Below are 57,671 nucleotides of genomic sequence, written 5' to 3'. Positions count from 1 at the left end.
CCCGGCGCCCGGGGCGCACACCGTCCGCCTCGGCCTGCCGGTCCGTCGTCCCGGTGAGCCGGTCGCGATGGCCGGCCACCGCCCGCGGCATGAGCACATCGGCGTACGCGGAGCCCGCGCCCGCGCTCGCCGCCGGGGCGGGCGGCTCCTCGACCTCCGCCTCCGAAGGCTCCTCGTGCTGCGGCGCCTTGGCGGTCTCCGGTACGACCATGTCGCCGCGGAAGCTCGGCACCGCCTCCAGCAGGCTGGTCAGCGAATCCCGCTCCCGCTCGCCGGTGGCCTCCTCGCCACCCCGCGACTCGTCCCGCTCCTCGCCGCCGGACGACGCGGTGCGCTCGCCGCGATCGGGCATCTGGCGGTCCAGGGCACGGTCCAGCGGGCGGTCGCGCGGCAGCCGCGCGATCCGCGGCACGAACGGGAAGCTCGGCTCGGGGGTGTCGTCGCTCTCGCCGATCAGCGCCCGCGCCTCGTCGTCCACGGCCTGGACGAGCCGTCGCGGCGGATCGTACGTCCATGTCGCCGAGCGCGGTTCGGCGGCGACCCGGTAGACCAGCAGCACCTCCCAGGTGCCGTCGTCGCGGCGCCAGGAGTCCCACTGGGCGCTGTCCTTGTCGGCGCCGCGCAGCAGCAGCCGTTCCGCGACCGCCTCGCCGAGCTGCGGGCCGGTGTTCTCACCGGGCCGCCGCACCGGGGTCTTGCGTGCCCGCTCGGCCATGAACGCCCGCTCCGCGAGCACCGGCCCCTCGAAGCGGCGCACCCGGTCGACGGGAATGCCGGCCAGTTGAGCGACCTCCTCCGCGGAGGCGCCGGCTCGTATCCGCGCCTGGATGTCCCGCGGGCGCAGGTGGCTCTCGACCTCGATCTCGATCTGGCCCAGGCGTGCGCGGTCGTTGCGGACGGCGGCGCGCAGCCGCTCATCGATCGGAAGCGTGTACTCGGTGCTGTCCGCAGCTTTGAGCACCAGCCGTGTGCCGTCGTTGGAGACGGCCACGACACGCAGTTCGGGCATGGGGACCTCCCGGGTGGTGCCTGCCGACGTCACGTGCGTCGCTGCTTCCGCTAGTCGAGTGTGGCCTGCCCGGGTGCAGCCTGCCACAACATTGCCGAGTTGCCCGGCGTGTCGGGGCTTGGCCCAGAAACGCCGTTATGGCACGGTTACCAGTTCGCAACGCTCAGTGACCATGCCGCTTGCCCTGTCACCGATCACCCGTGCCGAGCGACGGCGCCCCAGGGAGGGGTGCCGCCTTCAGGGCCCCTCCCGCGGGTCCGGGCAGCCGGACGGGAACCGGGGCCAGGGCTCGCCACAGTACTCCATTCGGGCCACCGAGGTGGACCGCCGCGCCGCCGAAGTTCTCGCGAGGCAACGGAGTTGAGTCGCCTTGTCGACCTCTCTACCTGCAGTGAAGGTGTCGAGTTTCACAGATTCCCCAGATTCGGAACTATTGGCTCCGCCACTCGGTCACTTCTCCATGCAAGATGGATCGAAGGGGCGATCAAAGGTAGGAGATGGACGAAAAAACCGAAACCGACACGAAGAAGAAGGAGAAGCGGATAGACCTGAGCCTCGCCCAGGTCTCCGGTAGCGCTCTCGCCGCGGCCGCCGCCGCGTACCTCGCGGGTCAACTCGGTGTCTACGGAACCATCATCGGCGCAGGTGTCGTCAGTGTCGTCGCCACGACCGGCGGCTCCATATTCCAGCACCTGTTCCGGCGCACCGGCGAGCAGATCAAGGAAGCGGCCGTCACCACACGGCCGAAGCCACGCCGTTTCTCCACCACTCGACCCCGATCCACCACCGGGCAGGCGGAGCCCGCCGGCCCCACACGAGTGCTGCCCACCTTCGACAAGCAGGGCGCGGAGGACACCGTCACCTCCGTAGCGGCCCGGAAGCCCGACCCCGCCGCGGCCCGTACGCAACTCATCCCGCGCGCCGAGCAGGCGCGCCGCCGCGATCCCGCCGGCGCCCACCCGGCCGACGACGCCACGCGCCTGCTGCGCACCGTCGACCGCGACGCGACGCGCGCGCTGCGCCCGGGGAAGAGCGCCGGCCAACCGCAGGCCGCCGACGGCGCCGACCGGACGCAGCTCGTCCCGCGCCTCGACGAGCGGACCATGGCCCTGGGCCAGGCCGCCCTCCAGGAGGCCGCGGCGACGGCCGTACTTCCTCAGGCCGGCGAGCCCGGCTCCCCGGTGGCCGTCGACGAGGAGAACACCGCGACGTACGGCACCCGGCTGCGCGGCTGGAAGCGGCCCGCGCTCGGCGCGCTCGTCGTGTTCGTGCTGGCGATGGGTGCCGTCACCGCCACCGAGCTGTTCACCGGTGAGACGCCCAGCGGCAAGCAGGGCACCACAATCAGCAACATCACCGGGTTCATCCCACACCGGCCCGGCACCCCGGCGCCGACCCCCCACCACTCCTCCGGGAGCGGCAGGGACGGCAGTGGCGGGACGCCGTCACCGGGTCCGAGCCGGTCCGGCGAAACTGGCACCGGCAGCTGGACGGACCGCGGTAAGCAGTCCCCGTCGCCGACGCCCTCCGACGGCGGCTCCGGCTCTCCGAGCCCCGGCACGTCCTCGTCCCCGAACCCGTCCCCGAGTCACTCCACCGGCACCGACGGCGGCAGCGGCGACGGCTCCAACGGCGGCGCGACCCCGGGGCAACAGCAGAGCCGGCAGAACCCCGACACCCAGCAGTCGCCCGATCCGAAGACCCCCTGACGGACAAAGGATCGCCCCTCCTGAGGGATGGACCTCCTCACCCGGTGGACCGCCCTCCGACCCGGCCCGGTGCCCCGTCCAGGGGCACCGGGCCGCGGCCGTCACGGGGCGCCGGGCGCCGCACCGCTCAGTCGCCCAGGACCCGGCGCAGATACCCGTTGGTGAAGCGGCGCTCGGGGTCCAGCCGGTCGCGGAGCGCGGTGAACTCACCGAACCGCGGATAGACCTCGGCGAGGTACCCGGCGTCGCGGGTGTGCAGCTTGCCCCAGTGCGGGCGCCCGTCGTGCGCCGTCATGATCCGCTCGGCGGCGGCGAAGTACGCCTGGTGCGGCGTCCCGCGGTACATGTGCACCGCGATGTACACGGTGTCCCGGCCCGAGGCGGTGGACAGGGCGATGTCGTCGGCCGGCGCGGTTCGCACCTCCACGGGGAAGCTGATCCTGAGGTCCGACCGCTCCACCATCGCCTTGAGCTGCCCCAGCGCCTCGACCGCGGCCTCCCTGGGCAGCGCGTACTCCATCTCCACGAAGCGCACCCGCCGCGGCGAGGTGAACACCTTGTACGGGATGTCGGTGTACGTACGCGCCGACAGCGCGCGGCTGGAGACCTTGGCGATGCCCGGGATGGCGGCCGGTACCGCTCTTCCTACGGCGCAGGCGACCTGGAACACCCCGTTGGACAGCAGCTCGTCCTCGATCCAGCCGCTCACCCTCCCGGGTGGCGCCGCCGGGCCCTGGCTGCGGTTGTTGCGCTTGGTGTTGCAGTTGCCGGTGTGCGGGAACCAGTAGAACTCGAAGTGCTCGTTCTCGGCGACCAGTTCGGCGAAGCGGCCGGTCACCTCGTCGAACGGCATCGGCTCCTCACGGGCGGTCAGCAGGAACTCCGGCTCCACGGCGAAGGTCAGCTCGCTGACGACGCCCAGCGCGCCCAGGCCCAGCCGCGCCGCGGCGAAGACGTCCGGGTTCTCGTCGGCGGAGCAGTCGAGGACCGAGCCGTCCGCGGTGACCAGTTCCAGAGCGGTGATCTGGGCCGCGATCGAGGCGGAGTCGCGGCCGGTGCCATGGGTGCCGGTGCTGGTGGCCCCGGAGACGGTCTGCTCCATGATGTCGCCCATGTTGGTCAGCGACAGTCCGTGCGCGGCCAGCGCCTGGTTGAGGCGCTTGAGCGGGGTGCCGGCGGCGACGGTCACCGTCCCGGCCTCGCGGTCGATCCCGCGTATGCCGGTGAGCCGCTCCGGGCGGATCAGCAGCCCGTCGGTGGCCGCGGCCGGGGTGAAGGAGTGCCCGGTGCCGACCGCTTTGACCGTCAGCCCCTCCGCGGCGGCGGCGCGCACCGCGGCGGCCAGTTCCTCGGTGCTCGCCGGGGCCGCGATGCGGGCGGGGCGGGCGGTGACGTTGCCCGCCCAGTTGCGCCAGGGCCCTCCCGAGCCGCGTCCTCCCGAGCCGCCGATGACATCGGTGACCGCCATGGTGACGTCCCCTCCCCTCCGCGCGGGCCGGCCGCGTACGACCGCCGTTGGTGTGAGCGCATGATGTCAGTCACCGACACGACATCCAGGCAGGGTGACGGGAATCACATCGCCGAGGAATCGGCCGCAATCGCCCGGCTCCCGGACATGTCGTACCGACGGTAACTCGGGGCGCCGGCCGCGATGTTGGCCAGACCGCCTGCCCGCCCGGTGAACGAACGGGTGCGGGAGCGCCCACCACCTGAAGGCGGGCCTCGGGGGTGACTCGCGGGCTTGTGGAGCAGAGGGGTACGTCGGTTTCACCGATGGTGCAGAGAGGTGCGCCGGTTTTCCGATGGTGCAGAGAGGAGCGCCGATGCGGCTTGCGCCCTGGGGGCGGTTCCCTTGAGGGCGGCTTCCTCGATGCGTCAGTTCGTCCTCGACGGGTCGTGCCGCTCGTCGGCCGGGGCCTTCGCCGGGGACGGGATGCCCCTGGCCGCCGGGGTGGAGGGAGCCGGCGCGGACCGCGGGCGGAGCCTGCGGTAGCCGGCGAGCGCGATCAGGGCGGCGAGTACGCCCGCGGTCAGCGGCACCAGATAGGCCTGGTCGGCACCGGCGGCGTCCACCACCCAGCCGGCTGCCGAGGAGCCGAGCGCGACCCCCACCGCCAGGCCGGTGCTCGTCCACGTCATGCCCTCGGTCAGCTGCGCCCGCGGCACATGCTCCTCGACCAGCGCCATGGTGGTCACCATCGTCGGCGCGATCGACAGCCCCGCCAGGAACAGCGCGGCGGCCAGCAGCGTCAGCGATCCCGTCAGCGACGCCACCGCCTGGAGCGGCGCCATGCTCACCGCCATCGCTGCGACCCCCGCCAGCCACCGGCGGGCAGGGTGTCCGGAGAGGTGCAGCAGTCCGAACACCGCACCGGCCACGCACGACCCGAGGGCGTACACCGCGAGCACCAGGCTCGCCGCGGCCTTGTGGCCCTGCTCCTGGGCGAACGCGACGGTGACCACATCGATCGCCCCGAAGATCGCGCCGGTCGCGACGAACGTCCCCACCAGCACCCGCAGCCCCCGAGAGCGCAGCGCCGACCCCTTGGCCTGCTGCTCGCGCGGATGCGGCACCGGCTCCGTCGTACGCTGCGCGGTCAGCCAGAAGACTCCCGCGGCCAGGAATACCGCGGCCAGCAGCGGCCCGGCCTCCGGGAACCACGCCGTGGACAGGCCGATGGACAGGATCGGCCCGAGGATGAAGCACATCTCGTCGACGATCGACTCCCACGAATACGCGGTGTGCAGCTCGCGCGGGGAGCCCCGGTACAGCTCCGCCCATCGGGCCCGGACCATCGACCCGACGCTCGGCACACAGCCGGCGCAGGCCGCGAAGCAGAACAGCGTCCAGTCCGCCCAGCGCTGCTGAGCGCTCAGCAGCAGCCCGGCGATCGCTGCGAGCGACACCAGGGTGGCCGGACGCAGTACCCGCCGCTGGCCGTGCCGGTCGACCAGCCGCGAGATCTGCGGGCCGATCAGGGCCGCCGACAGCGCGATCGTCGCGGACAGGGCCCCCGCCAGGCCGTAGCGGCCGGTCAGCTGGGACACCATCGTGACGACGCCGATGCCCGTCATCGACAGCGTCATGCGGCCCAGCAGCCCGGCGGCCGAGAAGGATCTGGTGCCGGGGCGGCCGAAGATGGCGCGGTAGGGACTGGGCAACGGGGGTGCTCCGCGGGTGAGGACCGAAACTCGGTAAGGAATGTCCGTGGCCGATACAGCTTACGGGCGAAGAGGTGCCCGGCGCCTCCCGTTTTACGCCGCGTTCCGGCCGGCCGCACCGGGGGCCTGGCCCCGCGTATCCGGGGCCGGGGTGGGAGGATCGGAGGCATGCCCGAACAGCGCGATCCCCGCCCCTATGACGCCCTCCTGCTGTTGTCCTTCGGAGGACCCGAAGGCCCCGACGACGTCGTGCCCTTCCTGGAGAACGTCACCCGCGGCCGCGGCATCCCCCGCGAGCGCCTCAAGGAGGTGGGCCGGCACTACTTCCTGTTCGGCGGCGTCAGCCCCATCAACGCCCAGAACCGGGAGCTCCTCGACGCGCTGCGCAAGGACTTCGCCGAACACGGCCTCGACCTGCCCGTCTACTGGGGCAACCGCAACTGGGCGCCCTACCTGACCGACACCCTGCGCACCATGGTCACCGACGGCCATCGCCGCATCGCCGTCCTGGCCACCAGCGCATACGCCTCGTACTCCGGCTGCCGGCAGTACCGCGAGAACCTGGCCGACGCGCTCGCCACCCTCCAGGCCGAGGGCCTGCCGGTACCCCGGGTCGACAAGCTGCGGCACTACTTCAACCACCCGGGCTTCATCCGCCCGATGGTCGACGGGGTGCTGGCCTCCCTGGCCGAACTCCCCGAGGACACCAGGGCCGGCGCCCACATCGCGTTCACCACGCACTCCATCCCCACCGCGGCCGCCGACACCTCCGGTACGCCCGCCGAGCAGACCGAGGGCGGCGAGGGCGGCGCCTACGTGGCGCAGCACCTGGACGTCGCGCAGGTGATCGCCGACGCCGTACGGGACGAGACCGGCGTCGCCCACCCCTGGCGGCTCGTCTACCAGTCTCGCAGCGGCGCCCCGCACATCCCGTGGCTGGAGCCCGACATCTGCGACCACCTGGAGGAGCTGCACGACGCCGGCGTCCCGGCCGTCGTCATGGCGCCCATCGGCTTCGTCTCCGACCACATGGAGGTCAAGTACGACCTCGACACCGAGGCCACCGCCAAGGCCGCCGAACTGGGCCTGCCGGTCGCCCGCTCGGCCACCGTCGGCGCCGACCCGCGGTTCGCCGCGGCCGTCCGCGACCTCCTCCTGGAGCGCGCGGCCACCGAACAGGGCGGCACCCCGGAGCGCTGCGCCCTGGGCGCGCTCGGCGCCGGACACGACCTGTGCCCCATCGGCTGCTGCCCCGCGCGCACCCCCCGCCCGGCCGCCTCCGGCGCCGACTGGGACGGCCCCGTCGCCCCGGCCCCCGCGTAACCCCGTAGCCCAGGCCCCGTACGCCCCCGACCCCCGCTCACCCGAGCAAGGAGCATCGTGCCCGACGCGCAGCGCCCCGACCCCCTCCACGACGAACTCCTCGAACTGGCCCTGGAAGCCGCCCGCCGCGCCGGCACCCTGCTGCGCGACAGCCGCCCCGCCGACCTAGGCGTGGCCGCCACCAAGACCAGCCCCATCGACGTCGTCACGGAGATGGACCTCGCCTCCGAGAAGCTGATCACCGACTTCATCGGGGAGCAGCGCCCCGACGACGGCTTCCTGGGGGAGGAGGGCGCCGGCATCGAGGGCACCAGCGGCGTCCGCTGGGTCATCGACCCCGTGGACGGCACCGTCAACTACCTTTACGGACTGCCCTCTTGGGCCGTGTCGATCGCGGCGGAGCAGGACGGCGAGGCGGTCGTCGGGGTCGTCGCCGCCCCGATGCGCCAGGAGACCTACCAGGCCGTCCGGGGCCGCGGCGCCCTCCGCAACGGCGAGCCGATCCACCACCGGCCCGCCCCGCCGCTCTCCCAGGCCCTCGTCGGTACGGGCTTCGGCTACCTCACCGAGCGCCGCGCCGCCCAGGCCGAGGTCGCCCGCACCCTGATCCCGCAGGTCCGCGACATCCGGCGTGGCGGCTCGGCCGCGATCGACCTGTGCGACGTGGCCTGCGGCCGGCTCGACGCCTACTACGAGCGCGGGCTGAACCCCTGGGACCTGGCGGCCGGGGTGCTGATCGCCACCGAGGCCGGCGCGCTGACCGGGGGCCGCCCCGGCAAGGCCGCCTCCCACGAGCTGACGCTCGCCGCCTCACCGGCCCTCTTCGCCGAACTCCAGCCGCTGCTGGACGACCTCGGCGCCTGGCACGACTGACCCGCTCCGCGGGCTGCGCACAGGACAGCGCCCCGGCACCATCGCTGGTGCCGGGGCGCTGCCGCGGTCGTGCCGGGCCGGGGACTCAGGCGCTGACGGCGCCGTAGCGCACCCCGTGCTCGGTCGCCAGGCGCTGCAGGTCTTCGAGCTCCGCCTGCTCCACCTCGGCGAGGAAGTCGTCGCCCGCAGCGCGGGCCTGGTCCAGATCGGCTTCGGTCTTCTCTATGCGCTGCAGAATGCCTGCGGTGAACGCGTCCATGGTGCGCCCCCTCGTCGTGGGTCGGTGGCACGGGGGTGTGCCGACGGGTGGGTCGATCACGGCGTGGTCCCTGCGGGTGGGGATCGTGGCAAAACGCCGGTACAGGGCGTGATCGCGGGTGTGCAGACGTCCTCCCCACGGGCACCCTCAGGGAAACCTCAGCGCGTCCGGGAATCCTCGCGTCCGCCCGTCCGCACCCCCTCCGGTCCCCTCTTACAGCCGGTTTATGGCTCTTCGGGGCAGGATGGAAGAGCTCTGGACATTGTTGTGCCCTGCTCATGAGGGCCGTGAGGAAGGACTAGCGACGTGCGTGTTCTCGTCGTCGAGGACGAGCAGCTGCTCGCCGATGCGGTGGCCACCGGACTGCGCCGGGAGGCCATGGCCGTCGACGTGGTCTACGACGGCGCTGCCGCGGTGGAACGGATCGCGGTCAACGACTACGACGTCGTCGTGCTCGACCGCGACCTCCCGCTCGTCCACGGTGACGACGTCTGCCGCAAGATCGTCGAGCTGGGCGTACCCACCCGCGTCCTGATGCTCACCGCCTCCGGTGACGTCAGCGACCGCGTGGAGGGCCTGGAGATCGGCGCGGACGACTACCTTCCCAAGCCGTTCGCCTTCACCGAGCTGACCGCCCGGGTCCGCGCCCTGGGGCGCCGTACGACCGTGGCGCTGCCGCCCGTCCTGGAGCGCGCCGGCATCAAGCTCGACCCCAACCGCCGCGAGGTCTTCCGCGACGGCAAGGAGGTCCAGCTCGCCCCGAAGGAGTTCGCGGTCCTGGAGGTCCTGATGCGCAGCGAGGGCACGGTCGTCTCGGCCGAGCAGCTCCTGGAGAAGGCATGGGACGAGAACACCGACCCGTTCACCAACGTCGTCCGGGTCACGGTCATGACGCTCCGCCGCAAGCTCGGCGAGCCCGCGGTGATCGTCACCGTCCCCGGCTCGGGATACCGGATCTGACCGGCGATGCCCTCCCTGCCCTCGTTCTCCAAGCCGGCGGCCCCGCCGCCGCCCGCGCCGCCCAAACCGGCGTGGGACCCCAAGCCGGTCAATGTCCGGCCCTTCCCGTGGCTGCGCCCCACCATCCGGATACGGCTCACGCTGCTGTACGGCGGCATGTTCCTGATGGCCGGCATCGTGCTGCTCACGATCATCTACATGCTCGCCGCGGCGGCGCTGCACGACGGCAGCGCGCTCCCGCTGAAGATCCTCGGCGGCAAGTTCCAGTCCACCAGTGACACCTGCGCGCTGCCCACCGAGACGTCCGGGCAGCTGCTCCAGGAAGCCGTCACCAACTGCCTGGCGCGCCAGCGCGCGCTGGCCCTCAACAGCCTCCTGAACCGCTCGCTGCTGGCGCTGCTGGGGCTGACCATTGTGGCCTTCGCCTTCGGCTACGCGATGGCCGGCCGGGTGCTGTCCCCGCTGGGCCGCATCACGCGCACCGCCCAGCGGGTGGCCGGCTCCGATCTGCACCGCCGGATCGAGCTGGGCGGGCCCGACGACGAGCTCAAGGAGCTCGCGGACACCTTCGACGAGATGCTGGACCGCCTGGACCGCGCCTTCGAGTCGCAACGGCGCTTCGTCGCCAACGCCTCGCACGAGTTGCGCACCCCCCTGGCCATCAACCGCACCTTGCTGGAGGTCCAGCTCGCCGACCCGGACGCGTCACCCGAGCTGACCCAGCTGGGCAAGACGCTGCTGGCGACGAACGAGCGCAGCGAGCAGCTGGTGGAGGGCCTGCTGCTGCTCGCCCGCAGCGAGAACAAGATCGTCGACAAGAAGCCGGTCGACCTGTCCGAGGTCGCCTCGCAGGCCGTCGACCAGACCCGCGAGGAAGCGCAGGCCAAGGGGGTGGAGCTGCGCGGCGTCCGGCAGCAGGTCTTCGTCCAGGGCAACGGCGTCCTCCTGGAGCGGATCGCGCTCAACCTCGTCCAGAACGCGGTGCGCTACAACGTCCCTGAGAACGGCTGGGTCGAGGTCACCACCGAGCCGCAGCCCGGCTGCGCGGTCCTGGTGGTCTCCAACACCGGCCCGGTGGTCCCCGCCTACGAGGTGGAGAACCTCTTCGAGCCGTTCCGGCGGCTGCGCACGGAGCGGACCGGCAGCGACAAGGGCGTCGGCCTGGGCCTGTCCATCGTGCGGTCGGTGGTGCGAGCCCACGACGGCACGATCACCGCGGAGCCACGGGAGGGCGGTGGGCTCGACATGCGGGTGGTACTGCCGCTCTGACGAGGGCCGTAGGGCCGCTGTACGGCCGCTGGAAGGCCGCGCAACCCGCCGGCGACCCAGGGGGCTACCGGCGCGTACGGTAGCCCTCCCGACGGCCGTACACCGCCCTGCCTCCCGGTTTGACGAAAGGGCGGGTGTGCGGGGATCCTTCGCCGGAGTTCGCTTTGCGCGGAATTCGGCTGGTCCGCCCGCCGCCCTGACCGTGTGTGATCCCTCACAGAGGCGTCATTCCGGCCATCTACGCTCCGTGATCGAAATGCCCGGTGGAAAGCCGGGAAAATCCGGGTTTCCCGGAGGTCGGATCACGGGAAGTACACGTGATGGGCTCCGCGAGGTGCGACATTCGGACCGTGTACGGTCCTGATCGCCATCCAAACCGATCACCTCTTCAGGGGTGCGGTTGGGTGTCGATTGAGTAACAGACCTTGATGTGAGGCAAAATCTCCGCCTCAGGTCGGGCACAAGTCCGGCCTCTCACGCGTTACGAGCGCTGAGACACCGCAGACACCCAGAGGGGGAGAGCGAAAATGGCTACGGATTACGACACCCCACGCAAGACCGATGACGACCTCAACGAGGACAGCATCGAGGAGCTGAAGTCGCGGCGGAACGACAAGTCCGCCTCGGCCGTCGACGTCGACGAGTTCGAGCAGGCCGAGGGCCTGGAGCTGCCCGGCGCAGACCTGTCCAACGAGGAACTCGCGGTCCGCGTGCTGCCCAAGCAGCAGGACGAGTTCACGTGCATGAGCTGCTTCCTGGTCCACCACCGCAGCCAGCTGGCTGCCGAGGACAAGAACGGCAACCCGATCTGCCGCGACTGCGCGGCCTGACCGGTCCGCGCCGTGCCAGGCGTGAACCCGTTCCGTAAGGGACGCGAGGGCGGCAGAGGTCCGGCGGCCGGCGCACGATCACGCGAGGAAACCGCGCCCGTGCCCGCCGACCCGACCGCCCTCCCCGAGGAGCGGACGGCCGACACACCGCGGGAGCGGGGCCGCACGGCCTCGCTCGCGGCCATGGTCGGCCGCGGCGCCCGGAAAGGCGGCGGCAGCGTACGGGTGGTGCTCGCCGCGACCGCCGACCGGATCATCGCCACCGCGCCGCGGATCCCGGTCCGCGACCTCGCCGCGCTGCGCGCGCAGTTCCCCGGACTGACCCCCGAGGAACTGGCCGACAAGCTGGTGGCGGGCGCCTGCGCAGGCACCGCGACGGTCGGTGCGGGGGTGGGTGCGGCGGCCATGCTGCCCGTACCGCCCGCCATGCCCGCCGAACTGGCCACCGAGGTCGCCGGCGTCGCCTCGGTCGAGATCAAGCTGATCGCCGAGCTGCACGAGGTCTACGGCCTGCGCCCTCCGGGAAATCTGGCGCAGCGCACCACGGCCTATCTGACGTCCTGGACGCGGGAACGCGGCATCGACGTCGTCAAACCCGCCTCGCTGGACGCCGCGCTAGGCGGGCAGACGAGGCGCGAACTACGCCGGCGGATCATGAAGCGCACTCTGCGCAACCTCCCCAACCTCACGCCGTTCCTGGTCGGCGCCGCCGTCGGCGCGTTCCTGAACCGCCGCGACACCGCACGGCTCGCCGCCAGGATCCGTGCGGACCTGCGCCGCCGGCAGATCCCGTGGAACGCCCTCCCCGACGACCGGCGCGGTCAGCCGCGCCCCAACGCCAGCGCCGAGACCAGGCGCTCCGGCTCCCGCGTCGACAGATAGGCGTAGGGCGTCGGGTCCTCGGGGTCGGTGATCTCCACCCGCACCGCCGTGCGCACATAGCCGCGCAGCAGCATGTAGGCGCGTGCGTCCGCCTTGTACGTCCGCCAGGCCAGCGCCTCGTCGGCGTCCAGCGCCTGGGCCTCGCCCAGCGCCGACAGCGGTATCTTCGCGTCGCCGGCGATCAGTGCGCCGCCCACCACCCGGATCCGCACCGAGCCGTACGAGCTCACCGCGACCGCGGACAGCGCGCCGCCGCCGATCAGCCCGCCGAGCATCGGGAGCGTCCCCAGGGGGAGCAGCATCAGGGCGCAGGCGACGCCGATCAGCGCGGCGATCACCCACCAGGACCGGGGTGCGGTGAGACGTTCTTCGTACGACTGCATGGCTCCAGCTTGGCACGGCGGTACGGGCCCCTTACGCGCGCGGGTAGGGTCTGCACTCGTGAGTGGAACTGACCAAACCAGGACGCGGCTGACGCCACCCCAGGACGCCGCCGCTCCGGTCCGGCACCCCGACGCGCCGCCGCCCGGAGAGCTGCTCGGCGCGCACTACGACCGGTGCTTCGGCTGCGGTACGGGCCAGCCGCACGGGCTGCACCTGGAGGCGCGGGCCGGCGAGGGCGTGAGCGTACGGGCGGAGTTCACCGTCAAGGAGGCCCACCAGGGTGCGCCGGGCCTGGCGCACGGTGGGGTCCTGGCCACGGCGCTGGACGAGACGCTCGGGTCGTTGAACTGGCTGCTGCGGGTGATCGCGGTGACCGGCCGGCTGGAGACCGACTTCGTGGCGCCCGTGCCCCTGGGCACGGTGCTGCACCTGGAGGCGCGGGTCACCGCGGTGCACGGCCGGAAGATCTACTCGACGGCGGTGGGCCGGATAGGCGGCCCGGACGGCCCGGTGGCGGTGCGCGCCGAGGCCGTCTTCATCGAGGTGAAGGTCGACCACTTCATCGACAACGGAAGGGCCGAGGAGATCCAGGCGGCGATGGCCGACCCGGACCAGGTCAAGCGAGCGCGTGCCTTCGAGGTGAACCCGTGAGTCAGCTACGGAATCCGGTGGATGTGCTGCTGCGACGGCTGGACCCGGAGGTGCCGGTTCCGGCGTACGGGCATCCCGGCGATGCCGGCGTGGACCTGGTGACCACCGAGGCCGCCGAACTGGCGCCGGGAGAGCGCACCGTGCTCCCCACCGGGGTGTCGATCGCGCTGCCCGACGGCTACGCGGCGTTCGTGCACCCGCGGTCGGGTCTGGCGGCCCGCTGCGGATTGGCGCTGGTGAATGCCCCCGGGACGGTGGATGCCGGGTACCGTGGAGAGATCAAGGTGATCGTGGTCAATCTGGACCCCCGCGAGAGCGTGCGGTTCGAGAGATTCGACCGGATCGCCCAATTGGTCGTCCAGCAGGTCGAGAAGGTGCGCTTCCACGAGGTGGCGGAACTTCCCGGCTCGGCGCGGGCCGAGGGGGGATTCGGGTCCACCGGCGGTCATGCGGCGGTGGGCGGCTCCACGGGCGGGAATGAATACGCATCGGTCGGTGGCGACCGGGAAGGACAGTGACGTGTTCGGACGTCGCAAGAAGAACGAGGCTCCTGTAGAGCCGGCCGGGGACGCGGCGCTCGCCGACGAGGCGGTGGCCGACGGGGACGACGCGACGGCGCAGCGGCTCAATCTTCCGCCCGCTCCGCGGCCCGACGGTCCCTGGGACGCGTCGGAGGTCAAGGAGCCCGGCGAGGGCCGGGTGGACCTCGGCGGGCTGTACGTGCCGGGCGTCGAGGGCATGGAGCTGCGGGTCGAGGTCGCCGGTGACGCGATCGTCGCCGCGACGGTCGTCCTCCAGGACAGCGCCGTGCAGCTGCAGGCGTTCGCCGCCCCCAGGAACGAGGGCATCTGGGGCGAGGTGCGCGAGGAGATCGCCGCCGGCATCACCCAGCAGGGCGGGGTCATCGACGAGGTCGAGGGTCCGCTGGGCTGGGAGCTGCGCGCCCAGGTTCCGGTGCAGCTGCCGGACGGGACGAACGGGGTGCAGGTCGTGCGCTTCGTGGGCATCGACGGCCCCCGCTGGTTCCTGCGCGGAGTGATCTCCGGCCAGGGCGCGGTGCAGCCGCAGGCCGCGGGCGTGCTGGAGCACATCTTCCGGGACACCGTCGTCATCCGCGGCGAGGCCCCGATGGCGCCCCGCGACCCGATCGTCCTCAAGCTGCCCGACGACGCCCAGATGGTGCCGGACGGCGTGCAGCAGGACGCGGCCGAGGGGTCGCGCTTCGGCGGTGGCGTGGAGCGCCTGGAGCGCGGACCGGAGATCACCGAGATCCGCTGACGATCTGTCCAGCCCACTGGCGTGAAGAGGCGCCCAGGTCGGCCGGAACCTGACGGTCGCAAGGGCCCGTATCCCCATTGAGGGGGTACGGGCCCTTGCTGTTTTCGCAGGTCAGGGCGGGATGCGTAAGAAGTTCGTCAACGGGGCGCTAATGGCCGTAAGGGAGGCGTCAACAACGTTCACGCGGTGGCCGAATACCGCTTTGCTTTGGGGGTCCTATCCGCCGCATCCCTCTAGGAGCACACGATGGCCGACGTGGCCTTCGTCATCGTCACCATCGCGGTCTTCGCGGTAGTGGCCCTCGTCGCCAAGGGGGTGACGAAGCTGTGACCATCGAAAACATCGTCGGCCTGATCGTTGCCGTCGCCCTCCTCGGTTACCTCGTCCTCGCCCTCGTCTTCCCGGAGAGGTTCTGAGGTGTCGACTGCTGCCACCACGACGGCCTCCATGAGCCCCGTTCTCGCAGGCGTGCTCCAGCTCATAGCGCTCATCGCGGCGCTCGCCCTGGCGTACCGCCCCCTCGGCGACTACATGGCCGCCGTCTACTCCTCGCCCAAGCACCTGCGGATAGAGAAGTTCATCTACCGCTGTATCGGCGCCAACGCCGACGCCGAGATGCGCTGGCCCGCCTACCTGCGCGGCATCCTGGCGTTCTCGCTGGCCGGGGTCCTCTTCCTCTACGTGATCCAGCGACTCCAGGGGCACCTGCCGTTCTCGCTGGGCTTCGCCTCGATCAGCCCGGACCAGGCGTTCAACACCGCCGCGTCGTTCGTCACCAACACGAACTGGCAGTCCTACAGCGGCGAGCAGTCCATGGGCCACGTCGTCCAGACCGCCGGCCTCGCGGTGCAGAACTTCGTCTCCGCCGCCACCGGTATGGCCGTCGCCGTCGCGCTGGTCCGCGGTTTCGCCCGCTCCCGCACCGGCGAACTCGGCAACTTCTGGGCGGACCTGGTGCGCAGCACCATCCGCATCCTCGTCCCGATCGCCGTGATCGCCGCCATCGTCCTGGTCGCCTGCGGCGCCATCCAGAACTTCTCCGGCATCCACGGTGTCGGCCAGTTCTTCGGCGGCTCCCAGCAGACCAACGGCGGCGCGGTGGCTTCCCAAGAGGCCATCAAGGAACTGGGCACCAACGGAGGCGGCTACTTCAACGCCAACTCCGCCCACCCCTTCGAGAACCCCAACGCCTTCACCAACCTCTTCGAGATCTTCCTGATCCTCGTCATCCCGTTCGCGCTGACCCGCACCTTCGGCAAGCTCGTCGGAAACGTGAAGCAGGGGTACGCGATCCTCGCCGCGATGGTCACCATCTGGCTCGGCTTCACCGTGCTGATGATGTGGAGCGAGTTCGCCCACGGCGGCTCGGCCCTTCAGGCCGCGGGCGCCGCCATGGAAGGCAAGGAGACCCGCTTCGGCGTCGGCAGCTCCGCGATCTTCTCCGTGGCCACCACGCTCACGTCAACCGGAGCCGTCGACTCCTTCCACTCCTCCTTCACCGCATTCGGTGGCGGCATCCAGTTGCTCAGCATGATGCTCGGTGAGATCGCACCCGGTGGTGTGGGCTCCGGCATCTACGGCATGCTGGTCATGGCGGTCATCGCCGTGTTCATCGCCGGCCTGATGGTGGGCCGCACGCCGGAATATCTGGGCAAGAAGATCAGCACCCGCGAGATCAAGCTCGCCGCCTGCTACATCCTCATCACGCCCGCTCTGGTGCTCCTCTTCACCGCCGTCTCGATGGTGCTGCCGGACGCGCTCGGGTCGATGCTCAACACCAAGGCGCAGGGCGCCGCGCCGCACGGCTTCTCCGAGATCCTCTACGCGTACACCTCCGGTGCCAACAACAACGGCTCCGCGTTCGCCGGACTCAACGCCAACACCCCCTGGTACAACATCACGATCGGTCTGTCGATGCTGCTCGGCCGCTTCCTCCCGATGGTGTTCGTGCTCGCACTCGCCGGCTCGCTCGCCGAGCAGAAGCCGATTCCGGAGACCGCGGGCACCCTCCGTACCGAGAAGCCGCTCTTCTCCGGGCTGCTCGTCGGCACGATCCTGATCATCACCGGTCTGACCTACTTCCCGGCGCTGGCCCTCGGGCCGCTGGCGGAGGGCCTGTCATGACCGCCCCCGTGAAACCGGAGGAGCCCGGCTCCATGTCCACCGCCACTCCGACCCGTGCCCCGCAACAGGACGTCCACAGCGGGCAGCAGCCCGGCGACGGCCGCGTGGGCGGCGGTCTCTTCGACCCCAAGCAGCTCGTCAAGTCCCTGCCCGACGCGATACGCAAGCTCGACCCGCGGGTGATGATCAAGTCCCCCGTGATGTTCGTGGTCGAGGTCGGATCCGTCCTCACCACGATCTTCGCCTTCAAGACCCCCTCGGAATGGTTCGGCTGGGCGATCGCCGGCTGGCTGTGGCTGACCGTCGTCTTCGCCAACCTCGCCGAAGCGGTCGCCGAGGGGCGCGGCAAGGCGCAGGCCGACACCCTGCGCAAGGCCAAGACCGACACCGTGGCGCGCCGGCTCAACGGCACGGACGAGGAACAGGTCCCCGGCACCGAACTGCGCATCGGCGACCTGGTCGTCTGCGAGGCCGGCGACATCATCCCCGGTGACGGTGACGTCGTCGAAGGCGTCGCCTCCGTCGACGAGTCCGCCATCACCGGCGAATCCGCCCCGGTCATCCGCGAGTCGGGCGGTGACCGCTGTGCGGTCACCGGCGGCACCAAGGTCCTCTCCGACCGCGTCGTCATCAAGATCACGACGAAGCCCGGTGAGACCTTCATCGACCGGATGATCAACCTCGTCGAGGGTGCCGCACGGCAGAAGACGCCCAACGAGATCGCGCTGAACATCCTTCTCGCGTCGCTCACCATCGTCTTCCTGCTGGCGGTCGTCACCCTCCAGCCGTTCGCCATCTACGCCGGCGCCGAGCAGTCCATGATCGTGCTGCTCGCCCTGCTGGTCTGCCTGATCCCGACCACGATCGGCGCACTGCTGTCGGCCATCGGCATCGCAGGTATGGACCGCCTCGTCCAGCGCAACGTCCTGGCCATGTCAGGACGTGCCGTCGAAGCGGCAGGCGATGTATCGACATTGCTGCTCGACAAGACCGGCACCATCACCTACGGCAACCGCCAGGCATCCGAGTTCGTCCCCGTACAGGGCGTCACCGAAGCCGAGGTCGCCGAGGCCGCCCAACTGTCCTCCCTGGCCGACGAGACCCCTGAGGGCCGTTCCATCGTCGTCCTCGCCATGGACAAGTACGAGCTGCCCGAGCGCCACCAGGAAGACCTGACCGGCGCCGAATGGGTGCCGTTCACCGCCCAGACCCGGATGTCGGGTGTGGACGTCGAAGGCAAGAAGGTCCGCAAGGGCGCCACCGGTTCGGTCATCGCCTGGGTCCTCGATCGCGGCGGCGACGTCGCCGAGGACGCCCAGCGGCTGACCGAGGAGATCTCCCAGGCCGGCGGCACCCCGCTGCTGGTCGCCCTGGAGGACGAGCGCGGTCCCCGCGTCCTCGGCGTCATCCACCTCAAGGACGTCGTCAAGGAGGGCATGCGCGAACGCTTCGACGAGCTGCGCAAGATGGGCATCAAGACCGTCATGATCACGGGTGACAACCCGCTGACGGCCAAGGCCATCGCCGAAGAGGCCGGCGTCGACGACTTCCTCGCCGAGGCCACGCCCGAGGACAAGATGGCGCTCATCAAGCGCGAGCAGGCCGGCGGCAAGCTCGTCGCCATGACCGGCGACGGCACGAACGACGCGCCCGCGCTGGCCCAGGCGGACGTCGGCGTCGCCATGAACACCGGTACCTCGGCCGCCAAGGAGGCCGGGAACATGGTGGACCTGGACTCCAACCCGACGAAGCTCATCGAGATCGTCGAGATCGGCAAGCAGCTCCTCATCACCCGGGGTGCGCTGACGACCTTCTCGATCGCCAACGACGTCGCGAAGTACTTCGCGATCATCCCGGCGATGTTCGCGGTGGCCTACCCGGGCCTGGACACCCTCAACATCATGCGGCTGCACAGCTCCCAGTCCGCGATCCTGTCCGCGATCATCTTCAACGCGCTGATCATCATCGCGCTGGTGCCGCTGGCCCTCAGGGGCGTGCAGTACCGGCCGGTCAGCGCCGACAAGATGCTCCGGCGGAACCTCGCGGTCTACGGACTCGGCGGCCTCATCGCGCCGTTCATCGGCATCAAACTCATCGACATGCTCATCACTCTCATCCCCGGAATCGGGTGACCGCCGTGAACAACTCCGTACGCAACACCGCCCGGTTGCTGACAGCGGGGCTGCGCGCCCTGCTCGTCCTCACCGTGGTATGCGGGGTGATCTACCCCCTGGTGGTCACCGGAGTGGCCCAGGCGGCCTTCCCCGGCAAGGCCAACGGATCCGAACTGACCTCGCACGGCAAGGTCGTCGGCTCCTCCCTGCTCGGCCAGCGCTACGACAAGGGGAAGGACAAGGACGGCAACCCGATCCCCGACCTGCACTGGTTCCAGCCCCGCCCGTCGGCCGGACTGGGCAGCAACCGGACGGCGAAGCCCCCGGTCAACCCCCAGTACGACCTCCAGGTGTCCGGCGCCTCCAACCTGAGCGCCTCCAACACCGACCTGCTCAAGTCGGTGAAGGACGCCAAGCAGTGGGTCGCCACCACGTACGGCGTACCGGAGTCGCAGGTTCCGGCGGACGCGGTGACGTCCTCCGGCTCCGGCCTGGACCCGGACATCTCGCCGGAGTACGCGCAGATCCAGGCCCGCCGCGTCGCCAAGGAGAACAACCTCCCCGCGGACAAGGTGGAGCAGCTGGTCAAGGACCACATCCAGGGCCGCCCGCTGGGTTTCATGGGCGAGCCCCGGGTGAACGTGCTGGAGCTGAACGTGGCACTGCGCGACCTGGTGCAGAAGCAGGGCTGAGTGGCGCTTTCATGAAGTGATCACCGGGGGTGGCTGCGCTCGGCAGCCGCCCCCGGTGATCGGCCGGACTGGACCGCGGCTTCGGCAGGGGGATGCGGGTGCGCGGTCCTGACGGGCCGCGGGCCGGCTGATCCGTGGACATGCGGGAAACGGGTCGGCCGGTCTGCGGACCGGATGGCGGGTGGCCCCGAGGATGATCCTCGGGGCCACCCGCTTTTGTGCGGTGGGGTGTTGGGGAGGCGAGGAGCGGGGTGGGGGAGACCGGGGGAGGCACCGTTGCGCGCGGCACACGGGTGCCGCTTCCGCCGCTTGCGCGGCCGGTGAGGCGAACCGGCCGACCGGGCACGGCCGTTGCCCCGCCCCGTTGTGATGTCCCCTCCCGGCGCCGGGTCTTGACGGCATGGGGGCTTGCCCCTACGTTCGCGAGCCATCGCAGGTGTTCATGTCAACGCCTGCCGTTCACGTACGAGAACAGCTCCCGTCCGCTCCCGTCCGCTCCCATCCATCGAGCCTCTCGACTGGAAGGCACCCCCCCATGCGCGGAAAGCTCACCCTCGCCGTCGGAACCCTCCTCGGCACCCTGACGGCGGGCCTGCTCCTGGGCGCCCCGACCTCCGCGGCCCCCGCCACCTTCACCCACCCCGGTGTCCTCCTCGGCACCCGCCAGCTCGACTTCATCCGCAGCAAGGTCAACTCGGGCGCCCAGCCCTGGAAGAGCGCCTACGACGCCATGATGGCGAGCCCCTACGCCTCGCTCTCCCGTACACCCAAACCCCGCGCCACGGTCGAATGCGGCCCCTACTCCCACCCCAACCACGGCTGCACCGACGAACGCGAGGACGCCCTCGCCGCCTACACCCTCTCCCTGGCCTGGTACGTCACCCGCGACACCAGGTATGCCGACAAAGCGATCCAGGTCATGGACGCCTGGTCGGGCACCCTCAAGGACCACACCAACAGCAACGCACCGCTGCAGTCCGGCTGGGCCGCCTCCACCTGGCCGCGCGCCGCCGAAATCATCCGTTACACCTACAAGGGCTGGCCCAAGGGGCGCATCGACCGCTTCGCCACCATGCTGCGCACCGTGTACCTCCCCAAGGTCGTCAACGGCTCCCACAACAACGGCAACTGGGAACTGACGATGATGGAGGCGGCCGTCGGGATATCCGTCTTCACCGAGGACAAGAGCTCCTACGACAAGGCCATGGCCACCTACCGCGCCCGGGTCCCCGCGTACATCTATCTGAAGTCCGACGGCGCCCTGCCCAAGACGACACCGGGCAGCGGCCTCGACACCCGCGCCAAGATCATCAAGTACTGGCAGGGCCAGTCCACCTTCGTCGACGGCCTCACCCAGGAGACCTGCCGCGATTTCACCCACACCGGATACGGCCTGTCGGCCATCTCGCACATCGCCGAGACCGGCCGCCTCCAGGGCCGGGACCTCTACTCGGAGGTCGCCGACCGGCTGCGCCAGGCCCTCGACTTCCAGGCCACATACGAGCTGGGTGGCACTCCGCCGTCCTGGTTGTGCGGCGGCAGCGTCAAGCGCGGCCTGGGTCCAGTCACCGAAGTGGGTTACAACGCGCTGCACAACCGCATGGGTCGCGCGATGCCCGCCACACAGAAACTGACGGAGAAGCAGCGGCCGGCCGGCTCCGACAGTCTCTTTGTCGCCTGGGAGACATTGACGAACGCGGACAACCCCAACTGAGTTGAATGAGGCGGGCGTTCGGGGGCATGCGGTAGGCGGCCCGGGGTGGGGGAGCCTCCCTACCGGGGCCCCGAAGCGCCGTCGTCTTCCCGGCGCCCGGCCGCCGTCCCGCGGGTTACCAGACGTCGCCCTCGCGCCAGTCGCAGGTGAGGTCGGCGTCGAGGTCGAGAGGGGCGGACGCCGGCAGGACGTAGAGCCATCCGTCCTCGTCCGGGGTGCGTCGGATGCCGTCCGGGGTGAAGGCCCAGGAGCGGCCCCGCCACAGCTGCCAGCCGCGTGCGGCGTAGAAGGCGGTGGCCTCTTCGGAAGCGCCGAGGGCGCCGAGGTCGTAGGCGTTGCGGATCACCCGTTCCAGGGCGCCCATCATGGCCGTGCCATGGCCCTGGCCGCGTCGGTCCGCGCGCACGCCGACCCCCTCCACGTAGCCGCAACGGAGCGCGCGTCCGTCGTGCAGCAGTCGGCGCTGCACGACGGACGCGTGCCCGATCAGTTCGCCGCCTTCGTGGACCAGGGCGTGCAGTCCGCCGAGTGAGTGCTCCCAGTCCTCGGACGTCATGTCGTCGAAGACGTCGTAGAGGAGGGCGCGGGCCGCCTTGAGGGTGGCGGTGTCCACGTCGGAGGTGTGGGCGACGCGTACGTCAGTCGTGTGGGCTCTGGATGTCGGGGAGGGCGTGGGCGTCATGGACGGCATCGTCGCAGTCGGCCGGTTGGCGGGGCGACGGCTTTTCGGCGCTGTTCGGCTGTCAGCAATGCGTCAGAGAAGCCGAGTTGAGCTGGTGGTCGGGCGGAGTTGGGGCTGTGATGGGGGAATGACCGGGCGTTCCGTGCCACCGGGGCCGGCCGCCTCACGGCGGTGCGTGGTGTGCGCCTGCCCGGTCCGGTCGCCCCACCGGGTGCCGTCGCGGGCGCCGCGTACCTCTTCGCGCGGCGCCCGCCCCTGGTCTCCGCCGCCTTCCTCGGTCGGTCGCTGACGTGCATACGGGGCCCGCCCTCCTCTCCTGTCAGGAGGACCATGTCCTGTCAGGAGGACCGTGGCGCCCCTGCGAACCGTGGCGCCCCTGCGTGCTCTGCGATGTGTCGCTCTGAGCCATGCCGCTCCGAGATGCCGCGCGTCGGTGCGCCCGGCCGCACTGGCGGATGCGGGAAGCGGCGTCCGGGCCCGAGGGGGCAGCCGGCGCGACGAAAGGGAGAGCCGCATGACGGCAGGTCGGCCAGGTCACAGCGCAGGAGGCTCCGGCGTGGACCGTGGGCGAGCAAGCACCCGACACCAGCCGTGGCGGGAAGTTCGGGGTGGCCCGTAGTCCCGTAGTCCCGTAGTCCCGTTGTCCTGTCGCCCCGTAATGGGGACCTTGGCGCAGGGCGCGCCGAAGGGCCCGGTGCGAGCCGGAGCGGACGGCCGGACAGGGCCCACGCCGGAAGGCCCCGCAATGCCCCATGTGGGCAGGACCCGGGCCGCGCGGTACGACGCGAGCCCCGAGTCCTCCCGCCCCGGGCGCCTCACCGCCTCGGAGCCCCCGCCCGCTCCTCCACCACCCCCGTATCAGAGTCGCGTCAAGACCGGGCGTGAAGCCGCTACCTGCGCCTTTCGTCCCGTTGTCCGGTCGGTAGGGTCGGAGTAGGCCCAGCCCGGTGGGGGCGGGCCGCACGTAAGACAATGGGGCCATGGCACGCGGCAAGCTACGGATATATCTCGGCGCGGCACCGGGCGTCGGCAAGACGTACTCGATGCTGTCCGAGGCGCACCGGCGTATGGAGCGCGGTACGGACGTCGTCGTGGCGTTCGTCGAGCACCACGGCCGGCCCCGCACCGAGGTCATGCTCCACGGGCTGGAGCAGATCCAGCGCCGTGAGCTGGAGTACCGGGGCACGGCGTTCACCGAAATGGACGTGGACGCGGTCCTGGAACGCAGGCCGGCCGTGGCGCTGGTCGACGAGCTGGCGCACACCAACGTCCCCGGGTCCCGCAACAGCAAGCGCTGGCAGGACGTCGAGGAGCTGCTGGAAGCCGGGATCACGGTGATCTCGACGGTGAACATCCAGCATCTGGAGTCGCTCGGGGATGTCGTCGAGTCGATAACGGGTGTCCGCCAGCGGGAGACGGTGCCGGACGAGATCGTCCGGCGGGCCGACCAGATCGAGTTGGTCGACATGTCGCCCCAGGCCATCCGGCGGCGGATGGCGCACGGCAACATCTACAAGTCGGACAAGGTCGACGCCGCGCTGTCCAACTACTTCCGGCCGGGCAACCTCACGGCGCTGCGCGAGCTGGCGCTGCTGTGGGTCGCGGACCGGGTCGACGAATACCTGCAGGAGTACCGGGCGGAGCACTCGATCCGCTCGACCTGGCAGGCGCGCGAGCGGATCGCGGTGGGGCTGACGGGCGGTCCGGAGGGGCGTACGCTCATCCGCCGCGCCGCGCGGATGGCCGCCAAGGGCTCGGGCAGCGAGGTGCTCGCCGTCTACATCGCCCGCAGTGACGGGCTGACATCGGCCTCGCCCAAGGAGCTCGCCGTCCAGCGCAAGCTGGTGGAGGATCTTGGCGGGACGTTTCACCATGTCATCGGCGACGACATACCGAGCGCGCTGCTGGAGTTCGCGCGCGGGGTGAACGCCACCCAGATCGTGCTGGGGTCGAGCCGTCGCAAGGCGTGGCAGTACATCTTCGGACCGGGTGTCGGGGCGACCGTCGCCCGCGATTCCGGGCCCGATCTCGACGTTCACATCGTCACCCACGAAGAGGTCGCCAAGGGCCGCGGGCTGCCGGTGCCGCGCGGTGCCCGGCTGGGGCGGGCGCGGATCATCGCCGGATGGCTGGTCGGCGTGGGCGGCCCGGTGCTGCTGTCGCTGCTGCTCACCAAGATCTCCAACGGTCCGGGGCTGGCCAACGACGTCCTGCTGTTCCTCTTCCTGACCGTCGTCGCCGCGCTGCTGGGCGGGCAGCTGCCGGCGCTGGCGTCGGCGGCCGTGGGCTCGCTGCTGCTGAACTTCTACTTCACCCCGCCCGTCCACACCCTGACGATCAACGACCCGAAGAACATCGTCGCCATCGCGATCTTCTTCGCCGTGGCGGTGTCCGTGGCGTCGGTGGTCGATCTCGCCGCCCGGCGCACCCATCAGGCCGCGCGGTTGCGCGCCGAGTCGGAGATCCTGTCGTTCCTGGCGGGCAGTGTGCTGCGCGGTGAGACCACGCTGAACGCCCTGCTGGAACGCGTCCGGGAGACGTTCGGGATGGACACGGTCTCGCTGCTGGAGCGCAGCAGCGATGTCGACCCGTGGACGTGTGCGGGCCGCGCGGGCGGCAACGACACCACGCCGCCGCTGCTGCGACCCGAGGACGCGGATGTCGACATGCCGGTGGGAGACCACATGGCGATGGCGCTGACCGGCCGGGTGCTGCCCGCCGAGGACCGCCGGGTGCTGGCCGCGTTCGCCGCGCAGGCCGCCGTCGTACTGGACCGGCAGCGGCTGGTCGGCGAGGCGGAGCGGGCCCGGGAGCTCGCCGAGGGCAACCGGATCCGGACGGCGCTGCTGGCCGCGGTCAGCCACGATCTGCGCACGCCGCTGGCCGGCATCAAGGCGTCGGTCACCTCGCTGCGCTCCGACGACGTCGCCTGGTCCGACGAGGACGAGGCGGAGCTCCTGGCCGGAATCGAGGCGGGTGCCGACCGGCTGGACCACCTGGTGGGCAACCTCCTGGACATGTCCCGCCTCCAGACCGGCACGGTCACCCCGCTGATCCGCGAGATCGACCTCGACGAGGTGGTCCCGATGGCGCTCGGCGGAGTACCGGAAGGCAGCGTCAGCCTCGACATCCCGGAGGAGCTGCCGATGGTCGCGGTCGACCCGGGCCTGCTGGAGCGCTCGGTCGCCAACCTCGTCGAGAACGCCGTCAAGTACAGCCCGGACGGCGAGGTGGTGCTGGTTTCGGCCAGTGCGCTCGGCGACCGGGTGGAGCTGCGGATAGCGGACCGGGGGCCGGGTGTCCCGGACAGCGCCAAGGACCGGATCTTCGAGCCGTTCCAGCGGTACGGTGACGCCCCGCGCGGCGCCGGAGTGGGCCTGGGGCTGGCCGTGGCGCGCGGTTTCGCGGAGGCGATCGGCGGCACGCTGGCCGCGGAGGACACTCCAGGGGGCGGGATGACCATGGTCCTCACCCTCCGGGCCGCTCCGGGCGGCCCGCCGGTCCGGCCCGACCTCCCCGCGCAGGCGACGACATGAGCCCAGCGGGCCATGGCAGAAGCCCCGGGAGCGGCATACCGTCGCGTCCGCACGACGGTGTGCATCCGCTCCGCGACACGCGTCCGGGCCTCACCACCGGCCGGACCGTACCGGCCACACTCACCACATGCCCGGCGGGCCCCGCCCGCCGGCGACCGACACCACGAGGAGAACGCCAGTGAACCGGGTGCTTGTGGTCGATGACGAGCCGCAGATCGTCCGCGCCCTCGTGATCAACCTGAAGGCGCGCAAGTACGAGGTCGACGCAGCCCCCGACGGGGCCACCGCCCTCAAACTCGCCGCCGCCCGACACCCCGATGTCATCGTCCTCGACCTCGGTCTGCCCGATATGGACGGCGTCGAGGTCATCAAGGGGCTGCGCGGCTGGACGCGGGTGCCGATCCTGGTGCTCTCCGCCCGGCAGACGTCCGACGAGAAGGTCGAGGCGCTGGACGCGGGCGCGGACGACTACGTGACCAAGCCGTTCGGCATGGACGAGCTGCTGGCGCGGCTGCGGGCGGCGGTGCGCCGGGCCGAGCCGACCGGGCCGGCCGACGACGAGGTGATCGTGGAGACCGAGGGCTTCACCGTCGATCTCGCGGCCAAGAAGGTCAACCGCGGCGGCCGGGACATCCGGCTGACCCCCACCGAGTGGCATCTGCTGGAGGTCCTGGTACGCAACCAGGGCCGCCTGGTCAGCCAGAAGCAGCTGCTCCAGGAGGTGTGGGGGCCGTCGTACGGCACGGAGACCAACTATCTGCGGGTCTACATGGCCCAGCTCCGCCGCAAGCTGGAGGGCGACCCGTCGCACCCCCGGCACTTCATCACGGAGCCCGGGATGGGGTACCGGTTCGAGCAGTGAGGGGGCGCCGCCGCCGGGGGGCGCGGCAGTGCGGAACCCTGGGCGGGGCGCCGGTTCGGGTGGCGTGCGGGGCCGAGGGCGCCGGATCGCGCGGTGCGGGGCGGCCGGGCGGCCCCCGGTACGCTGGGGTTATGAGTGCTGGGATCCGACCAGAGAAGCCGGCCGGCCGCTTCCGCCGGATGCTCGACAGGCTGTCGTCCTCCGAGGAGGAGCTCCAGTCCGCCGAGCTGCAGGAGGACACGCAGGCGTCGGGGTGTACCCGTATCTCCGACTGCGACGACCGCCAGATAGTGAAGGTCACCGGCACCCTGCGGCATGTGACGCTGCGGCCCCGTGCCGGTGTGCCCGCGCTGGAGGCGGAGCTGTTCGACGGCTCCGCCGCCCTCGACGTGGTGTGGCTCGGCCGCCGTTCCATCGTCGGGATAGAGCCGGGCCGTAAGCTCATCGCCTCGGGCCGCGTCTCCCTGAGCCACGGACGCCGGGTCCTCTTCAACCCCAAGTACGAACTGCGACCGCTCGGACAGGAGTAGCCGGTGACGTCGTACGACCGACCGCCCACTGACCCTGACGCTTCCCCCGGCCACCAGGCGACCGCCCCGGCCGGCCTCTCTGCCCCGCCGGGGGCCGGCGCGGGCCCGGACGCCGGCCGGGAGGTGACCGAGGCGGCGCTGTTCGAGGCGTTCGGCGGCGTGCGCGGCATGGTGGAGACCGTTCTCCCCGGCCTGCTGTTCGTCGCGATCTTCACGGTCAACAAGGACCTGCACATCTCGGCGATCGCCGCGCTGGCCGTGTCGCTGGTGCTGTGCGCGGTCCGCCTGATCCGCCGGGACACCGTCAAGCACGCCTTCAGCGGCGTCTTCGGGGTGGCCTTCGGCGTGGTCTTCGCGATGATGACCGGCAACGCCAAGGACTTCTACCTGCCTGGCATGCTCTACACCCTCGGCCTGGCCCTCGCCTACATCGTCACCACGCTCGCGGGCGTCCCGCTGATCGGTCTGATCCTGGGCCCGGTGTTCAAGGAGAACCTCTCCTGGCGCACCCGCAACCCGGGCCGGAAGACGGCGTATGCGAAGGCCAGCTGGGCGTGGGGGCTGATCCTGCTCGCCAAGTGCCTGATTCTCTTCCCGCTCTACTGGTGGGCGGACACCACGCAGCTCGGCTGGGTGCTGGTGGCCCTGAAGATCCCGCCGTTCCTGCTCGCGCTGTATCTGACGTGGGTGTTCCTGGTGAAGGCGCCGGCGCCGATCGACGTCTTCGCCGAGATGGAGGCGCAGGAGAAGGCGGAGGAGGCCGAACGGGAGCGGCAGCGCGGGCTGCTGGCCACCGCTCCCGACGCGGCCGCCGCGGACCGGCGGGGCGGCGGGCCGCGCCACCGCCGCTGACGGGTCCGCCACACCGCGTCGCACAACGCCGGGGCCCGGGAACCAACATGGTTCCCGGGCCCCGGCGTTCGTCCGTCGGTCAGCTGTCGTCGCGCCGCACCGACAGCAGGTCCTCCAGCTGCTCCTCGCGCGACTGGGCCGCCACGAACAGCAGCTCGTCGCCGGCCTCCAGCGCGTCCTCCTTGTTGGGCGTGAGCACCCGCGTACCGCGGATGATCGTCACCAGGGAGGTGTCCTCGGGCCAGTCCACATCGCCGACCCGGGTGCCGGCCAGCGCCGCCTCCGGGGGCAGCGTCAGCTCGACGAGGTTGGCGTCGCCGTGGCTGAAGCGCAGCAGCCGTACGAGATCGCCGACGCTGACCGCCTCCTCGACCAGGGCCGACATCAGCCGCGGGGTGGAGACCGCGACGTCGACGCCCCAGGCTTCGTTGAACAGCCACTCGTTCTTCGGGTTGTTGACCCGGGCGACCACCCGCGGCACGCCGTACTCGGTCTTGGCGAGCAGCGAGACGACGAGGTTCACCTTGTCGTCGCCGGTCGCCGCGATGACGACGTTGCAGCGCTGCAGCGCTGCCTCGTCGAGCGAGGTGATCTCGCAGGCGTCGGCGAGCAGCCACTCCGCCAGCGGCACCCGCTCGACGGAGATGGCCGTCGGCGCCTTGTCGATGAGCAGGATCTCGTGGCCGTTCTCCAGCAGTTCACCGGCGATGGAGCGGCCGACCGCGCCGGCACCCGCAATGGCGACCCTCATGCGTGCGCCTCCTCAGGACCCTGGGCGAATGCCGCCTCGACCTTCTCGACCTCGTCGCTGCGCATCATCACGTGCACCAGATCGCCTTCCTGCAGCACCGTCTGCGAGGTCGGCAGCATCGCTTCACCCAATCGGGTGAGGAAGGCGACGCGGACACCGGTCTCGTCCTGGAGCTTGCTGATCTTGTGGCCGACCCAGGAGGTGGCGGTGTGCACCTCGGCGAGCTGGACGCCTCCGCTGGGGTCGCGCCACAGCGGCTCGGCGCCCGAGGGCAGCAGCCGGCGCAGCATCTGGTCCGCGGTCCAGCGGACGGTGGCGACGGTGGGGATGCCGAGGCGCTGGTAGACCTCGGCGCGGCGCGGGTCGTAGATCCGGGCCGCGACGTTCTCGACGCCGAACATCTCGCGGGCCACCCGGGCCGCGATGATGTTGGAGTTGTCACCGCTGGAGACGGCCGCGAAGGCACCCGCCTCCTCGATACCGGCCTCCCTCAGGGTGTCCTGGTCGAAGCCGACACCGGTCACCCGGCGACCGCCGAAGGCGGAGCCGAGGCGACGGAACGCGGTCGGGTCCTGGTCGATCACGGCGATCGTGTGCCCCTGGCTTTCCAGGGTCTGCGCGAGCGCCGAGCCGACCCGCCCGCACCCCATGATGACGATGTGCATGCTGATTACCCCGTGCCCTGGACTAGCGCGCTGACCTGCACAAACACCCTGCTCACTACTTTCTTCTCCGAGTACCGGCGACACGAAGCCACTGCTCGCCACAGCGGCCCGGTGCGTCGCACGGCAGCGCCGGCGGCACCGTGGCCTGGTACAACCGTAGCCGCAATGCCGCGTCCTGTAGGGGGCGCGGTGGCCACCGGTCCGATGCGGGTCGGCCGCGCACGGCCGCCGGATCGCGCGCCCGGCTGCGCGCCGCCGTGTCCGTGGGGCACGCTACGAGGCGTGCCCCACCTGCCACAGCAGCCCCAACTGGGCTCTCCCGCACCGCACATGGTGGTCTGCGGCGATGACGCGCTCGCGCGCCGGCTCGCAGCCGAACTCCGGGACGTCTACCGCGAACGTGTGACGCTCGTCGTCCCGTCCGCCCGGGAGCCGCTCCGCCCCCGTGTTCCGCCGCCGGCCCGCGGCCTCGGCCGGGCCACCGCTCTGCTGGGCCGGGTGTCGGCGGCGGTGGCCCGCACCGGACCGGGCGCCGCGGCCGCAGCATCCGTACCGCCGCCCGCGGCGCCCCGCGCCGACACGGAGCCGCCGCCCGAGCCGATACGGATCCTGGAGGCGGCCCAGGCCGACGATGCGGTGCCGGCCGAGGCGGGTATCGCGGAGGCGGGCGCGCCGGCGCTGGTCCATGACGACGAGCTCAACATCCACGCCGCCCTGCGCGCCCGCCGCCTCACCCCCGGCTGCGGCTGGTCATCCGGCTCTACAACCGCGAACTCGGCCAGCATCCGGAGGAGTTGCTCGACCAGGCGGCGGCGGTCGCCGCCAGCCGCGGCGCGGACGGCGAGGAACCGCCCCGGGCCGGCGCCTCCACGACCGTGCTGTCCGACGCGGACACCGTCGCGCCCGCGCTGGTGGCCACCGCGGTCGCCGGGACCAGCAAGGTCATCGAGGCCGACGGGCTGATGCTGCGCGCCGTGGAGCGCGCGCCGGCGCCGCCCGGCCGGGCCGCCGCGCCGGGCCTGTGCACCCTTGCGGTTCTGTCCCCGTCCGCCGGCGACCCGGCCGAAGGGGCGGCGGCGGACGGGGACGAGGGGCCCGACCTGCTGCCGGACGACGCCACCGCCGCGGCGGCCGGGGACCGCGGCACCGTGGTCCTGGAGACCGTCGCCTACCGGGGCCGGACGCTGCGTCCGCGCGGGCTGCGTGGCCGGGGCGCGCCGCTCGCCTCGCTGTTCTCCCGGCGGCTGCGCTGGTCGCTGGCCGGCATCGTCGGCGCGGTGCTGGCGCTGGCCGTCGCCGCATCCCTGACGTCCCACGTACCACCGCTGCATGCCGCCTACCGGACGCTGCTGGACCTCTTCGCCATCAACGAGCCGGCGGTCGACCAGCCGCCGCCGCGCAAGATCCTCCAACTGCTGTCCGGGCTGGTCGGCCTGCTGCTCCCGGTGCTGGTGGCGGCGGCGTTCGAGGGGCTGGGCACCTTCCGCAGCGCCTCCGCGCTGCGCCGCCCGCCGCGCGGGCTGTCCGGACACGTGGTGCTGCTGGGGCTCGGCAAGATCGGTACCCGGGTGCCGGCCCGGCTGCACGAGATGGGCATCCCGGTGGTGTGCGTCGAGGCCGACCCGGAGGCGCGCGGCATCGCCCTCGCACGCCGGCTGCGCGTACCCACCGTATTGGGTGACGTCACGCAGGAAGGCGTCCTGGAGGCCGCGTTGGCCGACCGGGCCCGCACCCTGCTGGCGCTGACGAGTGAGGACACGACCAATCTGGAGGCCGCCCTCTACGCCCGGTCGGTCAACCCCCGGCTGCGGGTCACCCTGCGCCTCTTCGACGACGGGTTCGCGTACGCCGTCTACCGCACCCCGCGCGCCGCCCACCCCGGGCGCGGACCCTTCCCCGAACTCTCAACTGCGTTCGAGCAGGGGAGGCCCCATGCGCAGCGTCTCGTTCCTCGCCGCACCCGCCTTCGCCGGGGCGATGATGGGCCGGCAGATCCTGGGTGCCATCCCCGTGGAGCGGCGGGTGCTACTGGTCGCCCGCGTCGGGGTGCGCGGCCGTGCGGCCCTGGAGGGCCGCACGGCCGGCGAGGTGCTGCGGCCGGGGCGGCTGCGGGTGCTGGCCGTCGACACCTCCGCGCCCGACGACCCGGAGCCGGACGCGGCGGCCGGTGCGCCCCAGCCGGGTGCCGAATGTGCGCCGGCGCTCCTGGCGCACGAGCTGTGCGACGGCTACGTGCTGCGCCCCCAGGACCGGGTGCTGCTGGCCGCGACCCGGGAGGGGTTGGGCGATCTGCTGTCCCGGCACCCGCGGTCGGCGGGCGCCGCGGGGGAGTAGGGCAGGCCCGCGAACCGCGACCCACGGGGCGGCCGGGGCGGTTTCCCCGCAACGACGGCGGCCTCATGCATGCAATGTGTAGATGTCGTGCGGATATTTCGCATTCATCGCGAAGCCCGGCAAGGCTGTGCAGCGAAAGCCACCCTGCCCCTTTACCCGATCCGGTGACGGCTGGGCGAGAACCTTGACGAACCCTTAGCATTCTTCGGGTGTCCAAACTGACCGACGTGCCCAAACGGATCTTGATCGGGCGCGCACTGCGCAGCGACAGGCTGGCGGAGACCCTTCTCCCCAAGCGCATCGCACTCCCCGTCTTCGCCTCCGACCCGCTCTCCTCCGTCGCCTACGCGCCGGGCGAGGTGCTGCTCGTCCTGTCCGTCGCCGGAGTGTCCGCGTACAGCTTCAGCCCCTGGATCGCCGTCGCGGTCGTGGTGCTGATGTTCACCGTCGTCGCGTCGTACCGGCAGAACGTGCACGCCTACCCGAGCGGCGGCGGCGACTACGAGGTCGCCACCACCAACCTCGGCCCCAAGGCCGGCCTGACCGTCGCCAGCGCGCTCCTGGTCGACTACGTCCTGACCGTCGCGGTCTCCATCTCCTCCGGTGTGGAGAACCTCGGCTCCGCCGTCCCCTTCGTCGTCGAGCACAAGACCCTCAGCGCGATCGTGATCATCGTGCTGCTGACGCTGATGAACCTCCGCGGCGTCAGGGAGTCCGGCAAGCTCTTCGCCATCCCCACCTACGTCTTCGTCGCCGGCGTCTTCATCATGATCGCCTGGGGCGCGGTCCGCGGCCTGGTACTGGGCGACACCATGCGCGCCCCCACCGCCGGCTACACCATCCACCCCGAACAGGGCGGCCTGGCCGGCTTCGCGCTGATCTTCCTGCTGCTGCGCGCCTTCTCCTCCGGCTGCGCCGCGCTCACCGGCGTCGAGGCGATCTCCAACGGCGTGCCCGCCTTCCGCAAGCCGAAGTCCAAGAACGCCGCGACCACCCTCGCCCTCATGGGCGGGCTGGCCGTCACCATGTTCTGCGGCATCATCGCGCTGGCCATGACCACCCACGTCAGGATGGCCGAGAACCCCGCCACCGACCTGCTCCGCAACGGCAGGCCGATCGGCTCCGGTTACACCCAGAACCCGGTCATCTCGCAGGTGGCCGAGGCGGTCTTCGGCAAGGGCAGCTTCCTCTTCGTCGTCCTCGCCGCGGCCACCGCGCTGGTCCTCTTCCTGGCCGCCAACACCGCCTACAACGGCTTCCCGCTGCTCGGCTCGATCCTCGCCCAGGACCGCTACCTGCCCCGTCAGTTGCACACCCGCGGCGACCGGCTGGCCTTCTCCAACGGCATCGTCCTGCTCGCCGGCGCCGCCACCGTTCTCGTCTACCTCTACGGCGCGGACTCCACCCGCCTCATCCAGCTCTACATCGTCGGCGTCTTCGTCTCCTTCACCCTCAGCCAGACCGGCATGGTCCGTCACTGGAACCGCCATCTGCTGGCCGAGAAGGACCCGGCCAACCGCCGCCGTATGTACCGCTCCCGCGCCATCAACGCCTTCGGCGCCTTCTTCACCGGCCTGGTCCTGGTCGTCGTCCTGCTCACCAAGTTCACCCACGGCGCCTGGGTGGCCCTCCTCGGCATGGTCGCCTTCTTCGTCACCATGACCGCCATCCGCCGCCACTACGACCGGGTCGCCGACGAGATCGCCGCCGAGGACACCCCGGACGACGACGCCGTACGCCCCTCCCGGGTGCACTCCCTCGTCCTCGTCTCCAAGGTGCACAAGCCCACCCTGCGCGCCCTGAACTACGCCAAGCTGATGTGCTCGGACACCCTCGAAGCGGTCAGCGTCGACGTCGACCAGGCCGACACCCGGGTGCTGCGCGACGAGTGGGAGCGGCGCGGCATAGAGGTCCCCCTCAAGGTCCTCGCCTCCCCCTACCGCGAGATCACCCGGCCGATCATCGACTACGTCAAGTGGCTGCGCCGCGAGAGCCCGCGCGACGCCGTCTCCGTCTACATCCCCGAGTACGTCGTCGGCCACTGGTACGAGCACCTGCTCCACAACCAGTCCGCGCTGCGCCTCAAGGGACGCCTCCTCTTCACCCCCGGCGTCATGGTCACCTCCGTGCCCTGGCAGCTGGACTCCTCCGAAGCCGCCAAGAAGCGCGCCCGCAAGCGCGCGGAATGGAACGCCCCGGGTACGGTGCGCCGCGGCCCGGTCGCCCAGCCGAAGAAGGAGAAGAAGGAGAAGCAGGAACAGGCCGCGGTCGAGAAGTAGCCCTGGGCGCGCGGCACCGCCCGGCGCTGCCGCGCGCCCCGGCCCCCTTCACCGGAGTCGGGCACCCCGCGAGGGGACGTAGAATTGACGGCTGGCCTCCGCCCGGAGGCCGGCCGTACCGCCTCCCGCACCCACCCCAGGAGCTCGTCCGCCATGCAGCCGGAACCCAAGAAGTCGCTGGTCGGCGAGGAGTACGAGGTCGAGGTCGGCCCGGTCGCCCACGGCGGTCACTGCATCGCCCGCACCGAAGCCGGCCAGGTCCTCTTCGTACGGCACGCACTGCCCGGTGAGCGCGTCATCGCCCGCGTCACCGACGGCGAGGAGGGCGCCCGCTTCCTGCGCACCGACGCCGTCGAGATCCTCACCCCCTCCAAGGACCGCGTCGAGGCGCCCTGCCCGTTCTCCGGCCCCGGCCGGTGCGGCGGCTGCGACTGGCAGCACGCCGCGCCCGGTGCCCAGCGCCGCCTGAAGGCATCGGTGATCACCGAGCAGCTGGCGCGGCTGGCCGGACTCACCCCCGAGGAGAGCGGCTGGGACGGTACCGTCGAGCCCGCACCCGGGGACAAGGTCGCCAAGGGCGAGGTCCCGGCCTGGCGCACCCGCGTCCAGTACGCGGTCGACGCCGAAGGCCGCCCCGGGCTCCGCAAGCACCGCTCGCACGACATCGAGCCGGTCACCCACTGCATGATCGCCGCCCCCGGCGTCTCCGAACTCGGCATCGAGCAGCGCAGCTGGCCGCAGATCGCCACCGTCGAGGCCATCGCCGCCACCGGCTCCCACGACCGCCAGGTCATCCTCACCCCCCGCCCCGGCGGGCGCCTGCCCATCGTCGAACTCGACAAGCCGGTCTCCGTCCTCCGGATCGACGAGAAGGACGGCGGCGTCCACCGCGTCCACGGCCGCCCCTTCGTCCGCGAACGCGCCGCCGGCCGCACCTGGCGCGTCGGCAACGGCGGCTTCTGGCAGGTCCACCCGAAGGCCGCCGACCTCCTCGTCGAGGCCGTCATGCAGGGCCTGATGCCCAAGAAGGGCGACATGGCCCTCGACCTCTACTGCGGCGTCGGCCTCTTCGCCGGCGCCCTCGCCGAACGCGTCGGCGACAAGGGCGCGGTCCTCGGCATCGAATCCGGCAAGCGCGCCGTCGAGGACGCCCGCCACAACCTCCAGGACCTCGACCGGGTACGCATCGAACACGGCAAGGTCGACCAGATCCTCCCCCGCACCGGCATCACCGACGTCGACCTCATCGTCCTCGACCCGCCCCGCGCCGGCGCCGGCAAGAAGACCGTCCAGCACCTCGCCTCCCTCACCCCCCGCCGCATCGCCTACGTGGCCTGCGACCCGGCCGCCCTCGCCCGCGACCTCGACTACTTCCGCGAGGCGGGCTATTCACCGCGACGGATGCGGGCGTTCGATCTCTTTCCGATGACGCATCATGTGGAGTGCGTGGCGATTTTGGAGAAGGCCGCGAAGGGCGCCTGAACTGCCGGCCCGTTCCGGGATCCACCCTCGAATGCCGCCGCCCCTCCACGGTGAAGAGCCTGAGGTCGCCAAGGTGGTGGGGCCCCGCCACGACGGGGGACCTTGCCGGTAGGGCCGGGCAACGGAGCTGCTCTGGCTGGTCGTGACGCCCGTGCGGCTGCGCCGAGCGTCCGCAGGCCCGCTCAGCGCGGTCACACCCCGCAACTGGCCTGCGGCCACCCCTCTTTCCCGCCTCTCACGTCGGGAAAGAGGGATAGCCGTCGTGGTTCTCTCTTCCCCCGGGATCCGGTCACGTCTCCGATGTCCAGGTGCCCAGGGACATTTCGGCGGTGATGCCGGGGCCGAAGCCCGCCATCAGGCCGCGCTGGCCGTCGATGGCCGACGCCTCGTCGAACATCCGCGCAAGGGCGTCGAGTACGACCGCACTGGCGATGTTGCCGTACTCGGTGAGCGTCGCCCGGCTGAAACGGAACGCCTCGGGAGGCACGCCGAGGAAGTGGCTCAGGTCGTCGAGAATGCGCGGGCCGCCCGCGTGGACGATATAGAAGTCCAGGTTGCCCGCGTCCCATTGGTGCTCTTCCGCGAGTGCGCGCAGGGCGGGAGCGAGCGGTTCCATCGTTCCCGGGACGCGCTTGTCCAGCCGGAAATGGAATCCGGTGGAGCGCACCGCGTAGGAAATCCAGTCCGCGGTGTCCGGAATGAGGTACGAGCTGTTGCGTTCCAGACGGACGCCGGTGCCGCCGCTGCCCCGCATCACGGCCGCCGCGACCGCGTCGCCGAACAGACCGTTGGACAGCAGCGATCCGACACCCACATCCGTGGGCTGGTAGCACAGTGAGCAGAACTCACACGCGATGAGCAGCACATTGGCGTCCGGATACGCCCGGCAGAAGTCGTGTGCCCGGTTGATCGCGGCGCCCCCTGCGGCGCAGCCGAGTTGGGCGATCGGAATCTGCCGGGTGTCCGACCGGAAACCCATCGTGTTGATGAGCCACGCCGTCAGTGCCGGCATCATGAACCCGGTGCACGACACATAGATGATGAGGTCGATGTCCTGCGGTTCCAGCTCCGCGTTCTCGAGCGCCCGCCGTGCCACGTCGGGGACACGGGCCTTGGACTCCTCTTCGTAGATGGCACTTCGGGCGTCGAATCCCGGGTGCTCCAGCACTTTGTCGATCGGCTGGATCAAATGCCGTCTGACCACGCCAGTGTGCTCGATCAGCCGGAGCACCAGGTTGAGCTGCGAATGATCGCTGTGCAGCTGACGCGCCAGTTCGAGGGTGTCTTCCCTGGTGATGATGTACTCAGGGACCGCGATCGCCGGTTTACACAGAACCGCCATGGGATGCACTCCTTGCAGATGTGGTCCGCCAGTGCAGTTTCTGCTCTGAATTCGCGTCACCGTTTCCGTTCCGTCGACCGACGGAACTCGCAGCGGTGATGTGCTCGCATTTCGCGGGACATATCACCACGGTCGTTCCGGCGGCCTGACGTCCAAGACCCTGGGCGGGACGCGAGCGGACCATCCGTCGAAGAAAGAACTCTCCCCTACAGGTGGGTCATCTTTACGAGTAACCGTACGCCAGGGGAGTAGGTTCCGCATGCTGCTGTTGGCGCCGGCACCGTGGCCGTTTCCTCTACCACATGACCGGCAACCCCAGTGGATAGCGCCAGATCGAGGTCTTGTTCCAGCGCACTTCCTCGGCCGGCTTCGCCAGTCTCAGCTCCGGAAAACGCTTCAGGAGCGTGCTGAGTGCGACCTGGAGCTCGGTGAGCGCGAGCGGGGCGCCCAGGCAGTGATGCGCACCCCAGCCGAAGGTCATATGGGACGAGCCTTCCCGTTCCATATCCAGCTCGTCGGCGCGGTCGAATTTACGACTGTCCCGGTTCGCCGTCAGATACGAAACATGCACGATGTCCCCGGCCCGGATCTTCACCCCGCTCAGTTCCACGTCCTCAAGGGCGACGCGAGGAATGCCAACTCCCTTGCGGAACGGGATGAACCGAAGCATTTCCTCGATCGCCTGCGGAAGCGCCTCCGGCCGCTCGCGCAGCATGGCGAGCTCTCGGGGACGGGTGAGCAGCGTGTACGAAAGGTTGCCGATTTCGTACGTGGTGGTGTCCTGGCCGGTGATGAGCAGCACCATGGCCATCACGGTCAGTTCCTTCTCGTCGAGGACCTCGCCCTCGTGACGAGCCGTGGCCAACGCGCTGATCAGGTCGTCCCCCGGCTCCCGGCGCCGCAGAGCCGTCAACTCCTCGAAATACTTGCGCATTTCGGCCTTGGCGTGGATGGCGTTTTCCTTGTTGTCGAGGCTGACGTTCATCATCGTCCGGGCGTGCGCACGCAGTTGCGCGCTGTCGCCGTCAGGGATGTCGAGCACCTCGCAGATCGTCGTCAACGGCAGTGGCGACGCCAGATCCTCCATCAGGTCACCCGGAGAACCCTTCTCGATCATCCGGTCCAGCAGTTCGTCCACGACCCGCTGGGTCCCCTCCCGCATACGCTCCACCTGACGCGGGGCGAACGCCTTGGAGACCAGACTCCGCAACCGGCTGCTGGCCGGCGGGTCCATCACATTGATGGCCTCGGCCTGGACGATCGGTTCCGGCGTCATGCGGGGGAAGTCCCGGCCGATAATGGCGTGACGGCTGAACCGCCGGTCCGTCGTCACCGTGCGCACGTCCTCGTACCGCGTGACGAGCCATGCTTCGCCCTCGCCGTACGGCAGCCGAATGCGGGCGACCGGTTCCTCGGTCAGCAGGCGCTTGAGCGTCGGATCGAACTCAAGGGCCTCGGCGTAGTCGAATGGGCAGTCCCAGACGGTGGAGCCGGATTCTGATGCCATTCTGAACTCCCGGAGTGAGATGTGAGGGTTGGGTTTTCTCGATGCGGCGGGTGCACCGTCGAGGACGTACCTGCCCTCGGCAATCGGCACATGCTCACCGTGCGTCGCATGCGCGCGCTTTTCGGCCGCGAGGGCGCCATTTCATCCCGGATAGCGTAGCCAGGGAGAAGCGGCACCGCCTTCGCTGCAGAATTCGCGGGTACGGGTCCGGTGCGTGGCGCCCGTAATTCCCCTGTGTATTACGGGACGGGGTACCCGGCCGAATTATTAGACCGGTTGGGTGATTGTGAGCGGCGGTGATGTGGGGCGGGGCTGCGGAGCGGCCGTGCCTGCGGGCGGTGCCATGCGGGCGCGGGCCGCAGGTCAGCGCGGCGGACTCCTTCCGATAGGGAAGGGCGGTGTCGAGGCGTCGCGAGACCCGGCCCCTGGAGACATAGCCAAAACCGCTACGGTCATGCCGGACGGACGGACGGACGGTCGATCGATCGGCTGGTCGATTGATTGATTGATGGGTTGATCGGTCGTTGGTCTGCTGGCTCCAGTGGAGTGGGGGAGTGCACGATGGCGACAGTCACCGAGGGCCCGCGGGCGGGGCAGCATCCGGGGCGGCCGTTCACCATCGGTGACCTGACCGTGAGGAACCGGATCGCCGTGGCGCCGGTGACACGGTGCTTCTCGCCGGTCGGGGTGTCCGGCGCCGGCGTCGCCGCGTAATTACGTGCGACCGGCCGCGGGCGGGGCCGACCTGATCGCCACCGAGGGCGCGTCGATCGGGCTGGACGCGGCGGTTGCGTATGACGCCAGAAGGGACGCGGACCGAGTGCCGTCAGGGCGGGCCGCTCGCCCTGTACGCCCCCGGTTCCGCACGCGGCTGGGCGGTCCGATCGAGCCCGGCCACTTCCCTGGCCGTCGGCGACGGCGGCTGTGCGAAGATGAGCCGCCCCCGACGGGCGTACCCCAGTCGTACGCCGGTTCCCACAGGAGGTGTGATCCACGATGTCCTGGTCAGCGACCGCCCGGTACGGCCTGGACCCCGCTCCTGGCGGCCTCGGTCTTGTACAGGATCTGCTCAACACCGTTGGTGCGGGCGCCCCGCGGATTCCCGATCTGCTCGCCGAGGTCGCTGAGGCTCAGGCATGGGTCGACGAGGCGACGGCGCAGTGGGCGGCGGTCACCGGGCAGCGGGTGCCCAGGGTCGCGCTGGACGCCGACGGGCTGACGGAGCTGCGGGCCTTCCGCGACGACCTCCAGGAAGCCACGGCCAAGGCGCAGGAGGCGGCATCCGGGCCGGGCGCGCTCGCGCTCGTACTGCACTCCGCGACCGCCGCGCTCCAACTGGGCGAGGGCGGGCTGGTCCGGCTGGAGCCGCGGGGAACCGGGTGGCGGCGGCTGGCCTCGCTGGCGCTGGCCGCTGCCTTCGAGGGGCAGCAGGCCGACACCCGGCGCCGCCTCAAGACCTGCCGCAACCTCCGATGCCGGGTGGCGTTCTACGACCGCTCGCGGAACAACAGCGGGGTGTGGCACGACGTCAAGAGCTGCGGCAACGCGGCCAACCTGCGTGCCTACCGTGCACGTCGGCGCGCGCAGAACGGCTGAGCCGCCGACCTGACACGTCGGCCACGGGTGCGGTAGGTCCGGTGGCCCCGATCGGCGGCCCCGATCGGTGTCCCGGACCAGCGGGCATGGACAGCCGGAGATCGGGGAGCTGGAGATCCGAGAACCTGGAGATCCGAGAACCTGGAGAGGACCTACCGCAAGCAAGCACTCCAGAAGGGTCGCCTTTGGGGTACGCGTACGCGATACGGCTCCGGTGCCCGGCTACGGATTCGGAAAGCGGAATGCGCCCGTCGCCCCACCTCGGCCGTGACCCGGCTGCTCCGCCGGCCCCTCAGTCCGTCGTCTGATGCGCGTCCCGGGCCGCGTCCACGAACCGCTCCAGAGCAGCCCAGAACGGGGTGTAAGCAGCATCGAACTCCTCGCGGCAGTTGATGCCGTCGCTCAGGCCGGACTTGAGCGCCTCGTAGAAGGGACCGGTCGCCTTCTGGAGGGCGAGTGCCGCAGCGGCGGCCGAGGGCGGCCCCTCCAGTTCCACCACCCGCGCGCAGCGCCGGATCTTCGCGTACTCGGCGACCTCCCGGTCGTGCAGCTTGTCGAGCTCCTGGGCACGGCCGTCCGAGGCGGGGAGCCGAAGCTGCGCGGAGATGTCCCAGTACAACTCGCCCATACGATGGGTCTGTTCAATGAGATCCAGATACGCGGTACGCCGGCTCTCACGAAGCCGCTCCGCACGCTGCGATTGCGCGGCGGTCTCCGCCTGGATCCTGGCGGCCCGCGCACTGCCCCGGCTCGTCACCCAACTGGCCAGTACCGCAGTACCGCCGGTCACCGCCGCGATCGCCAGAGTCCACACCGTGCTGTCACCCACGTGGCGTCACAATACCGACTCCCCGTCAGCCACCTGTAGGGGCACCTTCGTCGAGCCCCGTAAGGTCGCTACCGCATCCGCATCCGCCCTCTTCACGGCCGTTTCGAACTCCCCGTCCAGCGCCCTGCTTTCCCTCCACTCCCGGCCGCCCGCCCGCCAGCAAGGCGTCGTTGAACGGCCCGAGAGCACTGCTCGGCTTCGGCCGGAGGATGTACCCGACATGCTCGCGGGGCCGTCACCTTCCGCGCCCGACAGGCGTGCGGCCAACGTCGTCGGAAGCGATCCAGGTGGCGGGCGGACCGCTGGTGGATACCGGCGCCGCCCCCGCGGCCCGTCTCGCGTGCACCCCGCCCGGACGCCGGCCGACCCTCGCCCCGGATCCCACCGGTCCCGCTCCTCGTCTGGCCCCTATCTCTCACTCAGAGCTAAAATTGCGGCGTGGCCACAGGGGACCTCCCCGACTCGCTGGCCGACGTACTGGCCGGAATCCAGCGGCTGATCCGCCGGCGGCTGCGCCGCGGCCTGACCGCCCCCAGACTGCGCGGCGCGCAGGTCGAACTCCTGCGGCTGGTCGCTTCCCAGCCCGGTATCCGGGTTTCCGCCGCCGCGAAGGATCTCTATCTCGCGGGCAACTCGGTCTCCACTCTGGTCAACCAGCTCAGCCGGGCCGGATACCTGCGCCGGGAGACCGATCCCGGCGACCGGCGCTCGGCCCTGCTGTACCCGACCCCGGAGGCTCGGTCGCGGCTGCACGACTGGGAGACCCGCCGCAGCGCTCTCGTACGCGAACAGGTCGCCCGGTTGCCCGAGGCCGACCGGGCGGCACTGGCCGCCGCCCTTCCGGCCTTGCGCCGGCTCGCCCACAACCTGCACGAGGAGACGGAGGGACCATGACCACCGAAGACCCCGGCCGGACAGTCTCGCGGACCGCCCCCGAGCCCTCGGACGAGCCGGCCGGCCGGTCGTCCTCCGTTGCCGCCGCCCCGGTCGCATCCCCGGACGCCGTCACCTGCCGCGCCCTGTACTACGCCTTCGGAGAGACCAAGGCCGTCGACGGCGTGGACCTGTCAGTCCGACCCGGTGAGGTCTTCGGTCTGCTCGGCCCCAACGGCGCCGGCAAGACGACCGCCATCCGCTGTATCACCACACTCCTCCCCGTCCCGGCAGGCATGGTCCGGGTGTTCGGGCACGACGCGGCGAGAGAGCGCATGGCGGTCCGGCGCCTCCTGGGCTATGTACCGCAGCAGCTGTCCGCCGACGCCGGGCTGACCGGCCGGGAGAACGTCGAGCTGTTCGCCCGGGTCTTCGATGTCTCCCGTCGTGAGCGCGCGGCCCGTGTCGCCCAGGCTCTGGAGGCCGTGAACCTCACCGAGGCCGCCAACCGGCTCGCCAAGACGTACTCCGGCGGCATGATCCGCCGTCTGGAACTCGCCCAGGCACTTGTCAGTGCGCCCCGCCTGCTGATGCTCGACGAACCCACGATCGGTCTCGACCCGATCGCCCGGACCACGGTCTGGGAGCACATCAACGCAGTCCGCGCCGCGACCGGCATGACCGTTCTGGTGACCACGCACTACATGGACGAGGCCGAGCAGTACTGCGACCGGGTCGCCCTGATGCACCGCGGACGCATCCGCGCCCTCGGCACGCCCGAAGAACTCCGCTCCGCGCTACGGGCCCGCCGGGCCCGTGCCGCCACCGCCACGGGCGTGCCCCTCACCCCACCCCCATCCTCGCCCCTCCCCTCGACACCGCTGCCCTCGCACACTGCATCCCCTTCTCCCTCCGCCATTCCTCCCTCGCTTCCCTCGTCCGACGCGGAGCCGACGCTGGAGGACGTCTTCCGGGACGTCGCCGGCAGTGGCCTCGACGAGCAGTCAGGAGACTTCCGCGATGTCCGAAGCACCCGCCGCACCGCATCTCGCGTCGGCTGAACCCTCCTCTGCCACAGGCCACTTGGACCTGCTGCTGGCCCCGCCGCGTGCCCGTACCGGCTGGCGGGTGCTGCCCGCCCGGGTCGTCGCGATGTGCATGGTCGAGCTGCAGAAGCTGCGTCACGACCGGACAGAGCTGTACACCCGGGCCGTCCAACCCGCCCTCTGGCTGCTGGTCTTCGGTGAGACCTTCACCCGTATCAAGGCCATCCCCACCGGCGGCACCCCCTACATCGACTATCTGGCGCCCGGGATCATCGCCCAGTCGGCCATGTTCATCGCGATCTTCTACGGCATCATGATCATCTGGGAGCGGGACGCCGGCATCCTCACCAAGCTGCTGGTCACACCGACTCCGCGGTCCGCCCTGATTGCGGGCAAGGCGTTCGCCGCCGGGGTGAAAGCGCTGCTCCAGGCGGTGGTGGTGGTGATCGTCATCGCCGCCCTGCTCGGTGTGGCCATGACGTGGAACCCGTTGCGCCTGCTGGGTGTGGTCGTCGCCGTGATCCTCGGCTCGGCTTTCTTCTCCTGTCTGTCGATGACGATCGCCGGAATCGTGCTGACCCGTGACCGTCTGATGGGTATCGGCCAGGCCATCACCATGCCGCTCTTCTTCGCCTCCAACGCCCTCTATCCGGTGGCGGTCATGCCGGGCTGGCTTCAGGCGGTGAGCAAGGCCAACCCCCTCAGCTATCAGGTCGACGCACTCCGCGGACTGCTCTTGGGCACCCCCTCCCATCTGGGCCTGGATTTCGCCGTTCTCACCGGCGCCGCGGTCCTCGGCATCGCCGCGGCTTCCTCCCTCCTCGGCCGTCTGGCGCGCTGAGGCGCTCTCGTCCACCGTCGCCCCGCCGTCCGGCGGCCGGGCGACGCACGGCGGGCCGGGCCCCGCCCGCACCCACTGTCTGCGGAAACACCTCGGGATATCACAACGCTCGGTAGTCATGCGGCTACCGTACGGTAGGCCACTGACAGGGCCCCTGGCCTGCGGAATCCTTCTTGAGGGCGGGGGTGGGTGGGACGGGCGGGGGGATGCAGGGGACCCGTGCTTCGAGTGCCGCGGCCGGGGTGGACAGTGGGGGAGCGGGATGGGTCCCGGCTACCCCGAGGGGGTGGAAGGAGGTGCCGGGGAAGGGGTGCCCCGAGGCGGTGCGTCATGCCGGTCGGAGGCAAGCCGACCCGATGGATGGCGGAGAGATCGGGTGCGCCGCCGTGGCGCACGGTGATGACGAGGTCGCGGCCCGCGAAGACATGTACCTCGCCGAAATCCACCTCTTTGGCATCGTCCAGATAGCGTGCCGCGCGCAGTGCGACGAAGGACGAAGAGGATGTCGCCGTATCGCTCCGGTTCGGGCCACTGATGGGCCTCCAGTGCGTCCTCAAGGGCGAGGGATGGAGGTCGAACTCCGATGCCGGTGTGCCCAGTTCGGTGAGGGTGGGGCGGTGCAGGCCGCCGATCCACGCCAGCGAGTCAGGGATGGCGCGTAGCTGCCGGACGGTGTCGGCGAGCGTGCCCATGGCTGCTGACGTGCCGTCCGTCCTGGTACAGGGCCGCACTGATGACGCTGTGCGGGGCTTCGGAGGACGACTCCGGGGTGTCGGGTGCGGCCGCGGCCCGGGCGGGCGAGGGCGCGGGCGGGCCGGTTCCTCGACGGTTTGCGCAGACCGTGCAGAAGGCGCAGGCCACGCAGGCAGCGGCCGGGGGCAAGGCTCGCGGCGGAAGCGTCCTCCGTCACAAGAGAGGATGAACGGGCACACAGAAACTCGACGCAGGATATCTGCCCGGCGTGTCTGCACTGGTCAGGGGCCATGGTGCAGGATGGGGAGAGGTTGCGGCGCCGCGTGTGTCGCATCCGGCAACGTTTGTAGGTTTATCTCTAGAATCGTGCGATGCAGATACCGCAGATAGTCAGCGCCCCTCTGGATGAGGTGATTCGGTGAACGGCCCCGATGCCACCGACGAGCAGTGGGAAGGGCTCGCCGAGGTCGTACCGCTTCGCAGCAGCAGCGAATGGCCTTCCTGGCCCGACCACCGTGCCCTCCCGGACGACGAACCGGCAGAAGAGGCACGGCGGTTCATCGTCATCCGCGTCCAGACCTTCGCGGACGCCCGCGAGGTCGCCGAGTACCTCATGGCGCAGTTGCCGGTGCTCCTGGACCTCAGCAGCGCCGACGTCGACGTCGCCAAGCGCATCCTGGACTTCTCCAGCGGGGTCGTCTTCGGGCTCGGCAGCGGGATGCACCGCGTCGACACCAATGTGTTCCTGCTGGCGCCCGTGGGCACCGAGGTGGCGGAAGCGGCGGCGGGCACCATCCCCCATTCGTAGGAAGAGCAGTTGGGTGTAACGGTTCTCCGGTCGAGTGGCTGCATAGCGTCCCTGCATGGACACTGACAGTGCACGACCGGCGGTCACCGAATTACGGCTGTCCGCCTTCAAGGCCCATCGAGGCGTCATCCTCCCGCTCGGTCCGCTGACCCTGCTCAGCGGCGAGAGCGGAAGCGGCAAGTCCAGTGCGCTGCAGGCGTACGAGATTCTCGCCCGGCTCGGCAGCGGGGAACCGCTGGCGCGAGCCGTCGGGGTGGTGGCGGGCGGGGCGACCGCGTGCGTCCCGGCGGGCGCACAACCCGACCAGCAAGGACGGCGCGGCTTCCGTATCGGCTGCACGGTCGAAGGCCCGGCCGGCCCGGTCCAGCTCGATCTGGCCGTACAGGCCGAACCCGAACTCCGTATCGTGGGCGAGCGGTTGATCGGCGGCGGCGAGACACTCCTCACCACCGCCCTCACCGACCCCACCCGCCCCGCTGTCCAGGCCGCCTGGCACACCGCCGGCGCCACCCCCGTGACCCGCGCGCCGCTCCCCGACGACCGGCTCGGCACCTCCCTGCTGCCGCTTCGCGTCGCGGGCAAGACGGCCGGCCAGCGGATGGTCCTGGCCGCGGCGGAACAAGTCGTGGTCGCCCTGCGTTCAGCCTTTGTGTGCGATCCGCGACCGGAGGCCATGCGGGGGCCGGCGGTGGGTGCGGCGGACGGCTCCGCGGCGGACGGTGCGTCAGGCCGGGGAGGCACCGGACGCGGAAGCGGATCACGTACGAGCGCCTCGGGCCGGTCGAGGAAGTCCGGCGGTCCGGCTGCGGCCGGCGGTCCGGCGGGCACGCGCGGACGCAAGGCCGTCCGCGGTGGTCGCGACGCCAGCGGCTGGGGCAACGACGCTGACCAGGCGGACGAAGGGCGGCTCCGGTCGTCCTGCGACAACCTCTCCGCCGTCCTCGACCGTACGAGCCGCGAATGCGCCCGCCGGCATGCCGTTCTGGTCGCGGCGGTACGGGAAGCCTGCTCCGGACCCGTCGACGGACTGCGCGCGGTGCCCCGGCAGCCGGGCCCCGCGGCGGCCGGCACCGCCGCAGCTACGGCAGGCGCCCGAGACGGCGGGGCAGCGGGCACCCTGACCGCGCAGACGGCACAGGGGTCGCAGGCCCTGCAGGCCGTCCTCGACCGCGGCGCCCTCGGCGAGATGCCCGTCGAGCAGCTGGGCGACGGTGAACTGCGCTTTCTCGCGCTGGCGCTGGTCCTCCTCACCGGCCCCGGGGTGCTCGCCATGGATCCCGCCGGGGAGATTCCGTCGGCGCAGCAGCAGATGACGGTCATGGCGGACGGAATGGACCGCTGCATGGACCGCAGGCAGGCCCGCGAGCTGGTGTCGCTGGCCGTGCGGATGGCCGACCGCGGCCACGTCCGGCTCCTGGGGACGGTGCGGGATCCGACGGTCGCCGAAGGGCTGCCCGGCGTACAGGTGCTACACCTAGGGGTATGAGCGAGGATCTTCATGCCCTGCAGCGACGCCTGGCCGAATTCGCGGCTGCCCGGGACTGGCAGCAGTACCACACGCCCAAGAACCTGGCCGCGGCGCTCAGTGTCGAGGCCGCGGAACTGGTCGAGATCTTCCAGTGGTTGACGCCGGAGGAGTCGGCGACGGTGATGTCCGACCCGAAGGCCGCTGCCCGGGTCGAGGACGAGGTCGCGGATGTCCTGGCGTATCTGCTGCAGTTCTGCCAGGCGCTGGGCATCGACGCGCTGACGGCGCTGGCCGCGAAGATCGAGCGCAACGAGACGCGTTTCCCGGCGGTCCGCCAGGCTCCGCCGGACCGGCCGCGGGATGCCGAGTAGCAGGACGCGGGCGGGTGGGTCGCCGGGCGTGGCGGGGCGGCGGCTCCGCCCCTCGCGTTTGTGCGCCGGCGCCCCCGTTCCCGTCGCCGGCCGGTGCGGTGTCCGCCGCCGGATGGCCGTTCCCGGCAAGGGCCGCCTGACCCTGATCCGCGCCTTCGCCCTCTGATCCGCACGGCTCGATCCGTTGCCTGCACGGTGACCTGCCGTGTGCCGGGAGAAGGCCGAAGGGGGCATGGTGACCGGCGCTGCGGGAGTGTCCCGCGAGGTGTGAGTGGCGGACTGTGTCCCTTGAGCGGGGCGGGAGTTGAGTGACGCGCGGGGGAGCGAAGCGGACGAAGTGGAGCCAAGGCCGCGTCCCGACCGCACCCGAACCGCCTGTCGTCACTCTTCGGAGTTATCGATCTTTCCGCAACGCCTTGGTTGTCCACAGATTTGCGAATTCCCCTGGCTTTTTTGCCTGTTAACCCTCACGCTGGGTAGTGGAAGGAGTGCGGGGTGCATGCGAAGGAAGAAGGAAGGAGGGGGCAGATGGACGCGGTGCGGATCATCGCGGCCAGTCGCCGCGACCTGGCGCAGGCGAACTCGGTCCATGACGTGATCGTCGAGGCGTGGCAGGCGCAAGCCTTGGCGGAAGCGATAGGTAGCCATCTCGCGATATTCGGGCCGTACGAAGTGCGGTCCAGAGCCCGTGGGCTGGGCGATGCGGGCGGGCGGTTCAGCGGGGGACTGCTGTGCTCGACAGCGACCGCCGGCGGGCTCCGGGCGGCTCAACTGACCGAAATACGTGACGTCAAGGCGGCTTTGACCGGCCTGTGCCAACTGTTGCGGGAGGTGTGCGAGGCGCTGGTGGGAGTAGTGATCTCGGCAGACGAGGAGGGTATGTACTGGACCTGCGTGGAAGCCATGGACACCGCCGACGAATCCAGGGACCACGTCGCCGGAATACTGGAGAAGTTGGAGGTGCGCGACCGTCATCCTGCCTGACGGAGGGGAGAGCCGCTGACCGGCCGCCCGCACGGCAGACGTCGGCACGTCATGGCTCCGACCGCGCGGGCTGATCACGCCACCCCGGCATGCCCGGGCAGCGCCCGCCCATCCGTGACCCGACCCGGCCCGGCCACGCCCCGATCCGCACCCGCCCCTTCCCGCAGCCCCCGGCCGCCGCCACCGCCTCTACCGTCCTCGTGATCGCCACCGTCCACACGGTGCCCGCGGTGTCGAACCAACACCTCAACTGCCGTTACCACAAGCGGCACTTCGCCTGCCGGCACCGGCACCGGCACCGGCACGGGCGCCACCGCCACTTCCACGGCCGTCGCTTTCGCGCCCACGGCTGGTCCGAGCTGGGGCCGTCCCCCCGAGGTGCCGCACCACGCGCGTTCAGCAATTGCTGTGGGGCAGGCGGGTTCCCGCCCGTCACGTCGGCCACCCGCTGCCCGGCGCCCATGACTCCGCACGCCACTCAGGACTCGCGTTCACGACTCATGCCTGTGAACCCACTACGCACGCCGGTATGACCCGACCCGGTGCTTTGACACGCCCCGGCGGTTGGTCCGCAGCTCAGCGTGCAGGATGGAGGTATGGACCTACGAATCTTCACCGAACCCCAGCAAGGCGCTTCCTACGACACCCTCCTCAGGGTCGCCAAGGCCACCGAGGACCTCGGGTTCGACGCGTTCTTCCGCTCCGACCACTATCTGCGGATGGGGCACGCCGACGGGCTGCCCGGCCCGACGGACGCATGGATCACGCTGGCGGGCCTGGCCCGGGAGACCAGGCGCATCCGCCTCGGCACGCTCATGACGGCGGGTACCTTCCGGCTGCCGGGCGTGCTGGCCATCCAGGTGGCCCAGGTCGACCAGATGTCCGGCGGACGGGTCGAACTCGGCCTCGGCGCGGGGTGGTTCGAGGAGGAGCACCGGGCGTACGGCATTCCGTTCCCCAAGGAGAAGTTCGCACGACTGGAAGAACAACTGGCGATTGTCACCGGCCTGTGGGCCACCGAAACAGGACAGGAGTTCTCTTACGACGGCAGGTACTACCACTTGGAGAAGTCGCCCGCACTGCCCAAGCCCGCCCAGCACAAGGTGCCGGTGCTGGTCGGCGGGCACGGTGCGACGCGTACCCCGCGACTCGCGGCGCAGTACGCCGACGAGTTCAACATCCCCTTCGCCTCACTCGAAGACAGTGAGCGCCAGTTCGGAAGGGTGCGGGCGGCCGCAGAAGCCGTCGGGCGCAAGGGAGACGACCTGGTGTACTCCAACGCCCTCGTGGCCTGCGTCGGCAAGAACGACGCCGAGGTGGCGCGGCGGGCCGCGGCCATCGGCCGGAACGTGGACGAGCTGAAGGCCAACGGCCTCGCGGGCTCGCCCGCCGAGGTCGTCGAAAAGATCGGCCAGTACGCCGCCATCGGCTCGTCCCGCGTCTACCTGCAGGTGCTGGACCTCGACGATCTGGACCACCTGGAACTGATCTCCGCGCAGGTGCAGTCCCAGCTGAGCTGAGCCCGGCTGGGGCGAGTCGGCCGGGCCCGGGGTACGGGCGGTCCTGCCGGAAGCCGGGAGTAGGGAGCTGGCAGTGCCGCCCGCTCCGGGAGCAGACGGGCGCCGGGAGTGGGCAGCGGGGGAGGAGCGGGCGTGACGGTTCGGTGTGACGGAGGGGAAGGGGGAAATTCGCTGGGGCATCGATATCGCGAGCGCCGATACTGGTCATGTGTTTCTGACGATAACGACCACCGGTACCACCGACTGCCCCGCCACTGACCTCGGGTTTCTGCTGCACAAGCATCCCGGGAAGGCGCAGCAGTTCTCGACGTCGCACGGGACCGCACACGTTCTCTACCCCGAGGCGGATGCGGAACGGTGCACGGCGGCGCTGCTGTTGGAGGTCGATCCCGTTGCCCTCGTCCGCCGCGGGCAGGGCAAGGGGCGGGGCGGAGCCCCGGACGCGGCACTGGGCCGGTATGTGAACGACCGGCCGTACGCGGCGTCGTCGTTGCTGGCGGTGGCGTTGCGGACGGTGTTCGCGAGCGCGATCAAGGGGCAGTGCGCGGCGCGCCCGGAGCTGGTCGGGCGGGCGATTCCACTGCGTATCGAGGTTCCGGTGCTGCCTGCCCGGGGTGGCGCGGAGCTGGTGGAGAAGCTGTTCCGGCCGTTGGGCTGGTCGGTGCTGGCCGAGCCGCTGCCGCTGGACGAGACGTTCCCCGAGTGGGGCGACTCGCGCTATGTGCGGCTGGTTCTGGACGGGGAGTGTGTGCTCGCCGAGGCGCTGCGGCATCTGTATGTGCTGCTGCCCGTGCTGGACGACGCCAAGCACTACTGGGTCGCGGCCGACGAGGTCGACAAGCTGCTGCGGGCCGGTGAGGGCTGGCTGGAGGGCCACCCCGAGCAGCGGGTGATCGTCGGCCGCTATCTGGCGCGGCGCTGGTCGTTGACCCGTGAGGCCATGGCGCGGCTGGAGCTGGAGCGGCTGGCCGAGGCGGACGACACCGTTGCCGAGGAGATCGACAACGCGGTGGACGAGGAGGCCGACACGGAGGAGAGGCCGGTGCCGCTGGCAGTGCGGCGACGGGAGGCGATCCTCGGGGAGCTGCGGGCGGCCGGGGCGGCGCGGGTGCTCGATCTGGGCTGCGGGCAGGGGCAGTTGATCGGTGCGCTGCTGAAGGAAGCGCAGTTCACCGAGATCGTCGGGGTGGACGTGTCGACGCGGGCGCTCCATGAGGCGCGGCGCCGGCTGCGGCTGGACCGGGTGCCCGAGCGGCAGTCGGCGCGCGTACGGCTTGTGCAGGGCTCGCTGGCGTACACCGACGGCAGGATCGCGGGATATGACGCGGCGGTGCTGAGCGAGGTCGTCGAGCATGTGGACCCGGCGCGGCTGCCGGCGCTGGAGTACGCGGTGTTCGGTGCGGCCAGGCCGCGGACGGTGGTGGTGACCACGCCGAACGTCGAGTACAACGTGCGCTGGGATGCGCTGCCGGCCGGGCAGGTGCGGCATGCGGACCACCGGTTCGAATGGACGCGGGAGGAGTTCCGCCGGTGGGCGGGGGAGGTCGCCACGCGGCACGGTTACGCGGTGACGTTCGGCCCGGTGGGACCCGATGATCCGGAGGTGGGGCCGCCCACTCAGCTCGCGCGCTTCACCCGTGAGGAGAGCGATGCTCCCGCGGCACCACGCAACGGCAGTGGCAGCGGGGGCACCGGCAGCGGTGGTGCGGGCAGTGCCGGCGGCAAAAGCGGCATGAGTGACAGCAGGGACAATGGTGGCAGGTGTGACGGCCGTGGCGGCGCGGACAGCGGAAAGGGGGCGGCGGCATGACGGATGGTGAGCGTACGGAGCGGCAGCAGGTGCGAGGACCTGAGCAGGAGGAGCAGGAGCAGGAGAAGCAGGGGCGGTTGCGCGAGCAGCGATCGGGGGACCGGCCGGAGGGCCACCATGAGCCGCCGTCCTCGTCCTCGTCCACCGCCGACGGGCGGGGCCGTTTGCTCCCCGTGCCCGATCTGTCGCTGGTGGTGCTGGTCGGAGCCACCGGGTCCGGCAAGTCGACCTTCGCCGCGCGGCATTTCAAGCCGACCGAGGTGATCTCGTCGGACTTCTGCCGGGGGCTGGTCAGCGACGACGAGAACGACCAGAGCGTCAGCGGCGACGCGTTCGAGGTGCTGCACTTCATCGTGGGCAAGCGGTTGGCGGCCGGGCGGCTGACGGTCGTGGACGCCACCAATGTGCAGGCGGAGGCGCGTGCCCAGCTGGTACGGCTGGCGCGCGAGCACGACGTGCTGCCGGTGGCGATCGTGCTGGACGTGCCCGAGCAGGTCTGCGCCGAGCGGAACGCGGCGCGCGCCGACCGGGCCGGGCTGCCGCGCCGGGTCATCCAGCGGCACCAGCGGGAACTGCGGCGCTCCATACGCCATTTGGAACGCGAGGGCTTCCGCAAGGTGCACATCCTGCGGGGGCAGCGGGAGGTCGACGCCGCCGGGATCGTCCGGGAGCGGCGTTACAACGATCTGCGCCATCTCGCGGGCCCGTTCGACGTCGTCGGCGATGTCCACGGCTGCCGCTCGGAGCTGGAGAGCCTGCTCGGCCGGCTGGGATACGAGATGCGACGCGATGCCACGGGCCGGGCGGTGGACGCCGTGCACCCGGAGGGCCGTACGGCGGTCTTCGTCGGCGACCTCGTCGACCGGGGCCCGGACAGCCCGGGTGTCCTGCGGCTGGTGATGGGCATGGTCGCAGCCGGTCACGCTCTGTGTGTGTCCGGGAACCATGAGAACAAGCTCGGTCGTTACCTCAACGGCCGCAAGGTTCAGCACACGCACGGCCTTGCCGAGACGATCGAGCAGTTGGAGAAGGAGGACGACGCCTTCCGCGCCGGGGCCGCGGAGTTCATCAGAGGACTGGTCAGCCACTACGTCCTGGACGGCGGTGGATTGGTGGTGTGCCACGCGGGTTTGCCGGAGAAGTACCACGGCCGGACGTCGGGCCGGGTGCGGTCGTTCGCGCTCTACGGCGACACCACGGGCGAGACGGACGAGTTCGGCCTGCCGGTGCGCTACCCGTGGGCGGAGGACTACCGGGGACGCGCCGCCGTGGTCTACGGCCATACGCCGATACCGCGGGCCGGCTGGCTCAACAACACCCTCTGCCTGGACACCGGCTGTGTCTTCGGCGGCCGGATGACCGCGCTGCGCTGGCCGGAGCGGGAGCTGGTGGACGTACCGGCGGAGCGCGTCTGGTACGAGCCGGCCCGGCCGCTCGCCACGGAGGCGCCCGGCGGTGCGGACGGCCGGCCGCTGGACCTGAACGACGTGGCGGGCCGGCGGACCGTGGAGACCCGCCACATGGGCCGGCTCGCGGTGAGGGAGGAGAACTCCGCGGCGGCGCTGGAGGTGATGAGCCGCTTCGCGATCGACCCGCGGCTGCTGCCGTATCTCCCGCCGACGATGGCGCCGTGTGCGACGTCCAAGGAGGAGGCGCAGGGGGAGGGCTTCCTGGAGCACCCGGCGGAGGCGTTCGCCGAGTACCGCGCGGCGGGCGTCCGGGAAGTGGTGTGCGAGGAGAAGCACATGGGGTCCCGTGCGGTGGTGCTGGTCTGCCGCGACGAGGCGGTGGCCGGCGAGCGGTTCGGGGCGCCGGGCAAGGGCGTCTCCGGCGCGGTGTACACCCGTACGGGACGGCCATTCTTCGACGACGAGGCGATATCCGAGCGGATCCTGCGGCGGGTCGGCGCCTGTGTTGCCGAGGCCGGGCTGTGGGCCGAACTGGACACGGACTGGCTGCTGTTGGATGCGGAACTGATGCCGTGGTCCCTGAAGGCGACCGGTCTGCTGCGCGAGCAGTACGCGGCGGTCGGCGCGGCGTCCGGGGCGGTCTTCCCAGGGGCGATCGGCGCGTTGGAGGCGGCGCAGGCCCGTGGTGTGGACGTGTCGGCGCTACTGGAACGGCAGCGTGGTCGGGTAGCCGATGCCGCGGCGTTCACGGCGGCGTACCGGCGCTACTGCTGGCGGGTGGGCGCGACCGCGGACGCGGCCGGTCCTGAAGGGGCGGCGGGCGGTGTCGGGCTCGGCGTGCCGGCCGGGATCCGGCTGGCGCCGTTCCAGATACTCGCCGCGCAGGGGCGCAGCCTTGCCGGGCTGCCGCACACCGAACAACTGGCGCTGATCGACCGGCTGATAGCGGCCGAGGAGATCCTGGTGGCGCGGGACGGTGACGGTGACCGTACGGCGGCCGGGGATGGCGCCGCGGCTTCGGACGGGGGTGCTGCCGGGGGCGCGGCCGAGACGGGCGACGGTGTGCAGGGCGAGCGGGCGAGGCTGCTCGCGCCGACCCGTCGGCTGATCGTCGACACCGAGGACGAGGCGTCGGTCGCGGCCGGTGTCGCCTGGTGGCTGGATCTGACCGCGGACGGCGGTGAGGGCATGGTCGTCAAGCCGGTGCAGGCGCTGGTGAGGCAGGCGGACGGCCGGCTCGTGCAGCCGGGTATCAAGTGCCGTGGCCGCGAGTACCTGCGGATCATCTACGGGCCGGAGTACACCCGCCCGGAGAATCTGCAGCGGTTGCGCATACGCCATCTCGGCCACAAGCGCTCGCTGGCCCTGCGTGAGTACGCGCTGGGGCTGGAGGCGCTGGACCGGCTGGCGGCCGGTGAGCCGCTGTGGCGGGTGCACGAGGCGGTCTTCGCGGTGCTTGCGCTGGAGTCGGAGCCGGTGGATCCGCGGCTGTAGCGGTGGGGGAGCCGGCGGCGTGCCCGCCGGGCCCGGGGTGTCGCGTACCTCCCGGGGCCCGACGGCAGGTCGCCTGCGCCCACGGCCGGGACCCGGTCCGTTCACCGGGACGTTGTCTGTTCCCCGGGGACATCGCCTGTTCCCCGGGGACCTCGTCTGTTTCCCGGGGACCTCGTGTCTCCCGGGACACGGCGTCTGTTTCTCGGGGGTACTCCGCCGCGCTCGGGGAGCATCTCCAACTGACGTCGCTGAAGCGGTAGATGCCGCTGACACCGTTGATGGTGCTCACGCCGCACGCGCCGCCCGGTATGTCCGCCGGTAGTCGACCGGCGGTACTCCCATCGCCCGGGCGAAGTGGCGGCGGAGGTTGGCCGCCGTCCCCAGGCCGGCGATCTCCGCCACCCGCTCCACGGGCAGATCGGTGCTCTCCAGCAACTCCCGGGCCCGTGCGATGCGTTGGGACTGGATCCACTGCATCGGCGTGGTGCCGGTCGCGGCGTGGAAGCGGCGGACGAGGGTGCGCGGGCTGGTGTTGGCGTGCCGGGCCAGGTCCGCCACGGTGATCGGGTGCCGGAGGCGTTCCGCGGCCCAGTGGAGGACGGGCGCGAGCGAGTCGTCGCTGCGTTCCGGGAGCGGCGTCTCGATGTACTGGGCCTGTCCGCCGGGCCGGTGCGCGGGTGCGACCAGCTGGCGGGCCAGGGAGTTGGCGACCTCGGTGCCGTAGTCCTCGCGGATCAGGTGCAGGCAGACGTCGATGGAGGCGGTGGAGCCCGCGCCGGTCAGCACGTCGCCGTGGTCGACGTAGAGGACCGACGGGTCGACACTGACGGCCGGGTATCGCTCGGCGAGCAGTTCCGCGTACATCCAGTGGGTGGCGGCGGTGCGTCCGTCCAGCAGGCCGGTCGCGGCGAGGGTGAAGGCGCCCGAGCAGAGGGAGACCACGCGTGCGCCCCGGCGGTGGGCGGTGCGCAGGGCCGCGACGAGTTCGTCCGGCGGATCGCCGTGCACATCGGCGGAGGCCGGTACGAGGACCGTGTCCGCGGAGACCAGTTCCGCGACGCCGTACGGGGTGCGGGTGCTGAACCACGGCCCGGCGAGAGGGGTTTCGCCGGCCGGGCCGATCGCGCACACCCGCAGGTCGTACCAGTCCGGGGGCGGCTGGATCCGGTCGGTGCCGAAGATGTGGCAGGGGATGGCGAGTTCGAGGAACGGCATGCCGGTGGTGACGGCGATCGCGAGGGAGGCCATGACGGGAGTGTGGCAGAAGACGTGGCAGGAACGTAGCGGATGGTGGCAGTGCTGCCACTCGTGACGAGGGAGCCGGGGGCGGATGCTTGATCGGCATGACCACTCCTTTTCCGGGCGGCCGGGGGACGGGTGTGCCCTCCTGCGGGGCCTCCGCACCGGGCGGCCCTGGCGCTCCCGGCGCCCCCGCACGCACCGTTCCCGCTCGAACCTCCTCCGCTCGAACTTCCTCCGCACATACCGCGGCTGCGCACACCGCGCCCGTATACCCGGCCCCTGCCGCCGCGGCCGCCCGGCGCAACGCGGTGGCCGTCCGACGCACCACGGACGCCGCGCCCAGTGATGCGGAAGCGGCGGCTCGTGACGTCGAAGCGGCGCCTTGTGGCGTCGGGGCTGCGCTTCGTGATGCCGAAACCGCCCCCCGTGGTGGCGCTGATGCCGTCCGTCGCGACGTCGGCACGATCCCTCCCGGTGTCGGCGCCGACGCCGACGCGGCCGGGCCCGACACCGCCGACCCGCGCCGCTGGCTGATCCTGGCCGTCGCCTCCGCCGCGCAGTTCCTGGCGGTGCTCGATCTGATCGCGGTCACCATCGCGTTCCCGGCGATCGGCCAGGACTTCGCGCCGGCGCCCGCCTCCGCGCTCTCCTGGGTGCTCAACGGCTACACCGTCGTGCTCGCCGCGCTCCTGGTACCGGCCGGGCGGCTCGCCGACGAGGCCGGCCGGCGACGCTGCTTCCTGACCGGGATGGTGTTGTTCGGCCTGGCGTCGGCGGCCTGCGGGATGGCGCCCACCCTCACGCTGCTCATCGTGGCGCGGGTGGTGCAGGGCGTGGCGGCCGCCGTACTGATCCCCACCTCCCTCTCCCTCGCGCTGCCCGCCTTCCCGCCCCGGGAACGCGCGACGGCGGTGGGTGCCTGGACGGCGGTCAGCGCGGTGGCGGCGAGCTCCGGCCCGGTGATCGGCGGACTGCTCGCCGCCTCCGACTGGCGGCTGATCTTCCTGATCAACGTCCCGGTGGTGCTGCTCGCGGTGGGCGCGGGCGCCCGGCTGCTGCCCCGTTCCGAACGCGGCGGACGGCAGGCGCTCGACCTGCCGGGGACGGCGCTGGTGCTGGTGTGCGTCGGCGCGCTGGTGACGGCGTGCGTCGAGGCCCCCGAGTGGGGTTACGCCGCCCCCGCCACACTGGCGGTCCTGGCCGCCGGAGTTCTGGCCGGCGCGCTCGGCGTACGCCATGTGCGGCGGGCCACGGATCCCGTGGTGCACCCGGAGCTCTTCCGGACGCCCGGGTTCGCGGCGGCCACGCTGGGGCTGCTCAGCTACTTCGTGGCCTACGGCGCGATGGTGCTAGGGGCGAGCCTGCTGTTCACCGATGTGTGGCACTACTCGGTGCGGACCGCCGGGCTGGCGCTGGCGCCCTGGCCGCTGACGGTTCTGGTGGTCTCCGCGCTCTCCGGCCGCATCGTCGGGGCGGTCGGGGCGCGGGCGACGGGCGTCATCGGGGCACTGTGCTTCGTGGCGGCCACCCTGTGGTGGCTGGCGCTGGCCGACGACGGACGGGGAGGCGGGGGTGCGCACTACGTGGCGCACTTCCTGCCCGGCCTGATCTTCGCCGGGCTCGGCACCGGGCTGTACCAACCGGTGATGTTCGCCGCGACGGGACTGCTGCCCAGCCGCCAACTCTCCCTCGGCTCCGGCGTCCTGATGGTGTCGCGGCAGGCCGGTACGGCGCTGGGGGTGGCCGTGTTGGTAGCCGTCATGGGTGGCGGGCAGCAGCCGGACTTCGGGGCATTGCGGGCCGGCTGGGTCATCGCCGCGGTGACCTCGGCGGGAGCGGTGGCGGCGGCGCTGACGCTGCGGCGGCGCGGTACGCGGGGGACGGGTGAGGCCAGTGAGGTCGGTAAGGCCGGTGACGGTGCGCGGAGGACTGGATGAGGGCGGCGTGACGTTACGCGGTGGGCCGGGCGTGGACGGTACGGGCCGGGTAGGACGTGGGGAGGCTGTACCACGGCCCCGGCTCGGGACGCGGAGGCCCGTGACCCGGAGGCCGAGGCCGGTGATCCAGACATGGAGGCGCGTGATCCGGACGCGGAGGCTCCCGCTCCGGATGAGGCGGCCCCACGCCAAATCCTTCCCGGGGGTGGGCGGATGGGCCCCGGTCCGGCCCCTGGTATCTCCCTGAGGACCGGCCCCGGGACCTCCCGGAGGTTCACCCCGACATCTCCCGGAGGTTCACGCCGACATCCCCCGACATCGCGCCGAGTCCCGACGCTGGGCCGCCGGACCGGACAAGATGGGGAGATGGGATTCCATGTCGACTCAGAGGCCGGGCGGCTGCGCCGGGTCATCCTGCATCGCCCCGATCTGGAGCTGAAGCGGCTCTCGCCCTCCAACAAGGACACCTTGCTGTTCGACGACGTGCTGTGGGTGCGCCGGGCGCGGGCCGAGCACGACGGGTTCGCGGACGTGCTCCGGGACCGCGGCGTCGAGGTGCACCTCTTCGGGGATCTGCTGGCCGAGAGCCTGCAGATCCCCGAGGCGCGCACGCTGGTCCTGGACCGGGTCTTCGACGAGAAGGAGTACGGCCCGCTGGCCACCGACCATCTGCGGGCGGTGTTCGACGAACTGCC

47 protein-coding genes and 2 pseudogenes (2 of these 49 cut by a window edge) are annotated in these 57,671 nt (G+C 71.2%); 36 read left to right on the top strand and 13 right to left on the bottom strand.

The annotated features are described in order from the left end of the window. Positions 1 to 1,009, bottom strand: the 5' portion of a protein-coding gene (gene sepH, locus GR130_RS30305) for a septation protein SepH (protein WP_159507655.1). The gene continues 59 nt to the left of window position 1, outside the view; the window shows 1,009 of its 1,068 coding nt (coding positions 1-1,009); it begins with the start codon at positions 1,007 to 1,009; the stop codon falls past the left edge of the window. 497 nt (positions 1,010 to 1,506) lie between these two features. On the opposite strand from sepH, the gene GR130_RS30300 reads away from it, so the two are divergent. Further along, positions 1,507 to 2,718, top strand: coding sequence for a hypothetical protein (locus GR130_RS30300; protein ID WP_159507654.1), 1,212 nt, complete (start codon positions 1,507 to 1,509; stop codon positions 2,716 to 2,718). A 127-nt stretch (positions 2,719 to 2,845) separates the two neighbouring features. On the opposite strand, the gene GR130_RS30295 is transcribed toward GR130_RS30300, so the two are convergent. Together GR130_RS30295 and GR130_RS30290 are read right to left on the bottom strand one after the other, a co-directional pair. After that, the gene (locus tag GR130_RS30295; protein WP_159507653.1) at positions 2,846 to 4,186 is read right to left on the bottom strand and encodes a D-arabinono-1,4-lactone oxidase; all 1,341 of its coding nucleotides are present in this window, start codon (positions 4,184 to 4,186) and stop codon (positions 2,846 to 2,848) included. A 407-nt stretch (positions 4,187 to 4,593) separates the two neighbouring features. Then, positions 4,594 to 5,880 (bottom strand): MFS transporter, encoded by a 1,287-nt coding sequence (locus GR130_RS30290; RefSeq protein WP_159507652.1) that lies wholly within the window; start codon positions 5,878 to 5,880, stop codon positions 4,594 to 4,596. A 168-nt stretch (positions 5,881 to 6,048) separates the two neighbouring features. Between GR130_RS30290 and GR130_RS30285 the strand changes: the two genes are divergently transcribed. Next, a complete protein-coding gene (locus GR130_RS30285; RefSeq protein WP_159507651.1) occupies positions 6,049 to 7,203 on the top strand; it encodes a ferrochelatase in 1,155 nt (384 codons plus the stop codon). A gap of 57 nt (positions 7,204 to 7,260) precedes the next feature. After that, positions 7,261 to 8,076, top strand: coding sequence for an inositol monophosphatase family protein (locus GR130_RS30280; RefSeq protein WP_159507650.1), 816 nt, complete (start codon positions 7,261 to 7,263; stop codon positions 8,074 to 8,076). An 85-nt stretch (positions 8,077 to 8,161) separates the two neighbouring features. On the opposite strand, the gene GR130_RS40050 is transcribed toward GR130_RS30280, so the two are convergent. Next, positions 8,162 to 8,335 (bottom strand): hypothetical protein, encoded by a 174-nt coding sequence (locus tag GR130_RS40050; RefSeq protein ID WP_201305048.1) that lies wholly within the window; start codon positions 8,333 to 8,335, stop codon positions 8,162 to 8,164. 306 nt (positions 8,336 to 8,641) lie between these two features. Here GR130_RS40050 and GR130_RS30275 point away from each other — a divergent pair, with 306 nt between their 5' ends. From GR130_RS30275 to GR130_RS30260, 4 genes are all read left to right on the top strand, one after another. Then, positions 8,642 to 9,295 (top strand): response regulator transcription factor, encoded by a 654-nt coding sequence (locus GR130_RS30275; protein ID WP_159507649.1) that lies wholly within the window; start codon positions 8,642 to 8,644, stop codon positions 9,293 to 9,295. Between the two features lie 6 nt (positions 9,296 to 9,301). Continuing rightward, positions 9,302 to 10,564 carry a sensor histidine kinase gene (locus tag GR130_RS30270; protein ID WP_159507648.1) on the top strand — a complete coding sequence of 421 codons (1,263 nt, stop codon included), beginning with the start codon at positions 9,302 to 9,304 and terminating at the stop codon, positions 10,562 to 10,564. Positions 10,565 to 11,091: 527 nt separating this feature from the next. Next, a complete protein-coding gene (locus tag GR130_RS30265) occupies positions 11,092 to 11,394 on the top strand; it encodes a DUF4193 domain-containing protein (RefSeq protein WP_016575747.1) in 303 nt (100 codons plus the stop codon). A gap of 99 nt (positions 11,395 to 11,493) precedes the next feature. Beyond that, positions 11,494 to 12,276 carry a hypothetical protein gene (locus GR130_RS30260; RefSeq protein ID WP_159507647.1) on the top strand — a complete coding sequence of 261 codons (783 nt, stop codon included), beginning with the start codon at positions 11,494 to 11,496 and terminating at the stop codon, positions 12,274 to 12,276. Here the strand turns inward: GR130_RS30260 and GR130_RS30255 are convergent. Next, the gene (locus tag GR130_RS30255) at positions 12,216 to 12,659 is read right to left on the bottom strand and encodes a DUF3093 domain-containing protein (RefSeq protein ID WP_159507646.1); all 444 of its coding nucleotides are present in this window, start codon (positions 12,657 to 12,659) and stop codon (positions 12,216 to 12,218) included. The genes GR130_RS30260 and GR130_RS30255 overlap by 61 nt on opposite strands. A 58-nt stretch (positions 12,660 to 12,717) precedes the next feature. On the opposite strand from GR130_RS30255, the gene GR130_RS30250 reads away from it, so the two are divergent. The 8 genes from GR130_RS30250 (at position 12,718) to GR130_RS30215 (ending at position 21,233) form a co-directional block, all read left to right on the top strand. Beyond that, a complete protein-coding gene (locus GR130_RS30250) occupies positions 12,718 to 13,311 on the top strand; it encodes a PaaI family thioesterase (RefSeq protein WP_159507645.1) in 594 nt (197 codons plus the stop codon). Beyond that, on the top strand, positions 13,308 to 13,829 hold the full coding sequence (dut, locus tag GR130_RS30245; RefSeq protein ID WP_043266560.1) for a dUTP diphosphatase: 522 nt from the start codon (positions 13,308 to 13,310) through the stop codon (positions 13,827 to 13,829). The genes GR130_RS30250 and dut overlap by 4 nt, the downstream gene beginning before the upstream one ends. A 1-nt stretch (position 13,830) precedes the next feature. Next, positions 13,831 to 14,589, top strand: coding sequence for a DUF3710 domain-containing protein (locus GR130_RS30240; RefSeq protein WP_159507644.1), 759 nt, complete (start codon positions 13,831 to 13,833; stop codon positions 14,587 to 14,589). 326 nt (positions 14,590 to 14,915) lie between these two features. Further along, positions 14,916 to 15,005 (top strand): K(+)-transporting ATPase subunit F, encoded by a 90-nt coding sequence (gene kdpF / locus GR130_RS30235; protein WP_016575741.1) that lies wholly within the window; start codon positions 14,916 to 14,918, stop codon positions 15,003 to 15,005. A gap of 31 nt (positions 15,006 to 15,036) precedes the next feature. After that, the gene (gene kdpA / locus GR130_RS30230) at positions 15,037 to 16,713 is read left to right on the top strand and encodes a potassium-transporting ATPase subunit KdpA (protein WP_159507643.1); all 1,677 of its coding nucleotides are present in this window, start codon (positions 15,037 to 15,039) and stop codon (positions 16,711 to 16,713) included. A gap of 32 nt (positions 16,714 to 16,745) precedes the next feature. Next, on the top strand, positions 16,746 to 18,845 hold the full coding sequence (gene kdpB / locus GR130_RS30225; protein ID WP_201305047.1) for a potassium-transporting ATPase subunit KdpB: 2,100 nt from the start codon (positions 16,746 to 16,748) through the stop codon (positions 18,843 to 18,845). A 5-nt stretch (positions 18,846 to 18,850) separates the two neighbouring features. Beyond that, positions 18,851 to 19,519 (top strand): potassium-transporting ATPase subunit KdpC, encoded by a 669-nt coding sequence (gene kdpC, locus GR130_RS30220; RefSeq protein ID WP_159507641.1) that lies wholly within the window; start codon positions 18,851 to 18,853, stop codon positions 19,517 to 19,519. A gap of 535 nt (positions 19,520 to 20,054) precedes the next feature. Then, the gene (locus GR130_RS30215) at positions 20,055 to 21,233 is read left to right on the top strand and encodes an alginate lyase family protein (protein ID WP_159507640.1); all 1,179 of its coding nucleotides are present in this window, start codon (positions 20,055 to 20,057) and stop codon (positions 21,231 to 21,233) included. A 115-nt stretch (positions 21,234 to 21,348) separates the two neighbouring features. Here GR130_RS30215 and GR130_RS30210 read toward each other — a convergent pair whose 3' ends face one another. After that, on the bottom strand, positions 21,349 to 21,915 hold the full coding sequence (locus tag GR130_RS30210; RefSeq protein ID WP_159507639.1) for a GNAT family N-acetyltransferase: 567 nt from the start codon (positions 21,913 to 21,915) through the stop codon (positions 21,349 to 21,351). Between the two features lie 980 nt (positions 21,916 to 22,895). Here GR130_RS30210 and GR130_RS30205 point away from each other — a divergent pair. The 4 genes from GR130_RS30205 (at position 22,896) to GR130_RS30190 (ending at position 27,695) form a co-directional block, all read left to right on the top strand. Further along, positions 22,896 to 25,451 (top strand): sensor histidine kinase, encoded by a 2,556-nt coding sequence (locus GR130_RS30205; protein WP_159507638.1) that lies wholly within the window; start codon positions 22,896 to 22,898, stop codon positions 25,449 to 25,451. A 178-nt stretch (positions 25,452 to 25,629) separates the two neighbouring features. Further along, on the top strand, positions 25,630 to 26,313 hold the full coding sequence (locus GR130_RS30200; RefSeq protein WP_159507637.1) for a response regulator: 684 nt from the start codon (positions 25,630 to 25,632) through the stop codon (positions 26,311 to 26,313). 131 nt (positions 26,314 to 26,444) lie between these two features. Beyond that, on the top strand, positions 26,445 to 26,843 hold the full coding sequence (locus tag GR130_RS30195; protein ID WP_159507636.1) for an OB-fold nucleic acid binding domain-containing protein: 399 nt from the start codon (positions 26,445 to 26,447) through the stop codon (positions 26,841 to 26,843). Between the two features lie 3 nt (positions 26,844 to 26,846). After that, the gene (locus GR130_RS30190; RefSeq protein WP_159507635.1) at positions 26,847 to 27,695 is read left to right on the top strand and encodes a DUF3159 domain-containing protein; all 849 of its coding nucleotides are present in this window, start codon (positions 26,847 to 26,849) and stop codon (positions 27,693 to 27,695) included. A gap of 79 nt (positions 27,696 to 27,774) precedes the next feature. Here GR130_RS30190 and GR130_RS30185 read toward each other — a convergent pair whose 3' ends face one another. Next, positions 27,775 to 28,446: a potassium channel family protein gene (locus GR130_RS30185; protein WP_043266576.1), complete on the bottom strand. Its 672-nt coding sequence runs from the start codon at positions 28,444 to 28,446 to the stop codon at positions 27,775 to 27,777. Further along, a complete protein-coding gene (locus tag GR130_RS30180) occupies positions 28,443 to 29,111 on the bottom strand; it encodes a potassium channel family protein (protein ID WP_159507634.1) in 669 nt (222 codons plus the stop codon). The genes GR130_RS30185 and GR130_RS30180 overlap by 4 nt, the downstream gene beginning before the upstream one ends. A gap of 330 nt (positions 29,112 to 29,441) precedes the next feature. Between GR130_RS30180 and GR130_RS30175 the strand changes: the two are divergent. The 3 genes and pseudogenes from GR130_RS30175 to GR130_RS30165 all read left to right on the top strand — a co-directional run bounded on the left by GR130_RS30175 (position 29,442) and on the right by GR130_RS30165 (position 35,206). Further along, positions 29,442 to 31,445, top strand: a pseudogene (locus tag GR130_RS30175) (potassium channel family protein). A 209-nt stretch (positions 31,446 to 31,654) separates the two neighbouring features. After that, positions 31,655 to 33,724 (top strand): APC family permease, encoded by a 2,070-nt coding sequence (locus tag GR130_RS30170; protein WP_159507633.1) that lies wholly within the window; start codon positions 31,655 to 31,657, stop codon positions 33,722 to 33,724. A gap of 153 nt (positions 33,725 to 33,877) precedes the next feature. Continuing rightward, positions 33,878 to 35,206 (top strand): class I SAM-dependent RNA methyltransferase, encoded by a 1,329-nt coding sequence (locus tag GR130_RS30165; protein WP_159507632.1) that lies wholly within the window; start codon positions 33,878 to 33,880, stop codon positions 35,204 to 35,206. Between the two features lie 289 nt (positions 35,207 to 35,495). Here the strand turns inward: GR130_RS30165 and GR130_RS30160 are convergent, their stop codons facing one another. Beyond that, positions 35,496 to 36,548 (bottom strand): type III polyketide synthase, encoded by a 1,053-nt coding sequence (locus tag GR130_RS30160; RefSeq protein ID WP_159510315.1) that lies wholly within the window; start codon positions 36,546 to 36,548, stop codon positions 35,496 to 35,498. Positions 36,549 to 36,843: 295 nt separating this feature from the next. Then, complete coding sequence (locus GR130_RS30155) at positions 36,844 to 38,055, bottom strand: cytochrome P450 (RefSeq protein ID WP_159507631.1); 1,212 nt, start codon at positions 38,053 to 38,055, stop codon at positions 36,844 to 36,846. Positions 38,056 to 38,616: 561 nt separating this feature from the next. Between GR130_RS30155 and GR130_RS30150 the strand changes: the two genes are divergently transcribed. Continuing rightward, positions 38,617 to 38,769, top strand: a complete 153-nt coding sequence (locus GR130_RS30150; RefSeq protein WP_159507630.1) for a hypothetical protein — start codon at positions 38,617 to 38,619, stop codon at positions 38,767 to 38,769. A gap of 282 nt (positions 38,770 to 39,051) precedes the next feature. Then, positions 39,052 to 39,651 (top strand): CGNR zinc finger domain-containing protein, encoded by a 600-nt coding sequence (locus GR130_RS30145; protein ID WP_159507629.1) that lies wholly within the window; start codon positions 39,052 to 39,054, stop codon positions 39,649 to 39,651. A gap of 292 nt (positions 39,652 to 39,943) precedes the next feature. On the opposite strand, the gene GR130_RS30140 is transcribed toward GR130_RS30145, so the two are convergent. After that, positions 39,944 to 40,480 (bottom strand): hypothetical protein, encoded by a 537-nt coding sequence (locus GR130_RS30140; protein WP_159507628.1) that lies wholly within the window; start codon positions 40,478 to 40,480, stop codon positions 39,944 to 39,946. A 438-nt stretch (positions 40,481 to 40,918) separates the two neighbouring features. Here GR130_RS30140 and GR130_RS30135 point away from each other — a divergent pair, with 438 nt between their 5' ends. The 3 genes from GR130_RS30135 to GR130_RS30125 are packed head-to-tail and all read left to right on the top strand — an operon-like array spanning position 40,919 to position 43,240. Further along, positions 40,919 to 41,374 (top strand): MarR family winged helix-turn-helix transcriptional regulator, encoded by a 456-nt coding sequence (locus tag GR130_RS30135; RefSeq protein ID WP_159507627.1) that lies wholly within the window; start codon positions 40,919 to 40,921, stop codon positions 41,372 to 41,374. Next, positions 41,371 to 42,414, top strand: coding sequence for an ABC transporter ATP-binding protein (locus GR130_RS30130; RefSeq protein WP_236573665.1), 1,044 nt, complete (start codon positions 41,371 to 41,373; stop codon positions 42,412 to 42,414). Before GR130_RS30135 ends, GR130_RS30130 begins: the two co-directional genes overlap by 4 nt. After that, positions 42,374 to 43,240: an ABC transporter permease gene (locus GR130_RS30125; RefSeq protein WP_159507626.1), complete on the top strand. Its 867-nt coding sequence runs from the start codon at positions 42,374 to 42,376 to the stop codon at positions 43,238 to 43,240. The genes GR130_RS30130 and GR130_RS30125 overlap by 41 nt, the downstream gene beginning before the upstream one ends. 353 nt (positions 43,241 to 43,593) lie before the next feature. Here the strand turns inward: GR130_RS30125 and GR130_RS41055 are convergent. Further along, positions 43,594 to 44,101, bottom strand: a pseudogene (locus GR130_RS41055) (CorA family divalent cation transporter); the annotation flags it as partial. 250 nt (positions 44,102 to 44,351) lie between these two features. On the opposite strand from GR130_RS41055, the gene GR130_RS30120 reads away from it, so the two are divergent. From GR130_RS30120 to GR130_RS30090, 7 genes are all read left to right on the top strand, one after another. Further along, positions 44,352 to 44,741, top strand: a complete 390-nt coding sequence (locus GR130_RS30120) for a cell division protein SepF (protein WP_159507625.1) — start codon at positions 44,352 to 44,354, stop codon at positions 44,739 to 44,741. Positions 44,742 to 44,796: 55 nt separating this feature from the next. Further along, a complete protein-coding gene (locus GR130_RS30115) occupies positions 44,797 to 46,227 on the top strand; it encodes a biotin transporter BioY (RefSeq protein ID WP_159507624.1) in 1,431 nt (476 codons plus the stop codon). Beyond that, entirely contained in the window at positions 46,224 to 46,580 is a 357-nt protein-coding gene (locus GR130_RS30110) for a nucleotide pyrophosphohydrolase (RefSeq protein ID WP_159507623.1), read from the top strand. The genes GR130_RS30115 and GR130_RS30110 overlap by 4 nt, the downstream gene beginning before the upstream one ends. Before the next feature lie 528 nt (positions 46,581 to 47,108). Beyond that, a complete protein-coding gene (locus GR130_RS30105; RefSeq protein ID WP_159507622.1) occupies positions 47,109 to 47,564 on the top strand; it encodes a DUF6099 family protein in 456 nt (151 codons plus the stop codon). Between the two features lie 596 nt (positions 47,565 to 48,160). Further along, positions 48,161 to 49,084 carry an LLM class F420-dependent oxidoreductase gene (locus GR130_RS30100; protein ID WP_159507621.1) on the top strand — a complete coding sequence of 308 codons (924 nt, stop codon included), beginning with the start codon at positions 48,161 to 48,163 and terminating at the stop codon, positions 49,082 to 49,084. Positions 49,085 to 49,292: 208 nt separating this feature from the next. Further along, a complete protein-coding gene (locus GR130_RS30095) occupies positions 49,293 to 50,894 on the top strand; it encodes a 3' terminal RNA ribose 2'-O-methyltransferase Hen1 (protein ID WP_159507620.1) in 1,602 nt (533 codons plus the stop codon). Beyond that, positions 50,891 to 53,797, top strand: a complete 2,907-nt coding sequence (locus tag GR130_RS30090) for a polynucleotide kinase-phosphatase (protein WP_236573663.1) — start codon at positions 50,891 to 50,893, stop codon at positions 53,795 to 53,797. Before GR130_RS30095 ends, GR130_RS30090 begins: the two co-directional genes overlap by 4 nt. Positions 53,798 to 54,082: 285 nt before the next feature. Here GR130_RS30090 and GR130_RS30085 read toward each other — a convergent pair whose 3' ends face one another. Further along, positions 54,083 to 55,045, bottom strand: a complete 963-nt coding sequence (locus GR130_RS30085) for a GlxA family transcriptional regulator (protein ID WP_159507619.1) — start codon at positions 55,043 to 55,045, stop codon at positions 54,083 to 54,085. A gap of 302 nt (positions 55,046 to 55,347) precedes the next feature. Here GR130_RS30085 and GR130_RS30080 point away from each other — a divergent pair, with 302 nt between their 5' ends. Then, positions 55,348 to 56,976, top strand: a complete 1,629-nt coding sequence (locus tag GR130_RS30080) for an MFS transporter (RefSeq protein ID WP_236573661.1) — start codon at positions 55,348 to 55,350, stop codon at positions 56,974 to 56,976. Between the two features lie 366 nt (positions 56,977 to 57,342). Continuing rightward, on the top strand, positions 57,343 to 57,671 hold the 5' portion of the coding sequence (locus GR130_RS30075) for an arginine deiminase (RefSeq protein WP_159507618.1). The gene runs 907 nt beyond the window's last position; only the first 329 of its 1,236 coding nucleotides appear in the window; the start codon lies at positions 57,343 to 57,345; its stop codon lies off the right edge, out of view.

Origin of the sequence: Streptomyces sp. GS7 (genome assembly GCF_009834125.1) — a bacterium.
Taxonomy (GTDB): domain Bacteria; phylum Actinomycetota; class Actinomycetes; order Streptomycetales; family Streptomycetaceae; genus Streptomyces.
Note: the sequence above shows the minus strand (reverse complement) of the source record. Positions and strands in the feature narration are given on the sequence as shown.

Coding starts and splice junctions, on each gene's coding strand:
- GR130_RS30110 (WP_159507623.1), top strand. CDS start 46,224: ATGAGCGAGGATCTTCATGCCCTGCAGCGACGCCTGGCCGAATTCGCG.
- GR130_RS30265 (WP_016575747.1), top strand. CDS start 11,092: ATGGCTACGGATTACGACACCCCACGCAAGACCGATGACGACCTCAAC.
- GR130_RS30185 (WP_043266576.1), bottom strand. CDS start 28,446: ATGAGGGTCGCCATTGCGGGTGCCGGCGCGGTCGGCCGCTCCATCGCC.
- GR130_RS30295 (WP_159507653.1), bottom strand. CDS start 4,186: ATGGCGGTCACCGATGTCATCGGCGGCTCGGGAGGACGCGGCTCGGGA.
- GR130_RS40050 (WP_201305048.1), bottom strand. CDS start 8,335: ATGGACGCGTTCACCGCAGGCATTCTGCAGCGCATAGAGAAGACCGAA.
- kdpA (WP_159507643.1), top strand. CDS start 15,037: ATGAGCCCCGTTCTCGCAGGCGTGCTCCAGCTCATAGCGCTCATCGCG.
- GR130_RS30155 (WP_159507631.1), bottom strand. CDS start 38,055: ATGGCATCAGAATCCGGCTCCACCGTCTGGGACTGCCCATTCGACTAC.
- GR130_RS30285 (WP_159507651.1), top strand. CDS start 6,049: ATGCCCGAACAGCGCGATCCCCGCCCCTATGACGCCCTCCTGCTGTTG.
- GR130_RS30270 (WP_159507648.1), top strand. CDS start 9,302: ATGCCCTCCCTGCCCTCGTTCTCCAAGCCGGCGGCCCCGCCGCCGCCC.
- GR130_RS30125 (WP_159507626.1), top strand. CDS start 42,374: ATGTCCGAAGCACCCGCCGCACCGCATCTCGCGTCGGCTGAACCCTCC.
- GR130_RS30090 (WP_236573663.1), top strand. CDS start 50,891: ATGACGGATGGTGAGCGTACGGAGCGGCAGCAGGTGCGAGGACCTGAG.
- GR130_RS30150 (WP_159507630.1), top strand. CDS start 38,617: ATGGCGACAGTCACCGAGGGCCCGCGGGCGGGGCAGCATCCGGGGCGG.
- GR130_RS30160 (WP_159510315.1), bottom strand. CDS start 36,548: ATGGCGGTTCTGTGTAAACCGGCGATCGCGGTCCCTGAGTACATCATC.
- GR130_RS30195 (WP_159507636.1), top strand. CDS start 26,445: ATGAGTGCTGGGATCCGACCAGAGAAGCCGGCCGGCCGCTTCCGCCGG.
- GR130_RS30210 (WP_159507639.1), bottom strand. CDS start 21,915: ATGACGCCCACGCCCTCCCCGACATCCAGAGCCCACACGACTGACGTA.
- GR130_RS30255 (WP_159507646.1), bottom strand. CDS start 12,659: ATGCAGTCGTACGAAGAACGTCTCACCGCACCCCGGTCCTGGTGGGTG.
- GR130_RS30145 (WP_159507629.1), top strand. CDS start 39,052: ATGTCCTGGTCAGCGACCGCCCGGTACGGCCTGGACCCCGCTCCTGGC.
- GR130_RS30085 (WP_159507619.1), bottom strand. CDS start 55,045: ATGGCCTCCCTCGCGATCGCCGTCACCACCGGCATGCCGTTCCTCGAA.
- GR130_RS30165 (WP_159507632.1), top strand. CDS start 33,878: ATGCAGCCGGAACCCAAGAAGTCGCTGGTCGGCGAGGAGTACGAGGTC.
- GR130_RS30115 (WP_159507624.1), top strand. CDS start 44,797: ATGGACACTGACAGTGCACGACCGGCGGTCACCGAATTACGGCTGTCC.
- GR130_RS30180 (WP_159507634.1), bottom strand. CDS start 29,111: ATGCACATCGTCATCATGGGGTGCGGGCGGGTCGGCTCGGCGCTCGCG.
- GR130_RS30300 (WP_159507654.1), top strand. CDS start 1,507: ATGGACGAAAAAACCGAAACCGACACGAAGAAGAAGGAGAAGCGGATA.
- GR130_RS30130 (WP_236573665.1), top strand. CDS start 41,371: ATGACCACCGAAGACCCCGGCCGGACAGTCTCGCGGACCGCCCCCGAG.
- GR130_RS30105 (WP_159507622.1), top strand. CDS start 47,109: ATGGACGCGGTGCGGATCATCGCGGCCAGTCGCCGCGACCTGGCGCAG.
- GR130_RS30215 (WP_159507640.1), top strand. CDS start 20,055: ATGCGCGGAAAGCTCACCCTCGCCGTCGGAACCCTCCTCGGCACCCTG.
- GR130_RS30205 (WP_159507638.1), top strand. CDS start 22,896: ATGGCACGCGGCAAGCTACGGATATATCTCGGCGCGGCACCGGGCGTC.
- kdpB (WP_201305047.1), top strand. CDS start 16,746: ATGTCCACCGCCACTCCGACCCGTGCCCCGCAACAGGACGTCCACAGC.
- GR130_RS30100 (WP_159507621.1), top strand. CDS start 48,161: ATGGACCTACGAATCTTCACCGAACCCCAGCAAGGCGCTTCCTACGAC.